The sequence below is a fragment of the Bradyrhizobium sp. GW821-FHT13H05 genome, assembly GCF_058804065.1.
The window spans coordinates 628642-684485 of record NZ_JBXAPO010000002.1 but is presented as its reverse complement, the minus strand read 5'-3'; the positions used below and the strand labels follow the sequence as shown (position 1 = coordinate 684485).

Sequence of the window (55844 nt, the reverse complement as noted above, 5' to 3'; positions counted from 1 at the left end):
GCTGGCAGCCCTGCGTGGACAGCTTGGGTCGATCGATTCCTTGAAATAACGTTTTAAAATTAACGACTTAGGTCTTCCGTTGTGCCGACGGCGGTTGGGCTCTTACCCGGATGGAGCATTGACGCCGGCCGAGAATTGCTGCGATGGGACCGTCCGGGAGCCGGTCCCGCCTCGACAGTGACTACCGACTTCCGGAATTGTGACATGCCCTCCTACTCGCGGCGACAGGTCGTCCATGCGTTATCGGGCGCAGCGGCGCTGGCCGCCATTCCATGCCCCGGGCAAACTGCCGATTATCCGTCTCGTCCCATTCGCCTCGTGCTTCCCTACGGCGCCGGCGGCGCGGGTGACCAGATCGGGCGTCCCTGGGTGGACAAGATGTCGTCGCTGCTCGGGCCGACCTTCGTCGAATATATCGGCGGTGCGGGCGGCGCGATCGGGGCCGCGACGGTCGCGCGCGAGGAGCCCGACGGCTACTCGCTGCTGCTCGGCAATGGCAGCACGCAGGTCATCATTCCCCTGACCTCGAAAAACCCCGGCTATTCCGTCGGCGATTTTCGCGCCATCTATCGCCTGATCAGCACCGCGCTGGTCTTCGCCGTCCATCCCTCGGTGCCCGCCGCGGATCTGCGTGAGCTGATCGCCTACGCGAAGCTCAATCCGGGGAAACTGTCCTACGGGACTCCCGGCATCGGCACCGGCAATCATCTGGTTGGCGAATCCTTCAAGCAGCAGGCCGGCGCGCTGGACATGGTCCACGTGCCGTATCGGGGCATTTCGCAGGCGACGAACGATCTCGTCAGCGGCCAGATCTCGCTCGTGATCGGCGTCCTGTCCGACCAGTTGATGCAACTGGGCGAGACCGGGAAGGTCAGGCTGTTGGCTGTCACCACCGAACGGCGGTTGAGTGGTGCGCCGGCGATTCCGACCGCCGTCGAATCCGGCATGCCGGATCTCCGCTATGAGGGCTGGTTCGGCATCTTCGCACCCAGGCAGACCGACGATGCGATCATCGATCGGATCGCGCAGGCGACGCGCGTCGCAATGGCCGACCCGGCGCTTCAAGCAAACTACCGTGCGCAGGGTATCGAGCCGGACAGCGATTCAAGTCCGGAGAAATTCCAGCGCATTATCGATTCGACAACGGCGAGCCTGGCGCCCGTAATCAAATCGATCGGGCTGAGCAATCTGTGAGGCCGCTCAGGCGTCGACAGGCGAGACCTGGCGCCGCTCGGCCGTGACGATGCGCGCCGACAGCGTGACGAGACCCATCAGCGCGGCCAGAAGCCAGAACGCCGTCGAGAGACCACCAAGACGGGCGGCGAAGCCGACGCCGGCGGGACCAATGAGGATGCCGGCGTAGCCTGCGGTCGTGATTGCGGCGACCGCGAGCCCCGTGGGCATCACCGTTTGCCTTGCCGCGCGGCGGAACAGCACCGGCACGAGATTCGATGCGCCGAGGCCGATCAGAAGGAAGCCGCCGATGGCGACCGCCGCAACGGGGGCGGTCAGCAGCACTGCAAAGCCTGCGATCGCGATGAGGCTGCCCCAGACCAGCGTCGTGCGGTCTCCGATGCGCGCGACCACGGCGTCGCCGCCGAGCCGCCCGATGGTCATCGCGATCGAGAACACGATGTAGCCGATGCCGCCTTGCGCCTCGGAGACGAGGCCAGCGCCGATGACGAGCAGTGCGCCCCAATCGAGCATCGCGCCTTCGACCAGGAAAGTAATGGCGCCGAGCAGCGCGAGCAGCAGCACGGAGCCGTGCGGCAGCACGAACAGCGGTCCGTCCTGCACCTGCACGGAGCGAAGCAGGCGCGGCGAAGTGACCAGCATCGCGATCAGCATCAGGGCCGAGCAGATCAGCGTGCAGGCGAGCGCGCCGAGTTGCAGCGACAGCAGCGCGGTCATCAAGGCCGATCCGGCGAAGCCGCCGATGCTGAACAGAGCATGGAAGCCGGACATCAGCGGGCGCCCCGCAGCGCGCTCCACCTCGACCGCGTGAATGTTCATGGCGACGTCGATGGAGCCGAGCGCGGCGCCGAAGGCGAGGAGCGCCAGCGCCAGCGTTGCCGGCGAGCTCGCGACTGCCAGAAGCGGCAGGACCAGCGCAAGGCCGAGCCCGCCCGCAATGATGATCGGCCTGCTGCCGTAGCGCGCGCTCATGAGGCCGGTCGCCAGCATCGCGACGACCGAGCCGATGCCGAGGCTGAGCAGAAGCAGTCCGAGGACGCCGTCGTCGACGCCGAGCCGCGCCTTCGCGAACGGCACCAGCGGCGCCCAGCACGCCATGCCGAAGCCCGCGACGAGAAAGGCAAGCCGCGTCGCAAGGCGGGTTGCCGGCCGGTCGGCAGAAGGCATGGGAACTCCGGGGAGACAGAAGAAGGGCTCGATCGACAAGCCGGAGGATTGTCGCGACTTTATGTCCGCGACGCGCCTGGGCCGTCGCCGGGCCCGGCGAGCTGCAAGCGCACGCGCAGGCCTGTTGGCGTGTTGTCGTGCAATTGAAGGGTTCCGTCATGCGCGGTCACGATCGCCTGCGCGATCGACAGGCCGAGGCCAAAGCCGGCGGTCTGGTCCATGGTGCGGGCTTCCTCGCCGCGCACGAAGGGCTCCAGCATCGCCGCCTTGCTTTCGTCGGGAATGCCAGGTCCATCGTCGGAGATGTCGATGACGAGCTGGTCCCCGGATATCAACAGCGCGACATCGATCCTGGTTCCGAAGCGCGTTGCATTCTGGACGAGGTTGGTGACCGCGCGGATGATCTCGTCCGGCCGCAGGACGAACGTGGCTCTGTCAGGGCCTGAATAGCTCACCGCGTAGCCGCAATCGGAAAACTGCTCGCAGACCATCTGCAGCAGCGCGGCGACGTCCACCAGCGTCGGCTTGACCGGGCTTTCATTGCGCAACAATGACAGCACGGATTCCAGCATCGACTGCATCTGGTCGAGGTCGCGCACGGTCTGGGTGCGTTGCGCCGGATCCTCGATATATTCCGAGCGCAACCGCAGCCGCGTGATCGGCGTGCGCAAATCATGGCTGATCGCCGCGAGCATGCGGGTTCTGTCGTTCATCAGCGCGGTGATGCGCTCGCGCATCCGGTTCAGCGCCCTTGCCGCGGACTTGATCTCCTCCGGCCCGTTTTCGGGCAGCGGGGGCGAGGACCGGTTCAGGCTGAAATTCTCCGCCGCGCGCGCGAAGGCCGACAGCGGCGCGGACAGCGCGCGGCCGGCCCAGATCCCGAGCAGCGTCACGCTTGCCACCAGGAACAGCAGCGTCGAGGTCCACAGGCCGCTGGCGAAGGCCGGCATCTTGAATGATCCGATCGTGGCCTCGAGGATGTCGTCGTTGCCGAGATCGAACCAGATGCGGTTTTCCTCGGAGGTGGCGCCGTGAATGAGATCAATCTTGCCGGCGAGTGGCGAGGGGACGTTCAGTGGCGACCGCTTCGGCATGGGCGAGGCGGAGACGGCTTCGCGCAATTGCAGCTTCAGCGCCGGATAAGTCCGGCGGACGCTATCGAGCACGATGGCGCGCTGCGCCCTGGGCGTATTGTCGATGATCTGCGCGATCAGCTCGAGTTGCTCGACCGGCCTGTTCGCCAGCAGCAGCGGCCGGTTGAGCAGGAAATATCCGGTGATCAGCACGTGGATCAGGATCAGCGAGACCAGGACCAGGGCCGCGATCTGGCCGCTGATCCGCCTGAAGCTGAACAGCGCCACGATGTCGGCGGCGCGGCTCATGCTTCCTCCACCCTGGGCGTGAAGATGTAGCCGCCGGTGCGGATGGTCTTGATCACCGAGGTGCCTTCGGTCCGGTCGAGCTTGCGGCGCAGCCGGCTGACCAGCACGTCGATGCTGCGGCCAAAACTTCCGCCGGCACGGCCGCGCGTCATGCTCAGCAGGCTGTCGCGGGTGAGAACGCGGCCGGAGCGCTCGCAGAAGGCTTGCAGCAGGTCGAACTCGGCGCTGGTCAGCGGCACCTGCGCGCCTTCGGGGTCGCGCAATTCGCGCAGGCGCAGATCGATGGTCCAGTCCAGGAATTTCAGGCGCGTGGCGGTGGAGGCGGCGGTGAGGCCGCTCGATTGCCGGCGCAGCACCGCGTTGATCCTGGCGAGCAGCTCGCGCGGGTTGAACGGCTTTGACAGATAGTCGTCGGCGCCCATCTCGAGGCCGAGGATCCGGTCGAGATCCTCACCCTTGGCGGTGAGGATGATGATCGGCGTCGTGGACTCCATCCGCAAGCGGCGGCAGAGGCTCAAGCCGTCCTCGCCCGGCAGCATCAGGTCGAGCACGATCAGATCGGCCCGGTTCTGCGACAGATAGCGGTCCATCTCCTTGCCGTTCGTGACGGTGTCGACCGCGAACGAATGCTCGCCCAGGTAACGCGCGATGAGGTCGCGGGTCGGCTGGTCGTCCTCGACGATCAGGATATTTGGCGTGCTGTTGGTCATGGTTGAAATCGCATCGGGGTTGCCGATCGTTGATCCATTTGCGGACGATTGTCTCGCCCGAACAATGACGGTCATGGTGCAATCCTACGGTCAGTCACGGCTCAGCGCCACTACGGGGTCGAGGAAGGCGGCGCGGCGGGCGGGGAAGAAGCCGAACGCGACCCCGATCCCGGTCGAGGTCAGGAACGCCGCGCCGATCGAGAACATCGAATAGGTGACCTGGAAGCCGGGCGCCGCGATGTTGATGGCGACGCCGAGCAGGATCGCGATCAGGATGCCGGCGATGCCGCCGATGGACGAGATCAGGGTCGCCTCGACCAGGAACTGCTGGAGGATGTCGCTGCGCCTCGCGCCCACCGCCATGCGCACGCCGATCTCGCTGATCCGCTCGGACACCGACACCAGCATGATGTTCATCACGCCGATGCCGCCGACGACCAGCGAGATCACCGCGATCGCCGCCACCAGGAACGCCAGGGTCTGCGTCGTGCTGGTGATGGTGCGGCGGATATCGTCGGTGTTGAGGATGACGAAATCCTTGGTGTTGTGCCGCTGCGTCAGCAGCGTCGTCACCGCATCCTGCGCCAGATTGGTCGAGACCTCGTCGCTGATCCGGAGCAGGACGCTGCGCAGGGACCGGTCGCCGGTGAACTGGGCCTGCACGGTGGTGTAGGGCAGGTAGACCGACAGGTTCTGGTTCGAGCCGAACCCGCCCTGCTGCTGCGCGATGACGCCGACGATGCGGCAGGGCACCTTGCCGAGCCAGATGACGCGGCCGATGCCCGAGGTCTGGTCGTTGGCGAAGAAGGTCTTGCGGGTGTTGTCGTCGATGACGGCCTGCCGCTCGATGTTGCGGACGGCATCGCCGTCGAACAGGCGGCCTTTCGCCAGTTTTGCACCTTTGACCTGGAAATAGCTCTCGCCGACGCCGTTCACCAGCACGTTGGATTCATTGCCGCGATAGCGCACCGTGGTGCTGGTCGACACCGTCGGCGTGACACCGGCAATGAAACCCTGCCGGTCGAGCGCGCGGGCATCGTCGACCACCAGCGTCTTGATCTTGCCGGCGCGCGCATCGCCAAAGTCCTTGCCCGGAAACACCTCGATTGTGTTGGTGCCGAGGCTCGAGATGTCCGACAGCACCTTGCGCTGGGAGGCGTTGCCGAGCGCGACCACCGACGACACCGCGGCGATGCCGATGATGATGCCGAGCATGGTCAGGAACGCGCGCAGCCGGTGCGCAGCCATCGCAACCAGCGCCATCCGCGTGGCTTCCCGCAAACGTCCCAAGGCGCCGGCCCAGCCGGCCCCGCTGTCCCATGCGGTTCGGGTGACCGCTTCTGTCGGCTCTGGTGCGGCTGCGCCGTCCGTGCGGCGATCGGAGACGATCTTTCCGTCCCGCAGCTCGACGATGCGTTCGGCTCGGGCAGCTACATCGGCATCGTGGGTGACGATGATGATGGTTCGTCCTTCGCGGTGCAGCTCCTTCAGGATCTTCAGAACCTCTTCGCCGCTGCGCCGGTCGAGCGCACCGGTCGGCTCGTCCGCCAGAATGACTTCGGCGCCGTTGATCAGCGCGCGCGCGATCGAGACGCGCTGCTGCTGGCCGCCCGAGAGCTGGTTCGGACGATGCCCGCTTCTGTCGCCGACGCCGAGCCGGTCGAGCAGCCCGTTCGCACGCATGCGCCGCTCGCGCGCTTTCAGGCCGGCATAGACGGCAGGGATCTCGACATTCGCTGCGGCGGAGAGGTCCCCGAGCAGATTGTAACGCTGGAAGATGAAGCCGAAATGCTCGCGGCGCAGCGCCGCCAGTGCATCGGCGTCGAGCTCGGATACGTTCTTGCCGGCGACGCGATAGGCCCCCGATGTCGGACGGTCGAGGCAGCCGAGGATGTTGAGCAGCGTCGATTTGCCGGACCCGGACGAGCCGATGATTGCGACCATCTCGCCGGACGCGATGCTCAGCGACAAATCGTCGAGGGCGACCACTTGGGTGTCGCCGGCCGTGAACTCCCGCCGGATATTTTCGAGTGCGATGATCGGATCGGTCATGTCAAGGACCTCCGCCGCCCGGCGGGCCGCCCGACATGCCGCGCGATGCGGTCTGCTCGTTGGCCTCGCCGGTGACGACCCGCTCGCCCTCGTCGAGACCGGATCTGATCTCGACGGTGGTGCGATCGTTGAGGCCGGTCTTGACCTCGCGCTCGCTGACGTCGCCCGACGCGGCAAGGGTCCGCACCGTGCTGCGGCCGTCGGATTTCCGCATCACCGCCAGCGCCGGAATGACCTTCACGCGCTTGGCCTCGCCGGTGATGATGTGCACCTCCGCGGTCATGTAGGTCCGCAGCGCATAATCCTTGTTGGGGACGTTGAAGACGCCGATGTAGTAGATCGCCGTGCTGGTCGAGCTCGACGAGCTTGACGAGCTCGAACTCGACGACGTGGTGGTCGAGGAAAAACTGGCGTCGGTCTTGATCGATTCGGGCGCCGGCTCGATCTGCTCCAGCCGTGCTTCGTAGCGATGGTCCTGGTCGCCGAGGATCGTGAAGTAGAGCGGTTGCCCCGGCTTGACCTTGACGATGTCGGCCTCGGAAATCTCCGCCCGCACGGTCATCGTCTCGAGCTGGCCGAGCACGACGATGGTCGGCGCGGACTGCACCGCGTTGACCGTCTGTCCCTCCTGTACCACGGTGGCGAGCACCGTGCCGTCGATCGGCGCGGTGATGCGGGTGTATTCGAGGTTGACCCGGGATGTCTCGACGCTGGCTTCGGCGCCCACGATCAGCGCTTCGAGCGCGGCGATCTGGGCGCGGGTCTGGCGCGCGGTCGAATCCGCGCTGTCGAAATCGCTGCGCGAGGTCGCGCGCTGGGCCAAAGTTGCCTGCTGGCGCGCGAGGTTGGCTTCGGCCAGCACCAGCGCGGCCTCCTTCTCGTCCTTCTGCGCGCGATAGTTCTTCAGCGAGGCTTCGGAGCTGCGCAGATCGTTCTGCTTAGTGACGGGGTCGATCTGGGCGATGACGTCGCCGGCCTTGACCGTGTCGCCGACGCGCACGTTGAGCGTGGTGATCCGGCCCGACACCTGTGCACCGACGGCGGTCAGCCGCGCCGGCTTGAGCGTGCCGCTGGCGAGCACTTCCTCGCGCAGGTCGCTGACGGTCACCGGCGCGGTGATGTAGGACTGCGCCTTGCTCGACGTCCCCGGCGAGCGCGTCGCCAGCACCATGCCGGTCGCGACCACGGCAACCACCGCCGCGGTAATCTTCACGCGTTTGACGGTGATGATCTCGGTCACTTCTGCGCCTCCCGCGCGTGCGGTCCCGTGTTGGTGTCGATGATGATCGGCCGCGACACTTCGACCGGATCGGCCCAGCCGCCGCCGAGCGCCTTGGCCAGCGAAATGTAGTCCTTGGCCGCCGACACCTTGCTCTGGATCAGCGAATCCTCGGCCGAATAGAGCGAGCGTTCGGCGTCCAGCACGTCGATGAAGCTGGCGCTGCCGGTCTCGAACAGCGATCGCGACAGCTTTGCGGCCTCGCGGTAGTTCTTCGCCGCCTCCGTCAGCTTGGTGGCACGCACGCGCTCCTGCGACAGCGACACCAGCGCGTTCTCGACATCTTCCAGCGCGGTGAGCAAGGTCGAATGGAAGGTCGCAAACGCCTGGTCGCGTTGCGCCTCCGCAATCCTGACGGTCGCCAGCCGCTTGCCTGCGTCGAACACCGGCACCGTGACCGAGGGCCCGACCGACCAGCTGACGCTGGAGTATTTTGCGAGATCGCCGGCGCGCAGCGCCGAGGTGCCGACCGAGCCGGTCAGCGACACCGCCGGGTAGCGGTCGGCCTCGGCCGCGCCGATCTTGGCAGTCGCCTGCGCCAGCTTGCGTTCGGCACTGGCGACGTCGGGTCGGCTCATGAGGAGATCGGCGGGTAGTCCCGTGGGCAGCGGCATGCGCGGTGCCGGCACGGGTGCGGACTTCGCCATCAGCGCAGCGACGGCGTTGGGTGATTGGCCGAGCAGGATGCCGAGCCGGTGGATGTCGGCCGCAAGCGCGGCTTGATAGGTCGGAACGTTGGCTTCGGTGCTGGCGGCTTGCGCGGTGGCCTTGGCGAGATCGACGGCGTTGCCGCTGCCGGCATCGTACTTGCTGCGGGTGAGTTTTTCGGTGTCGCGCTGGGAGACCGAGGTTCGCTGCGCCAGTGCAATCCGGGCCTGATAGCCGCGCGCCTCCACGTAATAGGCGGCGACGTCGCCGATCAGCGTGACCAGGCTGTCGCGCAGATCTTCCTCGGCCGATTGCGCCCCGCGCACCGCCGCCTCGATGTTCCGCTGCGTGCCGCCGAACAGGTCGAGCTCCCAGCTCGAATCGAAGCTGCCCTGATGCAGCGTGTAGGGCGCGCTGTCGGCGACGGCCGAGGCGGAGCCTGAGCTGGTCTTGTTGTCGGTCACCGAAGCCGAGCCGCTCACGGATGGAAACAGGCCGGCGCTGGTCTGCTGGATCGTTGCGCGTGCCTCACGTACGACCGCTTTGGCCTTCGCGACATCGGGGTTCGCTTCGACGGCCTGTTCGATCAACCGGTTGAGCAGGGGATCGCGCAGGCGCAGCCACCAGCGATCCAGGGTACCGGTCTGCCGTTGTGAAGCGGTCTTGGTGCTCCAGTGCGAAGGCAGGTCAAGTCTGGGTGGGCCGGCATAGTCGGGGCCGACCGCGCAGCCGGCCAGCATCAGCGCCAAGCAAGCCGATCCGACGCTCGAAATGACCGCGCGCGACAAGCTGGACGGCGGATGTTCATTCTCCTTTGCGGATGACACGGGGACTACGACGAACAAGTGTGACGGCATCAAATCGGCTGAAATCCATTGGCCCGGCCCCGGAACGAGAGCGGAGGTGCAGGACGAGGCGGGAACCACTAGCCTAGGGATCGTGGCCTTTCGGCAGCCCGAATGTTGCTGAATGTAAACAGATGTTGCGAGGCGTCTCGGCGCCGGCGGCGGGGTGCCCGTCGGGCGAGACATCGGCCCTGTTTCGCCGCCCGGTCAAGCCCTCTCCGCAAAAATATTCTACTTTACCGAAATTCGGAAATATCGTATGTATCGCCCACCCCGGCTCATCCTTGAGGGGCGATCGTACGTCGTCACGATATGCGAGCCGGGTTGCGGTGGACGCGGCAGCGTCGTGCGCGAGAGGGTGCGGGCAGGGCGGGTAGTCCCTGTGAGCCCGTGGCCGCGTGCGGACGAGCGGCGCTGTCAGGTTCGTCTCGTTTGTAAGTTTCCGGCTCCGTCGACAGGGTCGGGAAAACTGCGGCGAAATGGCGGGCCGTGCGTACGGCAAAACCGTGTGGTCCTGGCCGTCGTTGCTACGGTCAAGCTTTCGCGGAGGTGTGTGCGAGCCCAACCGGGCGGACAGCATCGTCAATTCGCGGGGTGAGGGAGGCCAGAAGGAAAGTTCGGCTCCCGGGAGAGCACGGCATAAGCCGTCCGACCATCGCGCAGGGAAGGCCGAGTGATTGGCACCACCTGTATGCTGCTGTGCGGTTTTCCTGCGTGTGCTTTTCGCGCAGCGGACCGCGGGTGCGAGGTCAGCACCCGGCCTTCCCTGCGCCCTCTTGGCTTAAAGAGGGTGGCGTGACCAGGCAAAGCTCGGGCGATTTGCGCCGCGAGGGCGCGAAAGTATGTCTGCGATTCAAAATACGAGCCGGAAGAGCGATGCTGCTGCCTCACACTCCGTCATTGCGAGCGCAGCGAAGCAATCCAGAGTCTTTCCGCGGAGGGATTCTGGATTGCTTCGCTGCGCTCGCAATGACGATGTGGAGAGTGGGCGCGTCTCATTCCGCTCTCGTGCCCCGGACGCAGCGCAGCGCTCTTGCGGTGCGCTGCAGAGCCGGGGCCCATCTGGCGGCATGATAGGTCCCGGCTCTGCGCAGCAGCGCGTCCGGGACACGAGAGAGCTGCTCCCGCCGATATCCTTTTGGCGATCCTCCCACCCAATCACAACCACGTGTCTTTATTCGGGAACAATCATTCCCTATTATCCCGCAATGCAAAAAGCCGCCCGCATATCGCAACCCGTCGCCCGTCCGCCCGGTCGTCCCCGGGAGTTCGACATGGATACCGCGCTCGACCGCGCCGTGCGAGTGTTTTGCGAGCGCGGCTATCATGCGACTTCGATCGGCGACCTCACCGCCGCCATGCGGCTGGCCACCGGCAGCGTCTACAAGGCGTTTCGCGACAAGCAGGCCGTGTTCCTGGCCGCGTTCGAGCGCTATGCCACGGTGCGCCGGGAGCAGACCCGCAGCGCGGCCGCGCGCGGCAGCAACGGCCGGGAGCGGCTCCGCTACATGCTGCTGTCCTATGTCGAGCACTCCCAGGGGATCGAGGGCCGCCGCGGCTGCATCGTGGTCGGCGGCGCAGTCGAGCTCGCCGCGCTCGATCCGGAAGTCCGCGCCCGCGTCAACGCGCAGCTCGAGACCAACGAGAATTTCATCGCCGGGCTCATTCGCGAAGGCCAGGCCGACGGTTCAATTCCGGACCATGTCGCGGCTGACGACACCGCGCGGCTGATGATCTGCATCACGCAAGGCATGCGCGTCGTCGGCAAGGCGCGCCTGCCGCTCGACGGGACGCGCCTCGTCGGCGTCGCGATGAAGCTGCTCGCCTGAATTTTTGTCATATTAGGGAACGATCGTTCCCGATACTTCGGAGACCTGGTGTAATGACGATGAATGCCACGATCGAAACCGCACCCGAGCCGGATGCGGTGTCGCAGCGACTGACCTTCGTGCTGGCCGCGGCCTGTGGCATGGTCGCCGCCAACATCTACTACGCCCAGCCGCTGATCGCCCCGATCAGCGCCGCGCTCGGCCTGTCGCACGCGGCGGCGGGGCTGATCGTGACCATGACGCAAATCGGTTACGGCACCGGGTTGTTGTTCATCGTGCCGCTCGGTGATCTCGTCGAGAACCGTGCGCTGATCTGCTCCGTCATCACGCTGGGCGCCGTGGCGCTGCTCGCCGCCGCGTTCTCGACCCATGCGCTGCCGTTCCTGATCGCCGCGCTGTTCATCGGGCTCGGTTCGGTCGCGGTGCAGATCATCATTCCCTACGCGGCGCATCTGGCGCCGGAAGCCATCCGCGGCCGCGTCGTCGGCAACGTCTCGACCGGCCTGATGCTCGGCATCATGCTGGCGCGTCCGGTGTCGAGCTTCGTCACCGCGGCGTCGTCCTGGCATGCGGTGTTCTTCGCTTCCGCCGCACTGATGATCGTGCTTGCCGCCGCGCTCTGGATGCTGCTGCCCAAGCGCAAGCCTGTCGCGCGCATGCATTACGGCACGCTGCTGCTGTCGATGCCGCATCTGGCCCGGTCGACGCCGCTGCTGCGCCGCCGCGCGCTCTACCAGGCCAGCCTGTTCGGCTGCTTCACGCTGTTCTGGACCGTGGCGCCGCTCCAGCTCGCCGGCGTGTTCGGCTTCACCCAGAGCGGCATTGCGCTGTTCGCGCTGGCCGGTGTCGCCGGCGTGTTTGCCGCTCCGATCGCGGGCCGGCTCGCCGATCGCGGCCATAGCCGGATCGCGACGCTGGTCGCGATGCTGCTCGCGGCCGCGGGATTCCTGGTGACTTATATCGGCGCGGCCGGCTCGATGCTGAACCTTGCCTGCCTGGTCGTGGCCGCCATTGCCATCGATATCGGCGTCCAGGGCAATGTTGTGCTCGGCTTCCGGGCCATCTTCGCGCTCGGCCACGAGCATCGCAGCCGCCTCAACGGGCTCTATATGGCGACGTTCTTCGCGGCCGGTGCGGCCGGCTCCGCGGTCGGCGCCTGGGCTTTTGCGCAAGGCGGCTGGCCGCTCGCGTCGGCCATTGGCCTTGCCCTGCCCATCGCGGGCTTGCTCTACGCGGCGACCGAGTGACCGCCGGCGAGCTGGGAATTGTGCGATGCGGCCGTTTACCAAGCCCCGGATGCGGCGGCTGGGCGGCGCAATTTCCATCTCGCGGTTTCCCTGCCGCTGTAGTACTTTGGTCGCAAGCGGGCCTGGTTAACGGGCGGCAGGGGGAGGCTGATGAGGCGTGCGGGGCTGTTTGGCGTGCCGCGGGTACGGCCATGGTCGTGGCAGGCGTTTCTGCTCGGATTCGCCGTCGTCGGCGTGTCGGCGGTGCTTCAGGGCATCTGCGTCGCGCTCGGCGCCAAACTCTACTTCGCAGTGTTCCTGCCCAGCCTGTTCGTGCTCGGATTTGTCGCGGGTGCGCCGGCGGCGATATTCGCCGCGCTGCTCACCATTCCGCTGGTGTGGTGGGCGTTCATACCGCCATTCTTCCAGTTCACGCCGCTCTCCAGCGCGAATGCGGATTCCATCAACCTGTTCTGCCTTCTCGCCGTGCTGCTGATCGGTCTTGCCGATCTCTGCCGCGAGACGATGATCATCATCAGTCGCGGCGGGTTGAAATCCCGGGGCGACGGCACGGCAACGAATTCGCAATAAATGCGCGATGCGTGAGCAGCCGCGTTGCGTGCGCGCAACAGTCTGGCAACCATCCGTGCGCTTCGTCCGCGCCGCTAACTTTTCGAAAAAGATTTGGCCGCAATTTCTCCCCCGGGAATGACGAGGGAGTTTTCGGACATGAACGGTCACGCCATCTTGGAGAACGTGCGCCGCTATCGCGGCATCGCATCGCTTTATCGCCAGACCGCTGCATTCCGCCCGGGCCAGAGCTGGTCGCTGCTGGAGCAGGCGAGGGAATGGGAAGGGCGGGCGTTGTCGGAGCTGGAAGCCTATTTTGCTGCGCGCATGGATTACGCCGCTCCGCTTGCGGCCTGATCGTTAACCATCGCTCAGGATACGATCGAAAGAATAGGCGCGGGCACCACGAACTGTCCGCCCCAGGCGCGAACCTCCGCCAGCTGCGCGATGATCTCGTCCTTCAGATTCCACGGCAGGATGAAAACGTAATCGGGCCTGGCCGCGACGAGCGTGCGGGGATCGCGGACCGGCAGATGCGTTCCCGGCAGCAGCAGGCCCTGCTTGTGCGGATTGCGATCCACCGTGAACGGAATCAATTCGCGCGTGATGCCGCAATAATTGAGCAGCGTATTGCCTTTCGCGGGCGCGCCATAGGCCAGCACCGTCTTGCCTGTGCGCTGCGCGGTGACGAGGAAGTCGCGGATCATCTCTCGCTTCGCCCAGACCTTCTCCCGAAAATCCCGCCAGGTCACAGGCTGGTCGAGGCTCGCTGCCGCTTCGCGCCGGCGCAACCTCTCGAGCGCGGGCGAGGGCTCGTGAGGCGAGGCTTCGATGCAGACGTGCAGACGCAGCGAGCCACCATGCGTCGGCAGTTCCTCCGTATCGAAGACACGCAGGTCATGCGCACGAAACACCGCCTCCAGCGTCGCGAGCGAGAAGTACGACAGATGCTCGTGATAGATCGTGTCGAACTGGATCCCTTCGACCAGATGCAGGAGATGCGAAAGCTCCAGCGTCACGCGCCCGGTCTCGGGCAGGAGGATGCGCAGGCCCGCAACGAAGTCGTTGATATCAGGTACGTGCGGCAGCACGTTGTTGGCGACGACCAGGTCGGGCCTGTGGCCTTCGGCGCGGAGTGCGTTGGCGGTGTCGCGGCCGAAATAGCAGGTCCTGGTCGGGATGCCCTTCGCGATCGCGGCCGCCGCAGGGCCGCTTGCGGGCTCGACACCGAGCGCGCGGATGCCGGCGCGCCGAAAGTACTGCAGGAGATAGCCGTCATTGCTGGCGATCTCGATCACCTCGGACGCGGCTGCGAGCTTCGCGCGCACGATCATCTCCGCGGCGTAGGCCTCGGCGTGCCGCAGCCAGCTCTCGGAATAGGAGGAGTAATAGAGGTACTGATCGAAGATGTTGGCCGCAGGCTCGAATTGCGGGAGCTGGACCAAGCCGCAGGCACAGCACGCATAGGCATGCAACGGATAGGTCGGCTCGGCGGCGGCTGCGCTATCTGGCGGTACGAAGGAGTTCGCCAAAGGCGACACGCCGAGGTCGACGAAAGTCTCGTCGAGCTCCCGCGCGCAGAAGCGGCATCGGTGCCTGGCCATGGGATGCGCCTTGTTGTGCCGCTCTGCGTCGGCTGTTAGAGAGTCCTCCGGAACCACAGAAGTTCCGACATCGCTGTGCGCGATGCAAACAAAAAACGAATTCACTGGGGGTGTTTGGGAGGGAGCGCCTGACATGAAGTTCACGCCATTGGCGTTGCCGGGCGTCCTGGAAATCGGGATTGAGCCGGAGACCGATACGCGCGGATTCTTCGCGCGGCTGTTTGACGCTGATGCCTTCGCAACGCGCGGATTGCCGACGCATTTCGCGCAGCACAGCGTGTCCCACAACGACCGCGCCGGTACCTTGCGCGGCTTGCACTATCAGGCGGGGCAGCCAGAAGCCAAGCTGGTGCGCTGCGTTGCCGGCCGCGCTTTCGATGTGATCGTCGACCTGCGCCGATCGCTGCCGACCTATGGGCAATGGTGCGCGGTCGAGCTAGCCGCCGATCGCCGCAATGCCGTGTTCATCCCCGCCGGTTGTGCGCATGGCTTCCAGACGCTCGTCGATGGGACGGAGCTCATGTACCAGATCGACGTGTCCTACGATGCGCAGGGCGCGGCCGGCATTCGCTGGGACGATCCGTCACTGGCGATCGCCTGGCCGCTTCCCGATCCGATCCTGTCTGCGCGCGATCGCGCGCTGCCGTATCTCGCATGAAGCGGGTGCTGGTCACAGGCGCGTCCGGATTCGTCGGCCGTGCGCTGGTGCCCGCACTGATCGATCGCGGCTTCGAGGTGCATGGCGTCGCGCGGGCGTCGCAGCCGGCGACGGCCGGCGTCACCTGGCACCAGGCGGATCTCCTCACTGAAGCCGGTCGCGCGCACGCGCTGTCCGCATCGCGACCGACCCATCTCGTGCATCTTGCCTGGGAAGCGCGGCCGGGCCGCTATCGCGAGGATCCCGTCAACCGGCTCTGGGCGGAGGCGAGCATCGACCTGCTCGCGCGCGCCAGGGCCTGCGGCACGCGCCGGATCCTCGGGATCGGAAGCTGTCTCGAATACGGCCCGCAAGCCGGTCTCTGCGACGAGTTCACCGTATGTCGTCCGACCACGTTGTACGGACAAGCCAAGCTCAGGGCATCCGAGGCCTACGTCGCGGCCGGCGCCGCCTGGGGCCGCGTATTCGTCCCGTTCGGTCCGCACGAGCCGGAGGCGCGCCTGATCCCGTCGCTGATCCGAAGCCTCAGTGCCGGACAAATCTTCGACTGCTCGCACGGCGCGCAACTGCGCGACTTCGTCTATGTCGATGACCTCGCGCAGATGGTTGCCGCCGTGCTCGACAGCAAATTGACCGGCATCGTCAATCTCGGCAGCGGCGAGATGCGAAGCCTGCGCAGCGTGATCGCGCATTTCGCCGATCGCCTGAGCGGGCGGCATCTGGTCCGGTTCGGCGCCATCACCGCGTCAGGCGTTGACGCCGAGCCGGTCATTGCCGCTGAAATCGGCCGTCTCCGCAGCGTGGCCGCGGGCGTGCCGTCCATCGGATTCGAGAAGGGCGCCGCGCGCAGCCTTGCATGGTGGATCGAGTGTCAGAACCGGTAGCTCGCCTGGACCCTGACGGTGCGTCCCTGGCCCGGCGAGATGTTGTTGTTGCCGTCGGCGGAGGCCCAGTAGCCGCGATTGAAGATGTTCTCGACCGTGAGCTGCGCGCGCCAATTGGCATCGATGGTGGCGTAGACACCGGCATCGAAGCGCACGAAGCTCGGCAGCCTCACGGTGTCGTCCGACGATGCAAAGGAGTCGCCGAAATAGATGATACCGAGCGCGGCCGCCCACATCGGCGTGAACTGGTACTTGTTCCACCAGGCGAACTGATTGTACGGCACGAGCTGCACGCGATTGCCCGGCACGACGGTTGCCGACGTCGCGCTGGTGATCTTCGCGTCGGTATAGGCATAGCCGAGCGAGGATTGCCATTGGTCGGTGACGTAACCGACAAGGCTCGCCTCGAAGCCGCGCGTCAGCGTGCTGCCGGAGGGCAGGAAGAAACCGGGATTGTTGCCGTCGGCGATCGGCTGGTTGGTGCGGTTGAGATTGTAGATCGCGGTCGAGAACAGCAGCTTCGGATTGATGTTCCACTTCATCCCGACCTCGGTATTCTCGAATTTCTGCGGCTGCAAAATCAGCGTGCCGTCGTTGAGCGAGGAGAACTGGTCGCCGGAGGCGGGCAGATAGGAGATGCTGTAGGCGGTGTAGACCGACATGGTCTCCATCGGCTTGACGATCAAGGCCGCCTGCGGCGACACCAGATTGTCGGTGCGGTTGCGGTTGAGGTTGGTGTTCATGTCGAGTGCCGACATCTCGAAGCGGTCGAACCGGGTGCCCACGATGAGCTGGAGCGCGCGCGAGAACTCGATGGTGTCGCGCAAGTAACCGGACTCGACATTCAACGCATATTTGCTGTTGGAATCCGGCGCCGTGACGCCGTCGGTGTTGGTCCCGGTGAAGTGGTGGACGAAGGTAACCGGCCCGAAATAGGTCGGCGCGAACGGATTCTGGACGATGGTGTTGGTGCCGTTCGGGAAGATGCCAGTGTTGCGGATGTCGACGCCGGTCTGGCGGCCGAACTCGGTGCCGAAGCCGACGGTGTGTGCGATCGGGCCGGTCCAGCCCTTGTAGGTGAAGTCGGTCTGGTTGAAGACGTTGTCGCGGTTGGTGGTGTGCTGGTAGGCGCCGAGATTGACCGCTGTGTCGGCCGCATTGACGGCGCCGGCGAGCGGCCCGCCGGTCGGATAGACGTTCTGGTAGAATTTCTGGTAGTCGGCCGCGATCGTGCCGTTGCGCACCGACAGCCCGTTCTGGAAATCGTGCTCGATGATCGCCATGCCGGTCTGCACCGTCGCCTGCGCCGTGTTGAGGCTCGGGCTGCCGAAGAGCGTCTGAAGATTTCCGTTCGGCGCAAACGGTGTCGTCGGATTGAACCGGGTGACGCCGCCGGGTAGGCTCTGCGAGGGATTGCCGCGATCGGCGGTGCGGCCGTCGTGGTAATATTCGTAAGAGAGCTTGATCTTGGTGAAATCATCAGGCTTCAGCGTGACGGTCGGATTGATGCCGTAGCGCTCGAGATGGTTGAAATCGCGGAACGCATCGCTGCCCTCGTAGAACACGTTGAGCCGCGCCGCCGCGTTCTCGTTGATGGCCTGTCCTGCATCGAGCGTGACGCGGCGGTCGCCCCACGATCCCGTCTGTGCGCTCGCCTCGTAGATGCGGGTGCCGTCGGCCTCCTTGAGAGTACGGTTGAGCACGCCGCCGCCGGCGCCGCGACCGAAGGTCAGCGCGCTCGGGCCCTTCAGCACTTCGATGCTCTGGGCGTTGTACATGTCGCGGAAATACTGCACGTCGTCACGAAAGCCGTTGACGAAGAAGTTCGCGCTGGAATCGACGCCGCGAATGACGAGCTCGTCGCGATTGCCTTCACCCTGGTGGACGGCGACGCTCGGGACGTAGCGGGTCACGTCGGTCAGGCCCTGGTAGTTCTGGTCGCGAATCTGCTCGCGGGTGATGACGGCCAGCGATTGCGGGATGTTGACGATTGCCGTGTTGGATTTGGTGGCAACCGAGGTGCTGTTGGCAAAGTAGCCGACCGTCCCGGTCCGCGCATCCTGCGATGGCGCGAACGGTTGTGGTGCGGCCGGCGTCTCCGGCCTGCGTGCGGTCTGCGTCCGGCGGGTCCGTATGCCGCTCGACCGGCGTGCGGCGGAGGAGGGGTTGGAGCGACGCTGCGCCTCCGGTGCGGTGACGGTGACCGGGGGAAGCGTCGCGCTTTGTCCCTGCGAGGATTGCGCCAGGGCTTGCGGGCTGACGAGGAATGCAGCCGAGGTCATCAGTGCCGTGAGCAAAGCGCCTGCGATCCCTGGAGCCTTGCGATTGGAAATATGGCCTGCGGAAGACAATAGCTCTCCGTTGGCTGCGATGCAGTTCATCGCGCCCTCCCTTATTTTTCAAAACTCGCCCGAATTCCCCAAGGATGCGGCCGGACGCGGGGCAAGACGCGTCCGTGCACGCGAAGTCACTACGTGGATGAACACGGCCGACGCCGAGCAATTCCTGGAAACGAGATTTGAATCGTTCGAAACAATTCGAGTTCCGGAGATCGAGGGTTCTGGCTGGGCAGAACCCGTGGCGACTACGGAGTTGCTCCGCCGCAAGCGTGTGATAGCAACTCGCTCAGATCACCTTGACGGCCCGGGGGCGAGCGATGACCACCTTCAACCGCATCTTCACGACAGAGCGCTTGCTTCAGATCATCGTCATCCTGTCGGCGACGATTGCGATGAAGCTGATGGGGTGAGCGTCGGCGAGCTAGCGCTCGCCGAACTCGGGCACGTCGGGCAAATAGTTCGATCCTTCGGAGCCGAGGAAATCGAACATCGCCTGCGCCGGCGGCAGCAGCACCTTGTCGCTGCGGCGGATCACGTACCATTGCCGGACGATCGGCAGGCCCGCGACGTCGAGCACGACGAGCCGGCCTTCCGCGAGCTCATGCGCCACGGTGTGGGCCGAGATGAAGGCGATGCCGAGCCCGGCGATGACCGCCTGCTTGATGGTCTCGTTGCTGCTCATCTCCATGCCGATGACCGGCTCGAGGTCCGACCTCTGGAACATCCCTTCCATCAGCGTGCGCGTGCCCGATCCCGGCTCGCGGGTGAGGAAGGTCTCGTGCACCAGATCGGTCAGGCTGAGGCCTGAATCCTTCTCCAGCCAGTGCCCCTTGCGCGCGACGATGATATGCGGATTGCGCCCGAGCTGACGGACGTCGACGCTGACGTCGGCCGGTGGCCGGCCCATCACCGCGCAATCGAGGTCGTAGCCGTGCATGGCCTCGCGGATCTCCTCGCGATTGCCGATGGTCAGCTTGATCTCGATCTTGGGATAGCGCTTGGAGAACGCCGCGATCGCGTGCGGCACGAAATATTTCGCGGTCGATACCGCGCCGAGATGCACAGTGCCGCCGGTCCGTCCCGCAAGCAGGTCGAGCGCGCCCTGGCAGTCCATGATCGCGGCTTCGACCCGCTCGGCGAGCGCCAGAACCTCCTTGCCGGCCTCCGTCAGCAGCATGCCGTCACCGGTCCGCTGCACCAGCGGCAGGCCGGCAAGGTCCTGAAGTTGGCGCAGCTGCTGGGTCACGGCTGGCTGCGTCAGCCCGAGTTGCGTTGAAGCCGCCGTCACGCTGCCTTTGGCCGAAAGCGCCGCAAGCGAGCGAAGCTGCCGGATCGTCAGATGCCGGAGCTGGGTCGCTGCATGGCCAGGGCCATTATAAGAAAATTCTTTGGCACTCATTATGAATAGAAATTTTCCTTATTAAGCTGCCCCTGTCAATCTCCTCATGCCGGGACCGACCGCACCGACCTCCGCCGGGGAGGGAACTGGATGCGGCGCCCGCAAGGGGATGGACGCAGATGACCGGGCAACTCAGGCTGGACGACCACCTTCAACGGTATTCCGAGACGGCGCCGCATGCGCTGGCAGTTGCGGCGGCCGTCGATGCCATTGCGGTGGCCGCGATCGAGATCGCCGACCTCATCGCGACAGGCGATCTCGCGGACGCCTCCGGCCTGACCACCGGCCGCAACAGCGACGGCGATGTCCAGCGCGACCTCGACGTCCAGGCCGACGCCATCCTGCGCCGTTGCCTCAGCAAGCTTCCGATCGCGGCACTGGCGTCGGAGGAGATGCGCGAGCCGCAGATCGGCGACCGCGAAGCAAACATCTGCGTTGCGATCGATCCGCTCGACGGCTCCTCCAACATCGACATCAACATGACCGTCGGCACGATCTTCTCGATCCTGCCCGCGCCGGACGACCTCGCACTCGCCTTCCATCAGCGCGGCTCGGCGCAGCTCGCTGCGGGCTTTGTCACCTACGGTCCGCAGACCTCGCTGGTGCTAACGTTAGGCGACGGCGTCGACATCTTCACGCTCGACCGCAAGGCCGGCTGCTTCCGTCTCGCACGCAGCGCGGTGCAGATCTCGGAGGCCTGCGACGAGTTCGCGATCAATGCCTCGAACCGCCGGCATTGGGATCCGCCGGTGCGCGCTTTCATCGACGAGTGTCTTACCGGCGTCGACGGGCCTGCCAACCATGATTTCAACATGCGCTGGATCGGCTCGCTGGTCGCGGAGGCCTATCGCATCCTCACCCGCGGCGGCGTGTTCCTCTATCCCTCCGACGCGCGCCCAGGCTATGGCGACGGCCGGCTGCGGCTCACCTACGAAGCGCACCCGATGGCCATGATTATCGAGCAGGCTGGCGGCTCGGCTTCGACCGGACGCGAGCGCATCCTCGACCTCTCGGCGCAAAGCCTGCACCAGCGCGTGCCGCTGATCATGGGCTCGAGCAACGAGGTGCGGCGCGTCGAAGAGCTGCATTGCGATCCGCTGCTGGTGGCAAGCGTCTCCGCGCCGCTGTTCGCGCGGCGTGGCTTCTTCCGGCTGTGAGCGAGGTATCCCATGTCCAGGAAGCATCCAATCATCTCCATTACCGGCTCCTCCGGCGCCGGCACCACCTCGGTCAAGAAGACGTTCGAGCAGATCTTCTTTCGCGAGAAGGTCAATGCCGTCTACATCGAGGGCGACGCCTTCCATCGCTATGACCGTGTCGAGATGCGCATGCAGATGGCTAAGGAAGCCGAACGCGGCAACAAGCATTTCAGCCATTTCAGTCCCGAGACCAATCTGTTCGAGGAGCTGGAGCGGGCCTTTCGCGATTATGGCGAGACTGGCACAGCCACGACGCGGCACTATGTCCACGACGCCGAGGAAGCCGCGCTGCACGGCGCCGCGCCTGGCACCTTCACTGAATGGGAACGGCTGCCGGAGAACTCGGACCTGCTGTTCTACGAGGGTCTGCACGGCGCTGTTGTTACCGACAAGGTCAACGTCGCGCGCTACGCCGACCTCAAGATCGGCGTCGTGCCGGTGATCAATCTCGAATGGATCCAGAAGCTGCACCGCGACCGCAGCGCGCGCGGCTATTCGACCGAGGCCGTCACCGACACCATTTTGCGGCGGATGCCGGACTACATCCACTACATCTGCCCGCAATTCACCGATACCGACATCAACTTCCAGCGCGTGCCGACGGTGGACACCTCCAATCCATTCATCGCGCGCTGGATCCCGACGCCAGACGAATCGATGGTCGTGATCCGCTTCAAGAATCCGCGCGGCATCGACTTCCCCTATCTGCTCTCGATGCTGCCGCACAGCTGGATGTCGCGCGCGAACTCCATTGTGTGTCCCGGCGCGAAACTTGATCTGGCGATGCAGCTCATCCTGACGCCGCTGATCATGCAACTGATCGAGCGCAAGCGAAACCTGAAGTGAAGAGGGAGGATCCGATGAACATCTCCGTCCACGCCGAGGCCGACCTCACCGCGGTCGCGCACAACGACCTCGCCAACGCCGTCCGCTTCCTCGCGGTCGATGCCATCGAGATATCGCAGTCCGGCCATCCCGGGCTGCCCATGGGCATGGCCGATGTCGCGACCGTGCTGTTCTCGCGCTTCCTGAAATTCGACTCGGCACACCCGAACTGGCCGGACCGCGATCGCTTCGTGCTTTCCGCGGGCCACGGCTCGATGCTGCTTTATGCGCTGCTGCATCTCACCGGCGGCGATGTCAGCCTCGACGACATCAAAGCGTTCCGGCAGTGGGGCTCGAAGACGCCGGGTCATCCCGAATATGGACACACGCCGGGCGTTGAGACCACGACTGGGCCGCTGGGGCAGGGGATTGCGACGGCCGTGGGCATGGCGCTCGCCGAGCGCATGGCCAATGCGCGGCATGGCGATGGCCTGGTCGATCACTTCACCTATGTCATTTCCGGCGACGGCTGCCTGATGGAAGGCATCAGCCAGGAGGCGATCTCGCTTGCCGGCCATCTTGGGCTCGGGCGGCTGATCGTGCTGTTCGACGACAACGGCATCTCCATCGACGGACCGACCTCGCTTGCGACCTCGGACGACCAGCTCGCGCGCTTCGCGGCCTCCGGCTGGTCGGTGCGCCAGGTCGATGGCCACGATCCCGAAGCCGTTGCGCAGGCGATCGCCGAGGAGCGCGAGACTGCAAAGCCTTCGCTGATCGCCTGCCGTACCATCATCGGCTACGGCGCGCCCGATCGGCAGGGCACCGAGAAGGCGCATGGCGCGCCGCTCGGCACCGAGCAGACCGCGGCGGCACGGCGGACGCTCGGCTGGGATTATCAGCCCTTCGTGGTGCCTGTCACGATCGCGAAGGCGTGGCGCATGATCGGACAACGCGGGCAGGTTGATCGTCTCGCCTGGCTCGATCGCTACGAAAGCGCGACGCCCGAGCAGCGCGATCTGTTCATCGAAGGCAAGGTCGTCGCTCTTCCCGCCACCTATGCACTGGCCGCGGCGAAACTGCGCGAACGCTTTGCCAGCGAGCGTCCAAAACTCGCGACGCGGCAGGCCTCGCAACAGGTGCTCGACGGCATCGCCGCGACGATCCCAGGCCTGGTCGGCGGCTCCGCGGACCTGACCCATTCGAACCTGACACACGCCAAGGCGCAGACTCCGGTCAAGCGTGACGCGTTCGCTGGCGATTACATCCATTACGGCATCCGCGAGCACGGCATGGCTGCCGCGATGAACGGCCTCGCACTGCATGGCGGCTTCATTCCCTATGGCGGCACGTTCCTGGCGTTCTCCGACTACAGTCGCCCCGCGATCCGCCTTGCGGCCCTGATGCGGCTCCGCGTCATCCATGTGATGACGCACGACTCGATCGGTCTCGGAGAGGATGGGCCGACGCATCAGCCGGTCGAGCATCTTGCGGCGCTGCGGGTCATTCCGAATCTTCTGGTGTTCCGTCCCGCCGACGCGGTGGAGACGCTGGAAGCTTGGGATTGCGCACTTGCGGCGGAGCATCGCCCGTCCGTGCTGTGCCTGTCGCGGCAAGCCTTGCCGACGTTTCGCAGCGATGCGCGCGGCCAAAGCCGTGTCGCGCGCGGTGCCTATCTCATCGTCTCGCCTGACGGCGGCCGCGATGTGACCTTGATAGCGACCGGCTCGGAAGTCTCGATCGCGCTGGAGGCCGCGCGCCTGCTTGCGACCGAACATATCCGCGCGGCCGTGGTCTCGGCGCCTTGCTTCGCGCTGTTCGAGGAGCAGCCGGAGGACTACCGCGCCGCTGTGCTCGGCACTGCGCCGCGCGTCGGCATCGAGGCGGCGGTCGTTGGCGATTGGCATCGCTGGATCGGCGCTGACGGCGAGTTCGTCGGCATGCGTGGCTTCGGCGCCTCGGCGCCCGCGCCGGTGCTCTACCGCGAATTCGGCATCACGCCGCAAAGCATTGCCGAAGCCGCCCGCCGGGCGATCACCCGCAAGAGCCAATAAGGAGGACGTCCCGTGGCCCGTATCACCCTTCGCCAATTGCTCGATCATGCCGCCAGTCACGGCTATGCGGTGCCGGCGTTCAACATCAACAACATGGAGCAGGGCATTGCGATCATGCAGGCGGCGGCCGAGGTCGATGCGCCCGTGATCATCCAGGCCTCGTGCGGTGCACGCAGCTATGCCGGCGACATCATGCTCTCCCACATGATCGACGCGCTGGAGCGGACCTATCCGGATATCCCGCTCTGCATGCACCAGGACCACGGCAATGACGAGGCGACCTGCGCCTCTGCCATCGCGCACGGCTTCACTTCTGTCATGATGGACGGCTCGCTGAAGGCCGACGCCAAGACGGCCGCCGACTACGACTACAACGTCGCGATCACCCGCCGCGTCGTCGATCTCGCTCATTGGGTCGGCGCCTCCGTCGAAGGCGAACTCGGTGTGCTCGGTTCGCTCGAGCATGGCGGCGGCGAGCAGGAGGATGGTCACGGCGTCGAGGGCAAGGTCAGCCACGATCAGTTGCTGACCGACCCCGATCAGGCCGTCGATTTCGTCCGTGCCACCAAAGTCGATGCGCTGGCGATCGCGATGGGCACATCCCACGGCGCCTACAAGTTCAGCCGCAAGCCTGATGGCGACATCCTGGCGATGCGGGTGGTCGAGGAGATCCACCGCCGCTTGCCGAATACGCATCTCGTGATGCACGGCTCGTCCTCGGTGCCGCAGCCGCTCCAGGACATGTTCAACCAGTTCGGCGGCGAGATGCCGCAGACCTGGGGCGTGCCGGTCGAGGAGATCGTCCGCGGCATCAAAAGCGGCGTGCGCAAGGTCAATATCGACACCGACTGCCGCCTGGCGATGACTGCGGTGTTCCGAAAAGTGGCCGCCCAAACGCGCTCCGAGTTCGATCCCCGCAAGTTCCTCAAGCCCGCAATGGATGCGATGCGCGAGCTGTGCCGCGATCGTTTCGAGCAGTTCGGCACCGCGGGTCATGCCAGCAGGATCAAGGTCATTCCCTTGAGCGAGATGGCGCGGCGGTACCGCGCCGGCGAACTCGATCCACGCATCGGTGCCCGCGAGCCCGTCGCGGCCTAATCATTCAGAGAGAGAAGAGCAGGAGAGAGCCATGAATGCACATGCAGGAACTGTCCGCGGCAAAGAGCGCTATCGGTCGGGCACGATGGAATACGCGCGCATGGGTTATTGGGAGCCCGAATACACGCCGAAGGACACCGATGTCATCGCACTGTTCCGTGTGACTCCGCAGGAGGGTGTCGACCCGATCGAGGCGTCGGCCGCGGTTGCCGGTGAATCCTCGACCGCGACTTGGACCGTGGTGTGGACCGATCGCCTGACCGCTGCGGAAAAATATCGCGCAAAGTGCTACCGCGTCGATCCGGTGCCGGGCACCCCGGGCTCGTATTTCGCCTACATCGCCTATGACCTCGACCTGTTCGAGCCAGGCTCGATCGCCAACCTCTCGGCCTCGATCATCGGCAACGTGTTCGGCTTCAAGCCGCTGAAGGCACTGCGTCTGGAAGACATGCGCTTCCCGGTCGCCTATGTGAAGACGTTCCAGGGGCCTGCGACCGGCATCGTGGTCGAGCGCGAACGGCTCGACAAGTTCGGCCGGCCGCTGCTGGGCGCAACCGTCAAGCCGAAGCTCGGGCTTTCGGGGCGCAACTACGGCCGCGTGGTCTACGAGGCGCTGAAGGGTGGGCTCGATTTCACCAAGGACGACGAGAACATCAACTCGCAGCCCTTCATGCACTGGCGCGACCGCTTTCTCTATTGCATGGAGGCGGTGAACCGCGCGCAGGCGGCTTCCGGCGAGGTCAAGGGCACCTACCTGAACATCACCGCAGGAACGATGGAGGACATGTACGAGCGCGCAGAGTTCGCGAAAGAGCTCGGGTCGTGCATCGTGATGATCGACCTCGTGATCGGCTACACCGCGATCCAGTCCATGGCCAAATGGGCGCGCCGCAACGACACGATCCTGCATCTGCACCGCGCCGGTCACTCGACCTATACGCGGCAGAAGAGCCATGGCGTGTCGTTCCGCGTCATCGCCAAATGGATGCGGCTCGCCGGCGTCGACCACATCCATGCCGGCACGGTGGTCGGCAAGCTCGAAGGCGATCCGAACACGACGCGCGGCTATTACGACGTCTGCCGCGAGGACTTCAATCCGACCCGGCTCGAGCATGGGCTGTTCTTCGACCAGTCCTGGGCGAGCCTGAACAAGATGATGCCGGTCGCCTCCGGCGGCATCCATGCCGGCCAGATGCACCAGCTGCTCGATCTGCTCGGCGAGGATGTCGTGCTGCAATTCGGCGGCGGCACCATCGGCCATCCCATGGGCATTGCAGCCGGCGCAATCGCCAACCGCGTGGCGCTGGAAGCGATGATCCTCGCCCGCAACGAGGGCCGCGACTACGTCCATGAAGGTCCGGAGATCCTGGCCAAGGCCGCGCAGACCTGCACACCGCTGAAGGCGGCGCTCGAGGTCTGGAAGGACGTGACTTTCAACTATCAATCCACGGACACGCCGGATTTCGTGCCGACCGCGCTCGAAACCGTCTAGGGAGATGCGACATGAAACTGACCCAAGGCTGCTTCTCGTTCCTGCCGGATCTCACCGACGACCAGATCACCAAGCAGGTGCAATACTGCCTCGCCAACGGCTGGGCCGTGAACATCGAATTCACCGATGATCCGCATCCCCGCAATACCTATTGGGAGATGTGGGGCCTGCCGATGTTCGACCTTCAGGACGCCGCCGGCGTGATGATGGAGCTCGCGGAGTGCCGCAGGGTGTATGGCGATCGCTACATTCGCGTCAGCGGCTTCGACTCCAGCCATGGCTGGGAATCGGTGCGGATCTCGTTCCTGGTCAACCGGCCGCCGCAGGAGGCTGAGTTCGAACTGGTGCGGCAGGAGGTGGGCGGACGCGCGATCCGCTACACCACGGTTCGAAAGCCGGCCGCGCACGCCTCTCAATGACCGTTCTCCTCCGCGCGGAGCACTCCCTGCTCCGTTTCCTTGGCGGACCACTGCTTCGCCGCTCCCTCCGCGGCGAAGCTCTTTTCTTCGAGGGTAGCCATGCTCGATGTCCCCCACGCCGCAACGACCGAACATAGCGAGGCCCATTTCGATCTCCGCAAGGAGGCCGAGGCAGCCGGGATCACCAATACGTTGCAACAGCTCGAGCAGGAGCTGACCGGGCTCAAGCCGGTGAAGAGCCGCGTGCGTCAGATTGCGTCGCTGCTGCTGATCGAGCGCATCCGGCAGCGTGCGGGACTCGCATCGTCGCCGCCGACGCTGCACATGTCGTTCACCGGAAATCCCGGCACCGGCAAGACCACCGTGGCGCTGCGCATGGCAAAAATCCTGCACGGCCTCGGCTTCGTGCGGCGCGGGCAGGTGATCTCGGTGACGCGCGACGATCTCGTCGGCCAATATATCGGCCACACCGCGCCGAAGACCAAAGAGATACTGAAGAAGGCGATGGGCGGCGTTCTCTTCATCGACGAGGCCTATTATCTGCATCGTCCAGATAACGAGCGCGACTACGGCCAGGAGGCGATCGAGATCCTGCTCCAGGTGATGGAGAACCAGCGCGAAGACCTCGTCGTGATCCTCGCCGGCTATGGCGAGCGGATGACGAGCTTCTTTGCCTCCAATCCCGGCTTCCGCTCGCGCATCGCCCACCACATCGATTTTCCCGACTATGCGGAATCTGAGCTGCTCGTCATCGCCGAGCTGATGCTGAAGGAGCGGGGTTACCGCTTCTCGGTAGCCGCGCGCCAAGCCTTCGAGAGGTACATTGAGTTGCGCCGGACCCAGCCGTTCTTCTCCAACGCCCGCTCGATCCGCAACGCGGTGGATCGCATCCGCTTGCGGCAGGCCGATCGCCTGGTGTCCGACCTCGACCGCATGCTCGATGTCGCCGACCTCGAAACCATCGATCCGGCGGATATTCTCGCAAGCCGCGTCTTCAGCGGCGGAGCCGATGTGCGGAGCACCAAGCCATGACCAGAGAGATCATCATCGCTCCATCAATTCTTGCCGCCGACTTCGCGCGCCTCGGCGAGGAGATCGCGGCCATCGACACTGCCGGCGCCGACTGGATCCATTGCGACGTCATGGACGGACATTTCGTCCCGAACATCAGCTTCGGCGCCGATATCATCAGGGCAATCCGGCCGGCGACGAAGAAAGTCTTCGACGTGCATCTCATGATCGCACCGGCCGATCCTTACCTTGAGGCGTTCGCGAAAGCCGGCGCCGACGTCATCACGGTGCATGTCGAAGCTGGCGCGCATCTCGACCGCTCGCTCCAGGCGATCCGCGCGCTCGGCAAGAAGGCCGGTGTCAGCCTGTGCCCGGCGACGCCGGAGAGCGCGATTGAATATGTGCTCGACCGTCTCGATCTCGTGCTGGTGATGACGGTCAATCCGGGCTTCGGCGGCCAGTCCTTCCTCGAATCGCAGCTCGAAAAGATCGGGCGCATTCGCCGCATGATCGGCGACCGGTCGATCCGGCTCGAGGTCGATGGCGGCGTTACGCGCGACAATGCTGCTGCCGTCGCGGCCGCTGGTGCCGATACGCTCGTGGCCGGTTCCGCGGTGTTTCGCGGCAAGAGCAGCGTCGACTATGCGGGCAACATCGCGGCCATCCGCATTGCTGCCGAGGCCGCGCGGGTTCCAAAAATGCAGGATAATTCCACGCAGCTGCTGCGCGCCGGCGAGACTGCGCGCCTCCGGTAGATTACGGAGGTACGTGCACACGCGCGGCATTTCTCCGGGGGGCTACGGGGAATTGATCGCGAATTCGTCACCGCTTTCATGCCGGAGTAACCAATGGTCGCAAAGCAGGCTCCTGATTAACGGCGAGGCAATGCGCCGCGCCACAATCTGTGGTTCAAGAACCGCAGAGAGCGCGTGGGATGCACATTCAATATCTCCACTGGAATGCTGCCCATGGCTGGCGCGGAGCGAACGCTCTGCGCGAGCCCGCCCAGCTCGTGCTCTATTTCGGCGGCCGCGAGAAACTGGCGAGCGGCGAGCGTTACCATGAGCTGCGTCGGCTCTATCCCGAAAGCCATATCGTCGGCGGCAGCACCAGCGGCCAGATTCACGGCGATGACATCAGTGACGACGAGGTCGTTGCCGTCGCGTTGCGTTTCGAGCGTACGAAGGTTCGGCTGGCAAGCCAGGCCATCGCATCGCGTGATGCGTCCCGGAGCTGCGGCGTCGATCTTGCGCGCCGGATCGCGGCGCCGGATCTCGCGGGCATTTTCATTCTATCGGACGGGCTGAGCGTGAACGGCAGCGAGCTCGTGGCGGGGATCACGGAGGTCCTCGGGCCGGATGTGCCGGTGACGGGCGGTCTTGCCGGTGACGACGACCGCTTCGAACAGACCCTGGTTGGTGGCGACGCTGAACCGTCCGCGAACCGCGTGGTTCTGATCGGCCTCTACGGCTCCGCCGTCCGTATTGCCCATGGGTGTGCCGGCGGGTGGGATGTCTTCGGCCCACGGCGCAAGGTGACGAAGTCGGAGGGCTCCATGGTCATGGAGCTCGACGGCGAGCCGCCGCTGAACCTCTACACACGCTATCTCGGCGAAGAGGAGGCCGCGGCGATGCCGGGTTCTGGCCTCGCATTTCCCTTGCGCATTCACGACGAGGCCGAACCGGATCGTCAGATCGTGCGCTCCGTCTTTGCGGTGGATCGCAACACCCGCACGCTGACCTTTGCGGCGGACATTCCGGAAGGATGCACCGCACAGCTGATGCGCGCCAATTTCGACAGTCTTGCCGCAGGCGCCGGCGAAGCAGGCCGGCAGGCGCGCAGTGCGCTCGCCGATGGGATCGAGGGCGACAAGCTCGCGATCCTGGTGAGCTGCACCGGTCGCCGCAGGGTGATGGGCCAGCGCACGCAGGATGAGCTCGATGCGGTTGCCGCCGAGCTCGGCGACGACGTTGTCCGTATCGGCTTCTACTCCTATGGCGAGATCGCTCCCCCCGCGGCGACTGGCCGCTGCGAGCTGCACAACCAGACCATGACCGTGACCATGATCGCGGAGGTGGCCGCGTGACCATGCATCGCCTGCTGGCAAGACAGATTCGCCAGGCGACCGACGAAACCGGGCAGGTCGATGTGACCAGGCTCGGCGAGCTGGTCAGCGCGGCCTATGAGGAGAGCGATTGCGATCGCCGCCGTACCGACCGCGCGATCAAGCTGATGATCGAGGAGCTCGAGCAGACCCACAAGCGCGCCGAGCAGGACCTGGTGCGGGCGCGCGAGTTCCTCGACAGCATCATCGAGAACATTCCGATCGCCGTATTTGCCAAGGACGCGAAGGATTCCCGCTACGTCCTGCTCAACCGCGCCGGCGAAGAGTATTACGGCATGCCGCGCGAAGAGATGCTGGGCAAGACGCCGGAGGAGATCTTTCCTCGGGAAGTCGCCCGCGCCGTCAGCGAGCAGGATCGCCGCGTCGTCGACAGCGGCACGCCGATGTTCCTGGAGGGACACCTGCTTGAGGTCGGGGTCAACGGCCACGATCGCCTGGTCAACTCGCGCAAGCTGCTGGTGCGCGACGGCAACGGCGCGCCGCAATATCTCGTCGGCGTCATCGAGGACGTGACGGAGCGGATCACCAACGCGGCGCGGATCAGCCATCTTGCACATCACGACGCCCTGACTGACCTGCCGAACCGCAGCGCCTTCAATGCGGCGCTGGACGAGCGGCTGGAGCGGGCGCAGGAGGCATCGACGAGTTTCGCGGTGCTCAGTCTCGATCTCGACCGCTTCAAGGAAGTCAATGACGTCTTCGGCCATCCCGTTGGCGACATGCTGATGCGGGCGGCCGCGGATCGTCTCGCTGCCGAAGCCGACGGCGCCTTCGTCGCCCGCGTCGGCGGTGACGAGTTCATGATCCTGATGCCGGACGACATCAGGCGCGAGGATGTGCTCGCGCTCGCCGAGCGCCTGGTCGAGGTGATCGGCAAGGAGCTTGAGGTCGACGACTACCTCTCCCAGGTGGGCGTCAGCGTCGGCATCGCCGTCTATCCCGATGACGGCGTGGATGCCGCGACGTTGCTCGCCAATGCCGATTCCGCACTCTATCGCGCCAAGCGCGAGGGCAGGGGCCGGGTCTGCTTCTTCGAATCCGAGATGGATCGGGAACTGCGCGACCGCAGGCTGTTGCAGCATGACCTGCGTCAGGCGCTGGAGCAGAACCAGTTCCTCGTCTACTTCCAGCCACAGGCGCGGATGGACGGTGAGATCATCGGCTTCGAGGCGCTGCTGCGCTGGAATCACCCGACGCGTGGTTTCGTGCCGCCGGACCAGTTCATTCCGCTTGCGGAGGAGAACGGGTTGATCATCCAGATCGGCGAATGGGTGCTGCGCGAGGCATGCCGCGAGGCCGCATCCTGGCCGCGGCCGTTGCAGGTCGCGGTCAATCTGTCGCCCGTCCAGTTCCAGGCCGGCGACCTCGAGCGTTCGATCCACCAGATCCTGCTGGAGACCGGGCTTTCGCCGACGCGGCTCGAGGTTGAGATCACCGAGGGCGTGCTGATCGGCGATTTCGCCCGTGCGCTCAATTTGCTGCGGCGGCTCAAGGCGCTCGGTATCCGCATCGCGATGGACGATTTCGGCACCGGCTATTCCTCGCTGTCCTATCTCCAGTCGTTTCCGTTCGACAAGATCAAGATCGATCGCAGCTTCATCTCCGATCTCGAAGCGTCGCCGCAATCGGCCGAGATCGTCCGTGCGGTGCTGAGCCTCGCGCACGCCCTCAACATCCCGGTCGTCGCCGAAGGGGTGGAGACCGAGGCGCAGCGTGCCTTCCTGGAACGCGAAGCCTGCGAGGAGATGCAGGGCTATCTCGTCGGCCGGCCCGATCTGATCGAGCGGTATCTCGACCTGGTCGGCGTAACCGTGGAGCGCCGCCTCTACGCCTGACGCGTCAGGCCTGGAGTTCCAAGCCGACGTTTGGAACTACATTTCTTGCAGCCCGTTCCCGATAATTAATCCAGGTCGGGCCCGTTGTGCAGGCAGCAAATGTTTTGCATAACCGCCATCGGCCTGACGCAAATCAGGGCAATAAGCTCTGTGAATGCGAGGGAGGGTCTCATGGAGAACGTACGTCGCTACCGGGCGCTGGCGTCCCTCTGTCGTCAGCAGGCGGCCTACCGGCCGCTCCAGAACTGGGAACTCCTCGGCCAGGCCGAGCATTTCGAACATCTCGCCGAAATCGCGCTGAAGGCGCATTTCGACGCGTGCAATGCGCAACGCGCCGAGGACGCTATTTCGGTCACCCCGTGGGAGGAGACCCCGGCAGCGGCATGAGAGCGGCAGGCCTGCTTCGCTAATGCGACATCAGTGTCGGCACCGTCATGGCCTTCAACATGGCGCGGGTGACGCCGCCGAGAAAGCGCTCCTGCAATCGCGAATGGCCGTAGCCGCCCATCACCAGCAAGTCGAGGTTCTCGTCCGCCGCCAGTGACAGGATGGTTGGCTGGATGTCGGAGCGCGCGGCGGACAGGCCGACGGTGCGGGTCGAAAGCCCGCGGCGGGCGAGATGTTTCGCCAGGTTGGCCGCCGAGACTTCGCCGGGCGCCGTGTCGGCTTCGTTGATCGTGATGATCACGATCTCCTCGGCGCGCGCCAGGAAGGGAGCTGCGTCGCGCATCGCGCGGGCGGCGAGCCGGCTGCCGTCCCAGCAGATGCCGATCCGCTTCGCCCTGAAGGCGCCGTGGAAGGTGTAGGGCAGGAACAGCACCGGGCCGCCCGCCTGGAACAGGATCTCGCCGGGCACGTCGTTGTCGAATGAATCCAGCGCCGGATCGGGCTGGAGCACGATGCTGAGGTCGTGCAGCCGCGCCATCTCGCCAAGCGCGCCGGCGGCGTCCACCGGGATCGCGCCGAGGGGATGGCAGTCGTAGGAGATGCCGGCGCTTGCCGCCTCGCTCTTGAAGACCGCCAGCGCAGCCTCGGCCCGCTCCGCTGCGCGCTCGCGTTCAAGTTCGAACACGGCCGCCACGGCGGCTCCGCCCTCCATGATGTAGGCCGCGCTGGTTGCGGCGTAACCGACCGCGACCGCGTCGAGATGGGCGTTGAGATGCGCCGCGAGCGAGATCGAGCCGTCGATCACGGGACGCATCGGGCGCTCGGTCGGAATGTGGACGAGAATGTCTTTGTACATGGCGCGCCTCCGCTGGACATCATCCGGTGACCGCAGTTTTTCACTGCGCGCAAGGCCTGCGTTGAGCTGCATCAAATGTGCAGCGCCTATTTTGGGCCGTGCGACGGGCACCTTTGCCAAGATTTAATCGCGTGGACGGGACGCCGTAAGGTGACGAAGGCCATGTTGGATGCAAGGCGACTTACCCAACATGGACATTTCGACATGAACGATCGCGTCAATTCCGACACCACCACGTCCCGCAAGATCCTGCGGCCGCGCCGGCTCGCGCTGCTCAGCACTGTGGCCGCGCTTGGCGTGGCCGTGCTGGCTGCTTCTCCCGGCTCTTCGCCGCTCAATGTGACCTCCTTCATCGCGCCGGCCCACGCCGCGGAAAGTGCCGCCACGCCGCCGGGCTTCGGCGATCTCGTTGCCAAGGTCAAACCCGCCGTCATCTCGGTGCGGGTCAGGATCGACCAGGACAACGACAAGAGCGCCATGCTTCAGCAGAACCGGATGGACTCGGACGAGGATTCGCCGTTCGACCAGTTCTCGCGGCAGTTCGGCTTTCGCGGCCCGGGCATGAACGGCATGCCGCGCCAGCGTCACCAGGTCATCACCGGTGAGGGCTCCGGCTTCTTCATTTCGGCCGACGGCTATGCTGTGACCAACAACCACGTCGTCGACCACGCCGAGTCCGTGCAGGTGACTATGGATGACGGCACGACCTACACCGCAAAGGTCGTCGGCACCGATCCGAAGACCGACCTCGCGCTGATCAAGGTCGATGGCAAGAAGGACTTTCCGTTCGTGAAGTTCTCCGACCAGAAACCGCGGATCGGCGATTGGGTCGTTGCGGTCGGCAATCCCTTCGGCCTCGGCGGCACCGTGACCGCCGGCATCGTCTCGGCCAACGGCCGCGATATCGGCAACGGACCCTATGACGACTTCATCCAGATCGACGCGCCCATCAACAAGGGCAATTCCGGTGGCCCGGCCTTCGACATGAACGGCAACGTGATCGGCGTGAACACCGCGATCTTCTCGCCCTCCGGCGGCTCGGTCGGCATCGGTTTCGACATCCCGTCCACGACGGCGAAGCTCGTCGTCGCGCAGTTGAGGGACAGGGGTGCAGTGACCCGCGGCTGGCTCGGCGTTCAGGTGCAGCCGGTGACGGCCGAGATCGCGGACAGCCTCGGCCTGAAGGCGGCACGCGGCGCGATCGTCGACAATCCTCAGGAGGGCAGCCCGGCGGCGAAGGCCGGCATCGAGGCGGGCGACGTCATCACGGCCGTCAATGGCACCGCAATCAAGGACTCCCGCGATCTCGCCCGCACCATCGCCACGCTGGCGCCGGGCACGTCCGTGAAGCTCGACGTCGTCCACAAGGGCGACAGCAAGACGGTGACGCTCGCGCTCGGCGAGTTGCCGAACGAGCGGCAGGCGAGAGCCGACGAGGGCAAGGCGCAGCCGGGCAACGGCACGCCGCGCCTCGGGCTCAGCCTGGCGCCGGCTGCCGACGTGCAGGGCGCCGGCCAGAAGGGCGTCGTCGTGACTGAGGTCGACCCGCAGGGACCTGCCGCGCAGCGCGGCATCCAGACTGGCGACGTCATCCTCAATGTTGGCGGCAAGGCGGTCGCCAATGTCGGCGACGTCCGCTCCGAGCTGGCGCAGGCCAAATCGTCCGGCAAGAACAGCGTGCTGTTGCAGGTGAAAGGCGCGGAGGCGACCCGGTTCGTCGCGGTGCCGCTCGCATAGGTCGAACTCTTCCAGCGCAAATCCAAAAAGGCGGCCCCGGGGCCGCCTTTTCTCATTCGCATCCGAGATACCCACAGGCCGCCGATAACATTCTCGTTAACGGCAGCAATGATGACGGGTTCGTCCGAAAAAGCCGCGTTCGCCCGTCACACTTTTGGAATCGCGTGTTGGGCTTTGGCGTCAATGACGACGCTGGAGCAAGTTGCAGCAGTGGAACTTCGAACGTCCGGCCGTCTTGTGGAACCGGAGGTTCGCATTTGATCGGTGCCGACATGGATCGATTGAAGCTCTCGCTGAGATATGCGCTGCTGGCGGCGCCAATCGTGCTGACGACTGGAAGCGCCCTCGGGCGCGACGATGGCCGCTACGCCAACTCACCCCTAAAGCCCTGGTTCGACAGCCTGCGTAGCCATCTCGGTCCGTGTTGCTCGGACGCCGACGGATTTGCCGTTTCGGATCCCGATTGGGAATCACATGACGGGCACTACCGCGTGCGTCTCGAGGGGCAATGGGTTGATGTCCCCGATGAAGCCGTCATCACTGAGCCGAACCGGGCGGGGCGCACCATGGTCTGGCCGGTGAAGACCGCGTTCGGGATTGCGATCCGCTGCTTCATGCCGGGCAGCATGATCTGACGGCAGGCCGCGTCAGCGCTTGGATTTCCGCTTCGAGTTTTTTCTTTGTCTTTTTGGCTGTCTTCTTCTTGGAAGTCTTTTTCTTGGAAGTCTTTCGCTTCGAGGCCTTCTTCGGCGCCTTCTTGCCTTTCGCGCGCGCTTCCGACAGGGCGATCGCGATTGCCTGCTTTCGGTTCTTCACGCGCCCGCCACGACCGGCGGGGCCGCTTCTGGCGGTGCCCTTCTTGTAGCGTCGCATCTCGCGCGCGACATCGCTGCCGGCGCTGGGCGAGTAGCGGCGCTTTGTTGCCTTGCGTGCCATCACCTCTCTCCCTTGGCTAGGTGAGAGAACCGGATCGGTTGCGCAACGTTCCAAATGCGCCGGCTGTGCTCCGCTAGAAGGAGTCCGCCAGTTCGATCTCCGCCTCGAGCACCTGGATGCGGTGCGCGGCCTCGGTGAAGGACAGATCCCGATCGTATTGCGCGGGCTGATAGGCCTCCTCGCTCAGCCGCTTCAACTTCAGGCCTTGCGCTCTCGTCATCTGCTCCGCGAGGAGAACCCGGGCGTCGTATTTGCCTTGAACCTGCATCTCACCTCTCCTTTCTGAAATCGTGACTTGACTATATGTTCTTATTTTGTTCTAACAAGTCATGGACAACAGAATTAATGAAATTCGACGTAAAATCAGTGCCTTGAGGCTGGAGATGGCCAGTGTCGAGGCGTCCGTCCGCGACCTCGTCGACCGTGATCGCGACTGCACAGAAAAGGCCCTGGCGCAGATGGATCTGCGCCGGAAAATCAACCTGCTGATCGGCGAATGGAAGGCGGCTGGCGGCGGCGATGTCTTGCCGGATGTCCGTCATCGTGTCCGTTTTCGTCCGCTGAAGAAGGCCAGTGATCCCGTGCGCGCCATCGTGCGCCGCTGAGACTTTTGGGAGCGCGCAGTGGAGGAAGACCCGGACACGTACCGGATCCTGAGACTGCGCGCCGAGATTCTCGAACTGGGCTCAGCCATCAGGCAATTGCAGTGCGAGGGTCTCGATGACGCCGCAGCCCAGCTCCTGATTGGACGCAAGCGGGCGCAACTCGACCAGCTCGTGAAGGCGAACTCCGCGGGGGCGCGGCCTTAGCACCGTCGACGTCCGGCGCGGCCAGAAAGCGTCGCGGACGATGTGGCGCTGGAAGGATTGTATCTGACCACCAAAGCAAGAAGGCCCCGCGGTAACGGGGCCTTCGATGAACGGCTGTGCGCCCTATTTGGCGGTGCTCGTGCCCTTGGTCATGGTGCCGCCCTGGTCCGAGCCGGGGCCGGAGCCGCCTTGACCGGAAGCATCGGGGCTCTTCGATTTGGTATTGGCGCCCGTCGTCTGCGAGGAAGGTGTCGTGGATTCATGTTTCGCCTTGTGCGACTTGGCCTGCGCGGCGAACGGTGCGGCGGCGAGGCCGGTTGCCAACATCATGGCGAGAGCGAGCTTGGTCGTCTTCATGCGCGGGAACTCCCTGAGTTAAATTGACGCAGGCAGCCAACTGCTGGTCATCGCGGGAGTTCCCAACAAAGCATGCGCTTAGGCTTCACGCGCGCTTCAAAATTCCTTGTCCTCGGCAAGGATGAACACGATGCCGGTGAGTGTTGCGCCGATCGCGAAAGTCGTCACCAATGTGAGGACGAAGACGAGAACGGCTTGGTTTCCGCCGTGATTGAGCAGATTGGCGACCGACGGATTAGCCAGGCTGAGCGCGAGACCGAATCCGAGCCCGAGAGCTGCCCCCATCATCGTATGCGTCACGAGCTTGATGATTCCGGTGGGAGAGATCAGGCTCGGCGACTTCTTGGGCGACTTTTTCGCGCGCATGGAACCGGCCCTCGACTCCGCATTCAAACGCGCGCGCTGATCATGGGGTTCCATCCCCATGAAGGAATTGTCATCCGCGGCTTCATCCAGCGTTCATGCCTGGCTTGCGAGGATAAACGGCATCAACACGGGAACATTCGATATGGGTAAGGTTGTCTTTCTCTATCGCTCGCTGGCCTATCGAAACGCAGCGGCCGATATGCTGCGCAAGGCGCGCAAGCTGCCGCGCGGTGCGGAACGAAGTGCGGCACGTCGCTATGCGAAGGCGTTGGGTGATCTCGCCCGAACGGAAGCCTGGCTCGAAGGACGCATCGCGCGCGAACCGCGATCGGCGCAGCCGATCAAGACGGCGGCGTCCGGCTAACCGGATGCGCGCTGCAACTCGGCGGCGCTGGCGGCGTCGAATTTACCCGGTGCGGCCGTCGTCGCCGCGGTCTTGCGGATGAGCGGCACCTCCAGACGGCACAACAGGCCCTCGGCGCGCCAATCGAATTGCGCCTGTCCGCCAAGCTGGGACTCGACGCTCGCAAGCAGGCTCCGCGTGCCGAAGCCGCGAGACTTCGGCGTCCTCACCAGCGGACCGCCAGATTCCTCCCAGCTCAGCGAGAGGTGGTCCTCCGCGACCTGCCAGCCGATCATCAGCCGGCCAGACCGCGTCGAGAGAGCGCCGTATTTGGCCGAGTTGGTGAAAAGCTCGTGCAGCGCGAGCGCCAACGTCTGGGCGGTGGCCGGCAGCAACTGAACCTCAGGGCCTGCGAGCTTGATCTGGCCGCCGAGCGAGTAGGGCGCGAGCTCCTCGTCGATCAGCTTCGAGAGTTCGGCGCCCTGCCAGCTCGACAGCGACAGGATTGTGTGCACGCGCGCCAGAGCGTTGATGCGCCCTTCGACGGCATTGACATAGGCCTTGACCTCGTCGGCGCGGGTGAGGCGCACGATCGACTGCGCCAGCGCCAGCGCGTTCTTGGCGCGATGATCGACTTCCCGCGCCAGCAGATTCTGGCGTTCCTCGGCCCGCTTGCGTTCGGTGATGTCCACGGTGACGCCGCTGACACGCACCACACGGCCGCTACTGTCGGCCGTAGCGGCGGCCGTGCCGACACACCAGCGCACATCGCCGTCGGGCCGCACAATGCGGAACTCCGTCTCATAGGCGCGCGTGCCCTTGTTGAATTCGGCGATGGCCTTGCGCAGCTGATCGACGTCGTCGGGATGCAGCAATGCCTGGACGTTGGCCGGGTTGACCTCAAAGCTCTCCGGGCTCACGCCAAAAATGCGATACTGCCCCTCGTCCCACATCCAGTCGCCGGTGATCCAGTCCCAGTCCCAGGAGCCCATCTTGCCGGCGGCAATCGCCATGGTGCGCCGCTCTTCGCTCTCCCGCAGCTTTGCGGTGGAATTCTCCAGCTCGGCGGTGCGCGCACGCACGCGGTCTTCGAGATCCTGGTTCAGCCGCTCGAGCTCGCGGGTCTTGCGGTAGAGCTCGGCAAACACCTTGACCTTGGCGCGCAGCACCTCGGGCACGACCGGCACCGGGACGTAGTCAACCGCGCCCATCTCATAGCCGCGCAACCGGTCGATGTCGCTGACCTGGATGGCCGAGATGAAGATCATCGCCGTCTTCTGGAAACGCGGGTGCTCGCGGATCATCGCAGCGAGCTCGAAGCCGTCGAGCTCGGGCATGCAGACGTCGACCAGGATCACCGCGATCTCGGTCTTGAGCAGCACCTCCAGCGCCTCACGGCCCGACGAGGCGATCACGAGGTTCTCGCCGAGTTCCTTCAGGATCACCTCATAGGCGAGCAGCTTGGCGGGCTGGTCGTCGACGAGGAGGATGTTGACCTTTTCGTGGTCCATTAGCGGATCCAGCTCATCGGTGCAGCCACATGCGGATCGCAAGCAGCAATTGATCGGTGTTGACGGGCTTGGCGAGGTAGTCGGACGCGCCGGCCTCCAGGCATTTCTCGCGGTCGCCCTTCATCGCCTTGGCAGTCAGCGCGATGATAGGCAGGCGCGCGAAAGCCGGGTTCTCGCGGATCACGCCGATGGTCTGATAGCCATCCATCTGAGGCATCATGATGTCCATCAGCACGATGGCGATCTCCGGGTTGGATTCGACCAGCGTCACCGCTTCGCGGCCGGTGGTCGCGGTCAGCACCTTCATGCCGCGCCGTTCCAGCACGCTCGATAGCGCAAAGATGTTGCGGGCGTCGTCGTCGACGAGCAGTGCAGTCTTGCCGATCAGGTCCTCGTCGGAACTGTTCAGCTTCTCCAGCATGCGCTGCTTCTCGACCGGCAGTTCCGTGATCACGCGGTGCAGGAACAACGCGGTCTCGTCGAGCAGGCGTTCCGGCGACTCCACGCCCTTGACCACAATGCTGCGCGCCATGGTGTGGAGTTCCGCATCCTCCTCCGCCGAAAGCTCGCGGCCGGTGAAGACCACGACCGGAATGTTGGACAGCGCCTCGTCGTGGCGGATCTGATCCAGCACTTCGAAGCCGCTCATGTCGGGCAGCCGCAGATCGAGCACCACGCAATCGCAGGGCGCCTCGCGCAGCGTCGAGAGCGCGCCGGCGCCGGTGTCGGTCGTGACGATCTCGATGTCGTCGTGATGCAGCAGTTCGCGGATCGAGAGCTGCTCGGCCGCGTTGTCCTCGACGATCAGGAGCCGCTTGCGCCGCGGCCGGGCATATTCCTTGATCTGCGTCAGTGCGGCCGAAACGCCTTCAGTCGTGGTCGGCTTGTTGACGAAGGAGAACGCGCCGCGGGCCAGCGCATGCTGGCGGTCCTCGTCCAGCGTGATGATCTGCACGGGGATATGGCGGGTCAGCGGATTGTGCTTGAGCTGGCTCAGCACCGTCCAGCCGAGCATATCGGGCAGGAACACGTCGAGCGAGACCGCTCTCGGCTGGTACTGCTTGGCAAGCTCCAGCGCCTCGGCACCGCGGGCCGCCACCAGCACCTTGAAGCCCTTGTCGCGCGCGAGGTCGACCAGCACACGTGCGTAATGCGGGTCGTCCTCGACGATCAGCAGGATGGTGTCGCCAGGCTCGAGGTTGAGGCGGTCGTCGGCGATCGGCTCGATGACGCGCTGCTCGGGCGCCGTCGCAGCCGACTGCAACGCCGGTGGCTGATTGTACGCTTGCGGCGCAGGCGCACTGCGCGGCGCCAGCGTCGGCCCTGAATATTTCAGCGGCAGATAAAGCGTGAAGGACGAGCCCTTGCCGGTCGCGCTGCGCAGATGGATTTCGCCGCCGAGCAGGCTGGCGAGCTCGCGGCTGATGGCAAGGCCAAGGCCGGTGCCGCCATATTTGCGGCTGGTGCCGGCGTCGGCCTGCTGGAACGCCTCGAAGATCAGCTTCTGCTTCTCAAGGGGGATACCGATGCCGGTATCGGACACTTCGAACGCGATCACGGCCGGCGCGGAGTTCAGCACCGGGTGATCCGTTCCCCAGCCGCCGAGCGCGCCGCCGACCTTCAGGCGCACTTCGCCTTCGGCGGTGAACTTGAAGGCGTTGGAGAGCAGGTTCTTCAGGACCTGCTGCAGGCGCTTGGAGTCGGTGACGATGCTGCGCGCAAGGTTGGGATCGACGTCGATCTTGAACGACAGATTGCGGTTCTCCGCCTCGTGCCGGAACGGCCGCCCGACGGTTTCGAGCAGGTTCGCAGTGAGGATTTCCTCGGCGTCGACCGTCACCGTGCCGGACTCGATCTTGGAGAGATCGAGAATGTCGCTGATGAGGTTCAAGAGATCGGTGCCGGCGCCGTGGATGGTGCGGGCGAATTCGACCTGCTTACCCGTGAGGTTGCCGTCCGGATTGTCGGTGAGCTGCTGTCCCAGGATCAGGATCGAGTTCAGCGGCGTACGCAGCTCGTGGCTCATATTGGCGAGGAATTCGGACTTGTACTTCGATGTCAGCGCCAGCTCGGTCGCCTTTTCCTCGAGCGCGCGGCGGGCCTGTTCGATCTCCTGGTTCTTGCGTTCGACTTCGACGTTGCGCTCGGCAAGCTGCTGCGCCTTCTGTTCGAGCTGGTCGTTGGTCTGCTGCAACTCGCGCTGCTGGGTCTGAAGCTCGCCGGCGAGCTGCTGCGACTGCTTGAGCAGACCCTCGGTCTGCATCGTCGCCTCGATCGAGTTGAGCACGATGCCGATGGAGTCGGTGAGCTGTTCCAGGAAGGTCATCTGCGAGGTCGTGAAGGAGGTGAGCGAGGCAAGCTCGATCACCGCCTTGACCTGGCCTTCGAACAGGACCGGCAGCACCACGAGGTTCTTCGGCGCGACGCGGAGCAGCGCCGAATTGATCGGCACCACGTCGGAGGGAATGTCCGCGATCACGCGCGGGCGCCTGTCGAGTGCGCATTGGCCGATCAGGCCTTCGCCGATCGGCAGCACGCGCTGATAGGGATAGACGCCGTCGCCGGCATAGGAGGCCAGCAGCAGGAGTTGCGGATTGTCCTCGTTCTCGATCTGATAGATCACGCCGGTATGCGCGTTCACCAGCGGCGACAGCTCGGTCAGCAACAGGCGGCCGACGGTGGCCAGATCGCGCTGGCCCTGGAGCATGTTGGTGAATTTGGCGAGGTTGGTCTTCAGCCAGTCCTGCTCGGTGTTCACGTCCGTCGTCAGACGGAGGTTCGTGATCATCGTGTTGATGTTGTCTTTCAGCTCGGCCACTTCGCCGCGGGCGTCGACCTGGATCGACCGCGTCAGGTCGCCCTTGGTCACGGCGGTCGCCACTTCCGCGATCGCGCGCACCTGCGAGGTGAGGTTGGCCGCCAGCAGGTTGACGTTGCCCGTGAGGTCCTTCCAGGTGCCGGCCGCACCGGGCACGTCGGCCTGGCCGCCCAGTCGTCCTTCGACGCCGACCTCACGGGCCACCGATGTCACCTGATCGGCGAAGGTCGCGAGCGTCTCGGTCATGTTGTTGATGGTGTCGGCAAGCGCCGCGACCTCGCCCTTCGATTTCACGGTGAGATTTTGTTTCAAATCGCCGTTCGCAACTGCGGTCACCACCTTGACGATGCCGCGGACCTGTTCGGTCAGGTTCGCCGCCATGAAGTTGACGGTGTCGGTAAGGTCCTTCCAGGTGCCGGCCACACCGGGCACCTGGGCCTGGCCGCCGAGCTCACCTTCGGTGCCGACTTCGCGGGCGACGCGCGTGACTTCGCCGGCAAACGCATTGAGCTGGTCCACCATGGTGTTGATGGTGTTCTTCAGCTCGAGGATTTCGCCCTTTACGTCCACGGTGATCTTGCGCGACAAGTCGCCGCGCGCGACCGCCGTGGTCACTTCGGCGATGTTGCGGACCTGCGTGGTGAGGTTGGCCGCGAGCAGGTTGACGTTGTCGGTGAGGTCCTTCCAGGTGCCGCCGACGCCGGGCACGACGGCCTGACCGCCGAGCCGGCCTTCGGTGCCGACCTCGCGCGCCACGCGCGTCACTTCGGCGGCGAAGGAGCGCAACTGCTCGACCATCGTATTCAGGGTGTCCTTCAACAGAAGGATTTCGCCGCGCACGTCCACCGTAATTTTCTTCGACAAGTCGCCGCCGGCAATCGCGGTCGCGACCTCGGCGATGTTGCGGACCTGGGCTGTCAGGTTCGAGGCCATGAAGTTGACGTTGTCGGTGAGGTCCTTCCAGGTGCCGGCAACGCCGGGCACTTCGGCCTGGCCACCGAGCTTGCCTTCAGTGCCGACCTCACGTGCGACGCGCGTGACTTCGCCGGCAAAACCGTTGAGCTGGTCCACCATGGTGTTGATGGTGTTTTTCAGCTCGAGGATTTCGCCCTTCACGTCCACGGTAATTTTTCGCGACAAGTCGCCGCGCGCCACGGCGGTGGTGACTTCGGCGATGTTGCGGACCTGGGCGGTGAGGTTGCCCGCCATCGAGTTGACGCTGTCAGTGAGATCCTTCCAGGTGCCGGCGACGCCGGGCACGTTGGCCTGACCGCCGAGGCGGCCTTCGGTGCCGACCTCGCGCGCCACGCGCGTCACCTCGCCGGCGAAGCGGTTGAGCTGGTCGACCATGGTGTTCAGCGTGTCCTTCAGCTGAAGGATCTCGCCGCGCACGTCCACCGTGATCTTGCGCGACAGGTCGCCGCCGGCGATGGCGGTCGCCACCTCGGCGATGTTGCGGACCTGGGCGGTGAGGTTGCCCGCCATCGAGTTGACGTTGTCAGTGAGGTCCTTCCAGGTGCCGGCGACGCCCGTCACCTGCGCCTGACCACCGAGCTTGCCTTCGGTGCCGACCTCGCGCGCCACGCGGGTGACTTCGCCGGCGAAAGCGTTGAGCTGGTCGACCATGGTGTTCAGCGTTTCCTTCAACTGAAGGATTTCGCCCGACACGTTCACCGTGATCTTCTTCGACAAGTCGCCCTTGGCGACCGCGGTCGCGACCTCGGCGATGTTGCGGACCTGGCCGGTCAGGTTCGAGGCCATCGAGTTGACCGAGTCCGTCAAGTCCTTCCAGGTGCCGGCGACGCCGCGTACCTGGGCCTGGCCGCCGAGCTTGCCTTCGGTGCCGACCTCGCGCGCGACGCGGGTGACTTCGCCCGCGAAGGCATTGAGCTGGTCCACCATGGTGTTGATGGTGTCCTTCAGCTCCAAAATTTCGCCGCGCACGTCCACGGTGATCTTCTTCGACAGGTCGCCGCCGGCGACCGCGGTCGTCACCTCGGCGATGTTGCGGACCTGCGCGGTCAGGTTCGACGCCATCGAGTTGACGCTTTCCGTCAAATCCTTCCAGGTGCCGGCGACGCCGAGCACGTTGGCCTGGCCGCCGAGCCGCCCCTCGGTGCCGACCTCGCGCGCGACGCGCGTGACTTCGCCGGCAAAGGCGTTGAGCTGGTCCACCATGGTGTTGAGCGTTTCCTTCAGCTGAAGGATCTCGCCCGAGACGTTCACGGTGATCTTCTTCGACAGGTCGCCGCCGGCGATGGCGGTGGCGACGTCGGCGATGTTGCGGACCTGCGCGGTCAGGTTGGACGCCATGAAGTTGACGTTGTCGGTGAGGTCCTTCCAGGTGCCGGCCACGCCGGGCACCTGGGCCTGGCCGCCGAGCTTGCCTTCGGTGCCGACCTCACGCGCGACGCGCGTCACCTCGGAGGCGAAGGAGTTGAGCTGGTCCACCATGGTGTTGATGGTGTCCTTCAGCTCCAGGATCTCGCCGCGCACGTCGACGGTGATCTTGCGCGACAGGTCGCCGCGCGCCACGGCGGTGGTGACGTTGGCGATGTTGCGGACCTGGGCGGTCAGGTTGCCGCACATCGCGTTGACGGAGTCGGTGAGATCCTTCCAGGTGCCGGCGACGCCGGGCACGATCGCCTGGCCGCCGAGCTTGCCGTCGGTGCCGACCTCGCGCGCCACGCGCGTCACTTCGGAGGCGAAGGAGCGGAGCTGGTCCACCATCGTGTTGATGGCTTCCTTGAGCTGAAGAATCTCGCCGCGGACGTCGACGGTGATCTTCTTGGACAAGTCGCCGTTGGCGACCGCGATCGTCACCTCGGCGATGTTGCGAACCTGGTTGGTCAGGTTGTTCGCCATCGAGTTGACGCTCTCGGTCAGATCCTTCCAGACGCCGGTCACCTCGGGTACCTGGGCCTGACCGCCGAGCTTGCCTTCGGTGCCGACCTCGCGCGCGACGCGCGTCACCTCGGAGGTGAACACGCCGAGCTGCTTGATCATGGTGTTGACGATGTTCGCCGACTGCAAAAACTCACCGCGCAGCGGACGGCCGTCGACGTCGAGCTTGACGGTCTCCAGCAGGTCACCCTGCGCCACCGCCGCGACGGCGCGGGTCACCTCGCGCGTCGGCCACAGCAAATCGTCGATCAGCGTATTGACGGAGCCTTCCATGTCGGCCCAGGAGCCAGAGGCGAGGCCGAACTTCACGCGCTGGCGCGTCTTGCCCTCGCGTCCGACCACCTGTCCGACCAGCTCCAGCTGCTGGGCCATGCGCTGGTTGGCGGCGATGATTTCGTTAAAAGTGTCGGCAATCTTGCCGTCGATGCCGAGATAGTCGCCGCTCATGCGCACCGAAAAATCGCCGCTGCGCATCGCTTGCAGGGCGAGCAGCAATTCCGGCCGGGAATCCGGCTCCGACATTCCGTTGGTTTTTGGCTTTGGGACGCGACGACCGGAGCGTGATGCAGTTCCGGGATCGAGGTCGCTCATACTTATTCCCCCGCAGGCGCCGGCCGAATCTGTGGCCCGACGCAATGATCAAACTAGAGCGTCAGCCAAATTCGAAATCAAGCGCCAAGGTTGCGGCGCGAGGAAATGGAACCTGCTCTGCTCAGCCCGGCCAAACCAACGGCGATTCAAGCATTTGGTTCCACGTGGTTCCAAAGAATTTTTGGATCGATATGCCGCTTTTGCCGTCACATTGGGAGGCAAATCGGTGAGGCGGGGGCACGGCCCGCGGCGGGCGCCAAGAGGCAACAAGAGACAAACGGAGGGCTATTTGTCTGCCATGGTACGCTCCGCATCCTTCACCTGCGCACGCAGCACCGGCAGGTGGTCGCGGGCAAACGTGGCAAGCGCGGCATTGTCGGGCGCCTTCAGATAGCGTTCGAGCAGGGCGATGGCGGATTCATATTCGGGGATCTGCGCGGCATAGAACGTCCTGATATAAGCCGGACCATCCGAATTGTCGGGCTCGGCGAGGCTCGCGCTCGCCGTTGTCTTGTCGATACGCGGCTCGGCGCCGATCGCCTCCTGAATGTCCTTCAGGGCCTTGTCGCGTTTCGCCGCTTCCTCGGCACGCAAGGCGGCGAGATTCTTGACCTCCGCATTGCCGTTTAGATCGGTGCTCTCCAACAGGCCCTGCTGGAAGCGGCTGAACGCGTAGAGGTCGCTGATGACCTCGGTCGCCGTCGGCGCGCGGTCACCCGTGCCTCGTTCGCCGGCGCTGTCGGCCAGCGCTGCGGTGCTGATGAACATCACGATGATCGCGACAAGAACTCGCATCGATATCAATGACCGATGGCGTGCGAAGTTCCCTGAACGTTACGATCCGGTAAGGGCGGTTGCGAGGCAGGAGTTCCGTCCCCACGTGTCATGTATGAAACAGTCTGACATCTTCAGGGATAACGCCGACAACTGCCTGCAACTCGCCGAACGTGCGGAGGGGCAACCCGCCCATAAGCGCTATTTGCGCATGGCGGACGCCTGGACGGCCTTGGCGAATGAGCAGGATTGGCTCGATGGTGAGATCCCGCCCGTCAAGGTCCGCGTCCTCCAAACGCAGGATGCGTGACCCCTCCCGGTTTCGTGAATCCGGGTGTGAGACCGCTCACGGAGTGTGAGCGACTAATCAGGGATCATCGAGGAATAGTCGATCGCTCTTAATTTTTCCAGAAGGAGGTTTTGCGATGGCTCCACGTCTGGCTCTTCTCTCACTCATTCTTGCTTTTGGCTTCTCGGTCGCGTTCGCGACTGCAACGACTGTTCGCCAGGTGCATCTGGAAAATGCGTCCGCTGCGATCCACGCAGTGCATAGCTAGCGCTGCGACGTCCGTCTCGCGCGCTGGAACATTCGTTGTGTCGGCGCGTAACCGCTTCGAGACACCTGGAGAGGCGAGGAGGACATGATGGCGCATTCCGACCACGGTATCGTCAGGGACAAGCGGGCGGAAGATCAACCGCGCGACAAGCAGCGTGCGCAGACGGTGCACAAGACCGATCAAAAGGGCTCGCCGTCGCGTGAGGCGACGCGCGATCCCAAGCTCAACGACAACACCAAGACGCCGGGCTCCGGCGTGATGCCGGACGATTCCGGTGACGCGCCGACCGGTTAATACGCGAGGAACGAATCCCTTCGCGAAGAGTCGATGGATTGCTTTCGGCTGTCATGCCCCCGGTGCGCCGGAAGCAATCTCCAAGGACGGCCCTGGCACCCCACTGTGCCGGGGTCGTTTTTGTTTGTGAGACCGGGATTCAATCCTCAACGTCGCCCTCGGGCTTCACAGGCGTGTGTCCTTCAGGACCGCGGCCAAAGACACCAAACTCGCTGGATTTGATGCCGGCCGAGGCGTCGATGCTTGCCTCGACACCCGCGGCTGCGAGCCCGAATTTGAGCAGCTCGCGGACCGCCGCAGCGCGTGTCGGCATGCGGTGCTTGAACCGGAAATCATCGACAGCGGCCAGCTCTTCCGGCGAGAGCATGATCTGGAGGCGCTCGGCGCGAAGGTCGTTCATGGTCAATCACACAAAGTGAGTAAGTTGAGTATTTTGCTAAATGCGCCAACTTGCCGGGAGTTCCACAGGAGTCCAAAAAAGCGCTGTTTGAGCAAGATATTCAAATAAAATCAATAAGTTATCACTTGAAACGATCTCCGCCAAAGCGCATTTAGAAAGAAAGGGAGATGCGCCATGACGGATGAGGTCAGGTTACCCCGCAAGCTTTCCGAAGAGCCGCAAGCGCCCAAGCCGGTGCGCCCGAGCCATCAGAAGGTCATCGAACAGGTCGAGCGCTGGGCCAACAGCCCGGGCCTGCAACCCCCGAGGACGGACGATGCGAAGACGATCTGAACCCCACACCTTCGAACAACGGCTCGATGCGCATAGGCTGCGGCTCGAACATGAGCTTGCGGGCTTGCCGCTCGGCGTTCAGCGCGATTGCGTTGCGGCTCGCATCGAGCAGCTCCAGGCGGCCGCCGAAATGTTTGAATTCCTGTCACCGCGAGAGGCGGCAGCGGTCGGCTAGATCCACCCCGTCGCGTGGCACTGCGGCTCACGGCGTATTTTGGAACGATCATCTTCAGGCCCGGTTGGTCCCACACATCGGCTGAGTGGAGAATCGCGATGATGAATCAAGGCGAGCTGGATAGCAGCGAGATGGGCCGTTTGATCGGCAGCGACAAGGTCGAGGGAACGTCGGTCTATGGTGCCGATCGCAACAAGATCGGCTCGATCGAACGCGTGATGATCGACAAGGTCAGCGGCAAGGTGTCCTACGCGGTGCTTGGCTTCGGTGGATTTCTGGGCCTCGGCAACGACCACTATCCGCTGCCCTGGCAGTCGCTGAAATACGACACCGAGCTCGGCGGCTATGTCACCGGGATCACCGCCAAGTCGCTCGAGGGCGCACCGAAATACGGTGAGCGCAGTGACTGGAATTGGGGCGACGACGCCGCGGTGCGCGGCATCAACTCCTATTACGGCGTTCCCTTCGCGTAGAGCATCACAACGGCGGCAGATGCAGGGCGGGGCTTACCCGGCCATCTCCCTTCGCCCGGGCCCCGCATGCACATGCACCTGTCTGGCGTGCAGCGGTTCGCCGCATTCCGAGCACACCATCACGGGATCGAACAGCTTGCCGCAATTCTTGTGCTCGTGCAGCAGCGGGCGGCCGCGCTCGTCGCCCATGTGGGTATCGCCCCAGTGCACCATCGCCATGATGATCGGGTAGAGGTCGAGCCCCTTCTGCGTGAGAATGTATTCGTAGCGCTTCGGCGTCTCGGAATAGGGCACGCGGCGCAGGATGCCGAAGCGGACCAGTTTCTTCAGCCGCTCCGAGAGCAGATGCCGCGTGATCTGGAGCGAGGACTGGAAACCTTCGAAGCGCCGCACGCGCAAGAAACATTCACGCAGGATCAGAAGCGTCCAGCGGTCGCCGACCACGGCGACGGTGCGGGAGAGCGAGCAGGGCTCTTCGTCCAGCGTGTCCCACTTCATGATCCAGTCTCCGGCTCAGCCCTAGTCAGTCAGAAAAAGGAACTGACTTGAATGATCAGCACTATTTGTCAGTGAAACTAGCAGTTGGCCTCGCAGTTTGACAGTTCTATTTTAGAACTATAGCCTCCGCTTCAATCACATGCCCACCGGAGGAGGCGACCTTGCCCAAGCGAAACGCGACAGCCGCCGTGATTGGGGCCGGCGATTTCATCGGCTCCGAGATCGCCAGGAAATTCGCCGCCGAGGGGTTCACGGTTTTCGCCGGCCGCCGCAACGGCGATAAGCTGGCGCCGCTGGTGAAGGACATCGAGGCTGCCGGCGGCGAGATCCATGCGCGTTCGCTCGATGCGCGGAAAGAGGAGGAGGTCATCTCCTTCCTCAACGACGCCGACAAGCACGCGCCGCTGGAGGTCTGCATCTTCAACGTCGGTGCCAACGTCAATTTCCCGATCCTCGACACCACCGAGCGCGTGTTCCGTAAAGTCTGGGAGATGGCCTGCTATTCCGGCTTCCTCGCCGGACGCGAAGCGGCACGGCTGATGCTGGCACGCGGCGGCGGCAAGATCTTCTTCACCGGTGCGACGGCGAGCTTGCGCGGCGGCAGCGGCTTTGCCGCCTTTGCCAGCGCCAAGTTCGGACTGCGCGCCGTGGCGCAGGCGATGGCGCGCGAGCTCGGGCCGAAGAACATCCATGTCGCCCATCTCATCATCGATTCCGGCGTCGACACCGAATGGGTGCGGCAGCGCCGGCTCGAAGCGCTTGGGCCCAACGCGCTTGATAATCCCGACCTGCTGATGCCGCCGTCGGCTGTGGCTGACTCCTACTGGCAGCTCTATCAGCAGCCGAAGAGCGCCTGGACGTTCGAGATGGAGATCCGGCCCTTCGGAGAGAAATGGTGACCGCGGCACAAGACTGCGGCTAGACTGGTTCCAACACAAACCGAAAATCCGGGAGGAAGCTTAAGTGAAGACCGCGATCACCGAACTGTTCGGCATCGAGCATCCCATCATCCAGGGCGGCATGCATTTCGTCGGCTTTGCCGAGCTGGCCGCCGCCGTCTCCAATGCCGGCGGGCTCGGCATCATCACCGGTCTCACGCAGAAGACGCCGGAGCTGCTGGCCAAAGAGATCGCGCGCTGCCGCGACATGACCGACAAGCCGTTCGGGGTAAATCTCACCTTTCTGCCGACCTTCTCGGCGCCGCCTTATCCGGAATACATCGCGGCCATCGTCGAGGGTGGCGTCAAGTCCGTGGAGACCGCGGGCCGCAGTCCCGAACAATACATGCCCGCGCTGAAAGCCGCCGGCATCAAGGTCATCCATAAATGCACGTCGGTGCGCCATTCGCTGAAAGCGGAGCGCATCGGCTGCGATGCCGTCAGCGTCGACGGGTTTGAGTGCGGCGGTCATCCCGGTGAGGACGACATCCCCAACATGATCCTGCTGCCGCGCGCGGCGGAGGAGTTGAAGATCCCGTTCGTGGCCTCCGGCGGCATGGCCGATGGGCGCAGCCTCGTAGCTGCCCTGTCGCTGGGCGCGGCCGGCATGAACATGGGCACGCGCTTCATCGCGACCAAGGAAGCGCCGGTGCATCAGAACGTGAAGAACGCGCTGGTCGCAGCGACCGAGCTCGACACCCGCCTGATCATGCGGAGCCTGCGCAACACCGAGCGCGTGCTCAGGAACGCCAATGTCGATCGCCTGCTCGAGATCGAGCGCGAGAAGGGCGCCAAGCTGACCATCGACGACATTCACGACCAGGTCGCGGGCGTCTATCCCAGGATCATGCTGGACGGCCAGATGGATGCCGGCGCCTGGAGCTGCGGCATGGTCGCCGGCCTGATCCACGACATCCCCTCCTGCAAGGAACTCATCGATCGCATCATGGCCGAAGCGGAACAAATCATCCGCATGCGCCTGATGGGGTTCCTGGATGGGACCGGAGCGTCACGAAAGGTCGCCTGACACCGTCAAACTTCTTAACCACGGCGGCACTTGACCGCTGGAATTGCGCGCGACGCCGCCTAAATAAGGGTAAATTACCCCTTTGATAAATCAATTTCAGGAGGCGTCCGTGGTCCTGAAGAGCGTTCATTTTGCTGTTGCCGTAGCCCTCGTGCTCGCATGGGGCGGCGCATCACGCGCTGATGACTACAAGCCCAGTGAGTACCTGAGTCTCGATCTTTCCAAGGCTGTGCTGTCGCCGAAACGGCTCGGGCCCGAGACGCAGTTTGCGCCTGTCGCGCTAGAGGCGCGCGGTGGTAACGAGGCGCAGGCGCGTATCGAGCCGACCGACGTGCCGAAGAAGGTTGCCGCCGAACGCGTGCGCGTGTCGCAGCCGAAGGCCGCGCACGTCCAGTCCGCTCAGCCGCGTGGTGCGGCTCGTACCAAGCTCGCGCATCGCCACGGCAATCCGCTGGATGCGCAGGCGAGGGATACCCGCATCCAGACCTGGCCCTGCCGCTCGGGCGGCATCTGCAACTGGCAGCGTTGAGGCGAGACCTCATTGTGCTGCGATTGATATTCACTGCTTCGTTCGAGGCGGTGGAACGGGATGATGCCGGATGTCCGATTTCCGCTATCGATGCCTGCTGGTCGCTTTCTCCCTGTGCATGTTGAACTTCGTGGCCTTTGCCGTCGGCGCATTCGCGCTCGGCGGCGACGCGATCAACGGCAAGATTGTCGGGGAGCATTTCTTTCTGGCAGAACACGGCAAGCTCGCCGAGGTCAGCGAGGCCGTGTACACCTACAGTTTGTGGCACGCGCGCAGTGTTTTCGTGACGCACCCGTTGGCGATCCTGGCTGCATGGCTCGCTAGATTGGAGCAACAGGCGAGGAAGGCGGCAAGGCGTGATGGCAATCAAGGTGGCGCGCTTCCGAGTTCGATCTAGGCCCGCCCCAGCTGTCATCCCCGCGTCGCAAAACCGTAGGCCTGGAGTCAAGAAACCGTAAGCCGGGAGTCAAACGGCGCAGGCACCTTCCGTCGCGATTCGACGAAGGTTTCCTGAATGGCATCGCTCCGCGCCTCGTGCGCATGGACCCGGCGGCAGTTCCTGGTCCGCTCCACGTCCAGCCTCGCCTTGGCGGCGCTCGCAAAGCCGCACCTCAGCCGCGCCGCCGACCGCCCGCAAATCGTGGGCGGCATCCAGTCCGGCGACGTCTCGGACGGCACTGCGGTGATCTGGGCTCGCGCCGACCGGCCCGCGCGGATGCAGGTGGAATGGTCGACCGTCGAAAGTTTTAAGACGATCATCGCGGCAGCTTCGAGCGACGCACCGCCGGAAGCCGACTTCACCTCAAAGCTGCTGCTGAACGATCTGCCGCCCGGGCAGGACATCTTTTATCGCCTGCGCTTCGACGACATCGCCACCGGCATCGCGGGCGAAAGCCGCGTCGGTCATTTCCGCACCGCGCCGGCCGCGGGCCGGTCGATCTCGTTCGTGTGGTCGGGCGACGTCGCCGGGCAGGGCTGGGGCATCGACATTTCACGCGGCGGCTATCGCAGCTATCGCACCATGCTCGACAATCGCCCCGATTTCTTCATCCATTCCGGCGATCACATCTATGCCGATTGCACGATCCCTTCGGAGCAGAAGCTGCCGAATGGCGAGACCTGGCGCAATCTGGTGACCGAGGAGAAATCCGGGGTGGCGCATACGCTGGCGCAGTTCCGCGGCAACTATAAATATAATCACCTCGACGAAAACTTCCGCGCGTTCCACGCGCAGGTGCCGATGCTCGCGCAATGGGACGACCACGAGGTTACCAACGACTGGTCGCCGACCGGCAGCTACGACGAAGCCGGTTACGAGGGCGACGGCACCCCGCGCCTGGTCGCGCGCGCTCGCCGCGCCTTCTTCGACTTCATGCCGATCCGCGACCTCGGCGCGCGGCAGGGCCGGGTCTATCGCAAGATCGGCTACGGTCCGCTGCTCGATGTCTTCATGATCGACATGCGCAGTTTTCGCGATGAGACCTGGAATAAGGGCGACGATCGCCGCGGCTGGATTCTCGGGGCCGAGCAGCTCGCCTGGCTGAAGCGTGAGCTTGCGGCCTCGCGGGCGACCTGGAAGGTGATCGCGGCCGACCTGCCGATCGGCCTGGTCAGTCTCGACGCGGTCGCGCTCGGCAATGGGCCGCCCGACAGGCGCGAGCGCGAGATCGCCGATCTGCTCGGCTACATCAAGCGCGCGGGCGTGCGCAACACCGTCTGGCTCACTGCCGACATGCACTACACCGCCGCGCATTACTACGATCCGAACAAGGCGGAATTCCAGGATTTCGAGCCGTTCTGGGAGTTCGTCTCCGGCCCGCTCCATGCCGGCACCTGGGGCCCGGGCGAGCTCGACAATACCTTTGGCCCGGTCGCGATGTACCAGAACGGCTGCAGCGAGGCGCAGGGCGAGAACCTCGCGCCGTGCTTCGGCCTGCAGTTCTTCGGCCGCGTCGACATCGACGGCGCTAGCGGCGTGATGACCGTGACCCTGAAAGACGTCGACGATCGCGACCTCTGGTCGGTCGACATCGTACCGCAGCTTCAGGCGCGTCCCGCCTTGGTGGCGCAGCATTCATAGGCCGCTAACCCGATCTTGATTGGCAGCCCCGCGTCTTCCGCGCTATGGTGCCCGTTCCCGCCACCTCTTTTTCCGTCACCGAAGAGTCTGTCCTCGCGGCCCGACCGCGTGCCCGGCGGCTGAAATACGTCAGGAGTTGACCCATGGACAATCTGAAGACGCAGGGCATCAGCATGCCCAAGCTCGGCCTCGGTACCTTTCGCATGCAGGGTGATGCCTGCCGCGCGGCGGTCGAGAGTGCGCTGTCGATCGGCTATCGCCATATCGACACCGCCGAGATGTACGGCAACGAAGAACCGATCGGCGCAGCGCTTGCCGCGGCCGGCGTGTCGCGCGGCGAACTGCATGTCACGACAAAGGTCTGGCACGAGAATTTGGCGCCGGACGCAATCCGTCGCGCCTTCGACGCCAGCCTGACGAAGCTGGGGCTCGACCATGTCGACCTCTATCTCGTGCACTGGCCCTCGAAATCCGCGAACTGGGGCGCGGTGTTCGAAACCCTGATGAAGCTAAAGGAGGAGGGGCGGACGCGGGCGATTGGCGTTGCGAATTTCACCACGGCGCTGCTCAAGACCGCGGTCGAGGACATCAGGGCGCCGATCGCATGCAACCAGATCGAATATCACGCGATGCTCGATCAATCGAAGGTTTTGGCCTATCTCAAGGCCAAGTCGATTCCGCTGGTCGCCTATTGCCCGCTGGCGCAGGGGCGCGTCGCGACTGATCCGGTGCTGGCCGAGATCGGCGCAAAGCACGATGCGACCGCAGCCCAGATCGCGTTGAAATGGCTGCTCGACCAAGACGGCGTCGCCGCGATCCCGAAAGCGTCGCGCCACGAGAGCCAGCAAGCCAATCTCGATGCGCTGAAGATCACGCTCGACGATGCCGACCGCAAGAAGATCGCTGCGCTGCCCAAGGACAGACGCTGCGTCAATCCCGGCTTCGCGCCGGCGTGGGATTGATCGCGCCCAATATTTAAAAGACGCAAAGAAATGGCCCCGCGAGGGGCCATTTCCGTGATGCGTTACGCATCAATCCCAGTGGTGACGGTGACCGTGCTTGACCACCACGACCCGGTCGTGATGGCGCCAGCCACGATGCCAGCCATTGTCACGATGCTCGCGCATTTCGGCGCGGGCGCCGTAGCCATGATGGCCGTTCTTGATCACCACCGTTTCGGCACTCGCCATCGTCGGTGCAACGATCGCGAGCGCGCCGAGAGCCGCAACCACATAACCAAGCTTCTTCATGATGTCCTCCTCCAATTCAATGCACATGAGAACGGCGCATATGTGCGAACGTTCCGGAGGAACGGGAAGAGAATTCTGAATGGATGTTCAGGTGGTTAATCGCAGCGTTGCTGCGCCGGCGTCAGTGCGCCGGTGGCGACGTATTTGCCGTCCTTGATCGTGTACGCGCCGCGCTCGCTGCGATTGTAGATCGCGCGCATTCTGCCGTCCTTCGCCAGCAGCAGCCCGAACTCGCGGGCCTGATGCAGCGATGGGAAATACACCATCACATTGAGCAGGCCTTCAGCGTTGACCGTTGCGGACACCACCTCGTTCTCGTCCATGGCGTCGCCGAAATTGCGCCGGTACATTACCCTTCCGTCCTTCCGGATCTCGTAAGTCAGCAGCGCGCCCTTGTCGCGGTCGGGCCGGGCAGCGCAATCGACCGCCCATGAGCCGAGCAGGCCCCATTGCTGGACGGTCGCCGCAAGCGTCTCGGCGCCGGCCGGGGACGTCAACGCCATGCACACCGCCGCAGCCGTGGTCCAGCGGCTCAAAAAACACGTCATGTCCTGAAAGGCCCCGCCCGAAGATTCCAAAGTGTAGCATCCCGCCCGCGGCCGTCCACGGCGGGCCGCCGATTGCCCGCGAATTTGATCCGCGTCAATGAGGCCGGCCGTATTGGGGGTAGGATGGCGGCTCCCGAAGGCGAAATTGGATAGACCAATGCTGAATCAAGTGATGGATTTTGCGGGCGAAGTGCTGCCGGGGAGCCGTGCCCTGCCGCCGTATTCCGAGACCGCGTTTCTGGCCGAGCTGGGCGACCGTTTGAGGTCCTCGCGCGCCCGCTGTGAGCTGTCGCGCCGGGAGCTGGCCCGCCGTTCCGGGATTTCCGAGCGCTACATCGCCCAGATCGAGGCCGGCAAGGGCAACGTCTCGATTGTGCTGCTGCTGCGGCTGGCCTCCGCGATCCACGGCAGCCAGCCTCAGGGTCAGCCTCATGCCGCTTGACACCATGAGGTGATCGCATGGGCCAGCTCGAATAGCGGGTCAGGGCCGATCATTCAGTTCGAAGGTT

The 55844-nt window shown here is 64.6% G+C and carries 55 protein-coding genes and 1 pseudogene; 35 read left to right on the top strand and 21 right to left on the bottom strand.

The features are described from left to right. Positions 1–204: 204 nt before the first annotated feature. Positions 205–1194, top strand: coding sequence for a Bug family tripartite tricarboxylate transporter substrate binding protein (locus tag AC1RR3_RS07560; protein WP_492820942.1), 990 nt, complete (start codon positions 205–207; stop codon positions 1192–1194). Between the two features lie 6 nt (positions 1195–1200). Here AC1RR3_RS07560 and AC1RR3_RS07555 read toward each other — a convergent pair whose 3' ends face one another. The 6 genes from AC1RR3_RS07555 to AC1RR3_RS07530 all read right to left on the bottom strand — a co-directional run bounded on the left by AC1RR3_RS07555 (position 1201) and on the right by AC1RR3_RS07530 (position 9172). Beyond that, positions 1201–2361 (bottom strand): MFS transporter, encoded by a 1161-nt coding sequence (locus AC1RR3_RS07555; RefSeq protein WP_492820940.1) that lies wholly within the window; start codon positions 2359–2361, stop codon positions 1201–1203. A gap of 59 nt (positions 2362–2420) precedes the next feature. Then, on the bottom strand, positions 2421–3743 hold the full coding sequence (locus AC1RR3_RS07550; protein ID WP_492820938.1) for an ATP-binding protein: 1323 nt from the start codon (positions 3741–3743) through the stop codon (positions 2421–2423). Continuing rightward, positions 3740–4453, bottom strand: a complete 714-nt coding sequence (locus AC1RR3_RS07545) for a response regulator (RefSeq protein WP_492820936.1) — start codon at positions 4451–4453, stop codon at positions 3740–3742. The genes AC1RR3_RS07550 and AC1RR3_RS07545 overlap by 4 nt, the downstream gene beginning before the upstream one ends. 90 nt (positions 4454–4543) lie before the next feature. Then, positions 4544–6505 (bottom strand): MacB family efflux pump subunit, encoded by a 1962-nt coding sequence (locus tag AC1RR3_RS07540; RefSeq protein ID WP_492820934.1) that lies wholly within the window; start codon positions 6503–6505, stop codon positions 4544–4546. A gap of 1 nt (position 6506) precedes the next feature. Then, positions 6507–7745, bottom strand: coding sequence for an efflux RND transporter periplasmic adaptor subunit (locus AC1RR3_RS07535; protein ID WP_492820932.1), 1239 nt, complete (start codon positions 7743–7745; stop codon positions 6507–6509). Beyond that, entirely contained in the window at positions 7742–9172 is a 1431-nt protein-coding gene (locus AC1RR3_RS07530; RefSeq protein WP_492821429.1) for an efflux transporter outer membrane subunit, read from the bottom strand. Before AC1RR3_RS07530 ends, AC1RR3_RS07535 begins: the two co-directional genes overlap by 4 nt. Positions 9173–10485: 1313 nt before the next feature. Here AC1RR3_RS07530 and AC1RR3_RS07525 point away from each other — a divergent pair. The 4 genes from AC1RR3_RS07525 to AC1RR3_RS07510 all read left to right on the top strand — a co-directional run bounded on the left by AC1RR3_RS07525 (position 10486) and on the right by AC1RR3_RS07510 (position 13259). Continuing rightward, on the top strand, positions 10486–11106 hold the full coding sequence (locus AC1RR3_RS07525) for a TetR/AcrR family transcriptional regulator (protein ID WP_492820930.1): 621 nt from the start codon (positions 10486–10488) through the stop codon (positions 11104–11106). Between the two features lie 53 nt (positions 11107–11159). Then, the gene (locus tag AC1RR3_RS07520; RefSeq protein ID WP_492820928.1) at positions 11160–12353 is read left to right on the top strand and encodes an MFS transporter; all 1194 of its coding nucleotides are present in this window, start codon (positions 11160–11162) and stop codon (positions 12351–12353) included. 150 nt (positions 12354–12503) lie between these two features. Next, positions 12504–12923, top strand: coding sequence for a DUF4118 domain-containing protein (locus tag AC1RR3_RS07515; RefSeq protein ID WP_492820926.1), 420 nt, complete (start codon positions 12504–12506; stop codon positions 12921–12923). Between the two features lie 138 nt (positions 12924–13061). Further along, positions 13062–13259, top strand: a complete 198-nt coding sequence (locus AC1RR3_RS07510; RefSeq protein WP_492820924.1) for a hypothetical protein — start codon at positions 13062–13064, stop codon at positions 13257–13259. 14 nt (positions 13260–13273) lie between these two features. Here the strand turns inward: AC1RR3_RS07510 and AC1RR3_RS07505 are convergent, their stop codons facing one another. Continuing rightward, complete coding sequence (locus AC1RR3_RS07505; RefSeq protein WP_492820922.1) at positions 13274–14506, bottom strand: class I SAM-dependent methyltransferase; 1233 nt, start codon at positions 14504–14506, stop codon at positions 13274–13276. 133 nt (positions 14507–14639) lie between these two features. Between AC1RR3_RS07505 and rfbC the strand changes: the two genes are divergently transcribed. After that, positions 14640–15164 carry a dTDP-4-dehydrorhamnose 3,5-epimerase gene (gene rfbC / locus AC1RR3_RS07500; RefSeq protein ID WP_492820920.1) on the top strand — a complete coding sequence of 175 codons (525 nt, stop codon included), beginning with the start codon at positions 14640–14642 and terminating at the stop codon, positions 15162–15164. Continuing rightward, positions 15161–16048: an NAD-dependent epimerase/dehydratase family protein gene (locus AC1RR3_RS07495; protein ID WP_492820918.1), complete on the top strand. Its 888-nt coding sequence runs from the start codon at positions 15161–15163 to the stop codon at positions 16046–16048. Before rfbC ends, AC1RR3_RS07495 begins: the two co-directional genes overlap by 4 nt. Here AC1RR3_RS07495 and AC1RR3_RS07490 read toward each other — a convergent pair. Together AC1RR3_RS07490 and AC1RR3_RS07485 are read right to left on the bottom strand one after the other, a co-directional pair. After that, complete coding sequence (locus AC1RR3_RS07490; RefSeq protein ID WP_492820916.1) at positions 16036–18429, bottom strand: TonB-dependent receptor; 2394 nt, start codon at positions 18427–18429, stop codon at positions 16036–16038. The two genes, AC1RR3_RS07495 and AC1RR3_RS07490, sit on opposite strands and share 13 nt — an antisense overlap. A 379-nt stretch (positions 18430–18808) precedes the next feature. Further along, a complete protein-coding gene (locus AC1RR3_RS07485) occupies positions 18809–19786 on the bottom strand; it encodes a LysR family transcriptional regulator (RefSeq protein WP_492820914.1) in 978 nt (325 codons plus the stop codon). Between the two features lie 119 nt (positions 19787–19905). Here AC1RR3_RS07485 and AC1RR3_RS07480 point away from each other — a divergent pair, with 119 nt between their 5' ends. The 11 genes from AC1RR3_RS07480 to AC1RR3_RS07430 all read left to right on the top strand — a co-directional run bounded on the left by AC1RR3_RS07480 (position 19906) and on the right by AC1RR3_RS07430 (position 32231). Beyond that, a complete protein-coding gene (locus AC1RR3_RS07480) occupies positions 19906–20943 on the top strand; it encodes a class 1 fructose-bisphosphatase (protein WP_492820912.1) in 1038 nt (345 codons plus the stop codon). 12 nt (positions 20944–20955) lie between these two features. Beyond that, positions 20956–21831, top strand: coding sequence for a phosphoribulokinase (locus tag AC1RR3_RS07475; RefSeq protein ID WP_492820910.1), 876 nt, complete (start codon positions 20956–20958; stop codon positions 21829–21831). Between the two features lie 14 nt (positions 21832–21845). After that, complete coding sequence (gene tkt, locus AC1RR3_RS07470; RefSeq protein ID WP_492820908.1) at positions 21846–23864, top strand: transketolase; 2019 nt, start codon at positions 21846–21848, stop codon at positions 23862–23864. Positions 23865–23876: 12 nt separating this feature from the next. After that, positions 23877–24962, top strand: a complete 1086-nt coding sequence (gene fba / locus AC1RR3_RS07465) for a class II fructose-bisphosphate aldolase (RefSeq protein ID WP_492820906.1) — start codon at positions 23877–23879, stop codon at positions 24960–24962. Between the two features lie 31 nt (positions 24963–24993). Beyond that, positions 24994–26454 (top strand): form I ribulose bisphosphate carboxylase large subunit, encoded by a 1461-nt coding sequence (locus tag AC1RR3_RS07460; protein WP_492820904.1) that lies wholly within the window; start codon positions 24994–24996, stop codon positions 26452–26454. A gap of 11 nt (positions 26455–26465) precedes the next feature. Then, a complete protein-coding gene (locus AC1RR3_RS07455) occupies positions 26466–26873 on the top strand; it encodes a ribulose bisphosphate carboxylase small subunit (protein WP_492820902.1) in 408 nt (135 codons plus the stop codon). A gap of 99 nt (positions 26874–26972) precedes the next feature. Continuing rightward, entirely contained in the window at positions 26973–27905 is a 933-nt protein-coding gene (gene cbbX / locus AC1RR3_RS07450; RefSeq protein ID WP_492820900.1) for a CbbX protein, read from the top strand. Next, the gene (gene rpe / locus AC1RR3_RS07445) at positions 27902–28639 is read left to right on the top strand and encodes a ribulose-phosphate 3-epimerase (RefSeq protein ID WP_492820898.1); all 738 of its coding nucleotides are present in this window, start codon (positions 27902–27904) and stop codon (positions 28637–28639) included. Before cbbX ends, rpe begins: the two co-directional genes overlap by 4 nt. A 179-nt stretch (positions 28640–28818) precedes the next feature. Beyond that, the gene (locus AC1RR3_RS07440) at positions 28819–29970 is read left to right on the top strand and encodes an FIST signal transduction protein (protein ID WP_492820896.1); all 1152 of its coding nucleotides are present in this window, start codon (positions 28819–28821) and stop codon (positions 29968–29970) included. Beyond that, positions 29967–31844 carry a putative bifunctional diguanylate cyclase/phosphodiesterase gene (locus AC1RR3_RS07435; RefSeq protein ID WP_492820894.1) on the top strand — a complete coding sequence of 626 codons (1878 nt, stop codon included), beginning with the start codon at positions 29967–29969 and terminating at the stop codon, positions 31842–31844. Before AC1RR3_RS07440 ends, AC1RR3_RS07435 begins: the two co-directional genes overlap by 4 nt. A gap of 171 nt (positions 31845–32015) precedes the next feature. Continuing rightward, the gene (locus AC1RR3_RS07430) at positions 32016–32231 is read left to right on the top strand and encodes a hypothetical protein (RefSeq protein WP_492820892.1); all 216 of its coding nucleotides are present in this window, start codon (positions 32016–32018) and stop codon (positions 32229–32231) included. A gap of 19 nt (positions 32232–32250) precedes the next feature. Here AC1RR3_RS07430 and AC1RR3_RS07425 read toward each other — a convergent pair whose 3' ends face one another. Continuing rightward, complete coding sequence (locus AC1RR3_RS07425; RefSeq protein ID WP_492820890.1) at positions 32251–33087, bottom strand: universal stress protein; 837 nt, start codon at positions 33085–33087, stop codon at positions 32251–32253. A 204-nt stretch (positions 33088–33291) separates the two neighbouring features. Between AC1RR3_RS07425 and AC1RR3_RS07420 the strand changes: the two genes are divergently transcribed. After that, entirely contained in the window at positions 33292–34824 is a 1533-nt protein-coding gene (locus AC1RR3_RS07420) for a Do family serine endopeptidase (protein WP_492820888.1), read from the top strand. Between the two features lie 272 nt (positions 34825–35096). Continuing rightward, positions 35097–35459 (top strand): hypothetical protein, encoded by a 363-nt coding sequence (locus AC1RR3_RS07415; RefSeq protein WP_492820886.1) that lies wholly within the window; start codon positions 35097–35099, stop codon positions 35457–35459. A gap of 12 nt (positions 35460–35471) precedes the next feature. Here AC1RR3_RS07415 and AC1RR3_RS07410 read toward each other — a convergent pair. Both AC1RR3_RS07410 and AC1RR3_RS07405 read right to left on the bottom strand, forming a co-directional pair. Then, positions 35472–35760, bottom strand: a pseudogene (locus AC1RR3_RS07410) (DUF6496 domain-containing protein). Positions 35761–35833: 73 nt separating this feature from the next. Continuing rightward, positions 35834–36028 carry a DUF3072 domain-containing protein gene (locus AC1RR3_RS07405; protein WP_492820884.1) on the bottom strand — a complete coding sequence of 65 codons (195 nt, stop codon included), beginning with the start codon at positions 36026–36028 and terminating at the stop codon, positions 35834–35836. A gap of 115 nt (positions 36029–36143) precedes the next feature. On the opposite strand from AC1RR3_RS07405, the gene AC1RR3_RS07400 reads away from it, so the two are divergent. Together AC1RR3_RS07400 and AC1RR3_RS07395 are read left to right on the top strand one after the other, a co-directional pair. Next, positions 36144–36365, top strand: coding sequence for a hypothetical protein (locus AC1RR3_RS07400; protein ID WP_492820882.1), 222 nt, complete (start codon positions 36144–36146; stop codon positions 36363–36365). 18 nt (positions 36366–36383) lie between these two features. Beyond that, positions 36384–36569 carry a hypothetical protein gene (locus tag AC1RR3_RS07395; RefSeq protein WP_492820880.1) on the top strand — a complete coding sequence of 62 codons (186 nt, stop codon included), beginning with the start codon at positions 36384–36386 and terminating at the stop codon, positions 36567–36569. A 123-nt stretch (positions 36570–36692) separates the two neighbouring features. Here the strand turns inward: AC1RR3_RS07395 and AC1RR3_RS07390 are convergent, their stop codons facing one another. Then, a complete protein-coding gene (locus AC1RR3_RS07390) occupies positions 36693–36926 on the bottom strand; it encodes a hypothetical protein (protein WP_492820878.1) in 234 nt (77 codons plus the stop codon). A 96-nt stretch (positions 36927–37022) separates the two neighbouring features. Further along, positions 37023–37292 (bottom strand): hypothetical protein, encoded by a 270-nt coding sequence (locus tag AC1RR3_RS07385; protein WP_492820876.1) that lies wholly within the window; start codon positions 37290–37292, stop codon positions 37023–37025. Between the two features lie 58 nt (positions 37293–37350). On the opposite strand from AC1RR3_RS07385, the gene AC1RR3_RS07380 reads away from it, so the two are divergent. After that, a complete protein-coding gene (locus tag AC1RR3_RS07380; protein WP_492820874.1) occupies positions 37351–37656 on the top strand; it encodes a hypothetical protein in 306 nt (101 codons plus the stop codon). On the opposite strand, the gene AC1RR3_RS07375 is transcribed toward AC1RR3_RS07380, so the two are convergent. The 3 genes from AC1RR3_RS07375 to AC1RR3_RS07365 form a co-directional block, all read right to left on the bottom strand. Further along, entirely contained in the window at positions 37653–39146 is a 1494-nt protein-coding gene (locus AC1RR3_RS07375; protein WP_492820872.1) for an HWE histidine kinase domain-containing protein, read from the bottom strand. The genes AC1RR3_RS07380 and AC1RR3_RS07375 overlap by 4 nt on opposite strands. A gap of 13 nt (positions 39147–39159) precedes the next feature. Then, positions 39160–45459 (bottom strand): HAMP domain-containing protein, encoded by a 6300-nt coding sequence (locus AC1RR3_RS07370; RefSeq protein ID WP_492820870.1) that lies wholly within the window; start codon positions 45457–45459, stop codon positions 39160–39162. A gap of 285 nt (positions 45460–45744) precedes the next feature. Further along, positions 45745–46254: a DUF4142 domain-containing protein gene (locus AC1RR3_RS07365; RefSeq protein ID WP_492820868.1), complete on the bottom strand. Its 510-nt coding sequence runs from the start codon at positions 46252–46254 to the stop codon at positions 45745–45747. Between the two features lie 94 nt (positions 46255–46348). Here AC1RR3_RS07365 and AC1RR3_RS07360 point away from each other — a divergent pair, with 94 nt between their 5' ends. Together AC1RR3_RS07360 and AC1RR3_RS07355 are read left to right on the top strand one after the other, a co-directional pair. Continuing rightward, a complete protein-coding gene (locus AC1RR3_RS07360) occupies positions 46349–46543 on the top strand; it encodes a hypothetical protein (protein ID WP_492820866.1) in 195 nt (64 codons plus the stop codon). 334 nt (positions 46544–46877) lie between these two features. Then, positions 46878–47084 carry a hypothetical protein gene (locus tag AC1RR3_RS07355; RefSeq protein ID WP_492821427.1) on the top strand — a complete coding sequence of 69 codons (207 nt, stop codon included), beginning with the start codon at positions 46878–46880 and terminating at the stop codon, positions 47082–47084. A 139-nt stretch (positions 47085–47223) separates the two neighbouring features. On the opposite strand, the gene AC1RR3_RS07350 is transcribed toward AC1RR3_RS07355, so the two are convergent. After that, a complete protein-coding gene (locus AC1RR3_RS07350) occupies positions 47224–47484 on the bottom strand; it encodes a hypothetical protein (RefSeq protein ID WP_492820864.1) in 261 nt (86 codons plus the stop codon). Positions 47485–47658: 174 nt separating this feature from the next. Here AC1RR3_RS07350 and AC1RR3_RS07345 point away from each other — a divergent pair, with 174 nt between their 5' ends. From AC1RR3_RS07345 to AC1RR3_RS07335, 3 genes are all read left to right on the top strand, one after another. Beyond that, positions 47659–47817, top strand: coding sequence for a hypothetical protein (locus AC1RR3_RS07345; protein WP_492820862.1), 159 nt, complete (start codon positions 47659–47661; stop codon positions 47815–47817). Continuing rightward, positions 47801–47992 (top strand): hypothetical protein, encoded by a 192-nt coding sequence (locus AC1RR3_RS07340; RefSeq protein ID WP_492820860.1) that lies wholly within the window; start codon positions 47801–47803, stop codon positions 47990–47992. Before AC1RR3_RS07345 ends, AC1RR3_RS07340 begins: the two co-directional genes overlap by 17 nt. A gap of 98 nt (positions 47993–48090) precedes the next feature. Next, the gene (locus AC1RR3_RS07335; protein ID WP_492820858.1) at positions 48091–48465 is read left to right on the top strand and encodes a PRC-barrel domain-containing protein; all 375 of its coding nucleotides are present in this window, start codon (positions 48091–48093) and stop codon (positions 48463–48465) included. 33 nt (positions 48466–48498) lie between these two features. On the opposite strand, the gene AC1RR3_RS07330 is transcribed toward AC1RR3_RS07335, so the two are convergent. Further along, positions 48499–48963 carry a winged helix-turn-helix transcriptional regulator gene (locus AC1RR3_RS07330; protein WP_492820856.1) on the bottom strand — a complete coding sequence of 155 codons (465 nt, stop codon included), beginning with the start codon at positions 48961–48963 and terminating at the stop codon, positions 48499–48501. A gap of 161 nt (positions 48964–49124) precedes the next feature. Here AC1RR3_RS07330 and AC1RR3_RS07325 point away from each other — a divergent pair, with 161 nt between their 5' ends. The 6 genes from AC1RR3_RS07325 to AC1RR3_RS07300 all read left to right on the top strand — a co-directional run bounded on the left by AC1RR3_RS07325 (position 49125) and on the right by AC1RR3_RS07300 (position 54499). Further along, positions 49125–49862: an SDR family oxidoreductase gene (locus AC1RR3_RS07325; protein WP_492820854.1), complete on the top strand. Its 738-nt coding sequence runs from the start codon at positions 49125–49127 to the stop codon at positions 49860–49862. Positions 49863–49926: 64 nt separating this feature from the next. Then, positions 49927–50928, top strand: coding sequence for an NAD(P)H-dependent flavin oxidoreductase (locus tag AC1RR3_RS07320; RefSeq protein ID WP_492820852.1), 1002 nt, complete (start codon positions 49927–49929; stop codon positions 50926–50928). Between the two features lie 109 nt (positions 50929–51037). Beyond that, the gene (locus tag AC1RR3_RS07315; RefSeq protein WP_492820850.1) at positions 51038–51457 is read left to right on the top strand and encodes a hypothetical protein; all 420 of its coding nucleotides are present in this window, start codon (positions 51038–51040) and stop codon (positions 51455–51457) included. Between the two features lie 70 nt (positions 51458–51527). Then, entirely contained in the window at positions 51528–51854 is a 327-nt protein-coding gene (locus AC1RR3_RS07310) for a hypothetical protein (protein WP_492820848.1), read from the top strand. Between the two features lie 117 nt (positions 51855–51971). Then, on the top strand, positions 51972–53537 hold the full coding sequence (locus AC1RR3_RS07305) for an alkaline phosphatase D family protein (protein WP_492820846.1): 1566 nt from the start codon (positions 51972–51974) through the stop codon (positions 53535–53537). A 143-nt stretch (positions 53538–53680) separates the two neighbouring features. Continuing rightward, a complete protein-coding gene (locus AC1RR3_RS07300) occupies positions 53681–54499 on the top strand; it encodes an aldo/keto reductase (RefSeq protein WP_492820844.1) in 819 nt (272 codons plus the stop codon). A gap of 69 nt (positions 54500–54568) precedes the next feature. On the opposite strand, the gene AC1RR3_RS07295 is transcribed toward AC1RR3_RS07300, so the two are convergent. Both AC1RR3_RS07295 and AC1RR3_RS07290 read right to left on the bottom strand, forming a co-directional pair. Next, the gene (locus AC1RR3_RS07295; RefSeq protein ID WP_492820842.1) at positions 54569–54787 is read right to left on the bottom strand and encodes a hypothetical protein; all 219 of its coding nucleotides are present in this window, start codon (positions 54785–54787) and stop codon (positions 54569–54571) included. Positions 54788–54882: 95 nt separating this feature from the next. After that, positions 54883–55290, bottom strand: coding sequence for a hypothetical protein (locus tag AC1RR3_RS07290; protein WP_492820840.1), 408 nt, complete (start codon positions 55288–55290; stop codon positions 54883–54885). 202 nt (positions 55291–55492) lie between these two features. On the opposite strand from AC1RR3_RS07290, the gene AC1RR3_RS07285 reads away from it, so the two are divergent. Next, entirely contained in the window at positions 55493–55777 is a 285-nt protein-coding gene (locus AC1RR3_RS07285) for a helix-turn-helix domain-containing protein (protein ID WP_492820838.1), read from the top strand. The last annotated feature ends 67 nt before the right edge of the window (positions 55778–55844 follow it).

Bases quoted from the DNA above. Each gene is read 5' to 3' on its own strand.
- AC1RR3_RS07560 (WP_492820942.1), top strand. From the start codon at position 205: ATGCCCTCCTACTCGCGGCGACAGGTCGTCCATGCGTTATCGGGCGCA.
- AC1RR3_RS07555 (WP_492820940.1), bottom strand. From the start codon at position 2,361: ATGCCTTCTGCCGACCGGCCGGCAACCCGCCTTGCGACGCGGCTTGCC.
- AC1RR3_RS07550 (WP_492820938.1), bottom strand. From the start codon at position 3,743: ATGAGCCGCGCCGCCGACATCGTGGCGCTGTTCAGCTTCAGGCGGATC.
- AC1RR3_RS07545 (WP_492820936.1), bottom strand. From the start codon at position 4,453: ATGACCAACAGCACGCCAAATATCCTGATCGTCGAGGACGACCAGCCG.
- AC1RR3_RS07540 (WP_492820934.1), bottom strand. From the start codon at position 6,505: ATGACCGATCCGATCATCGCACTCGAAAATATCCGGCGGGAGTTCACG.
- AC1RR3_RS07530 (WP_492821429.1), bottom strand. From the start codon at position 9,172: ATGCTGGCCGGCTGCGCGGTCGGCCCCGACTATGCCGGCCCACCCAGA.
- AC1RR3_RS07525 (WP_492820930.1), top strand. From the start codon at position 10,486: ATGCAAAAAGCCGCCCGCATATCGCAACCCGTCGCCCGTCCGCCCGGT.
- AC1RR3_RS07520 (WP_492820928.1), top strand. From the start codon at position 11,160: ATGACGATGAATGCCACGATCGAAACCGCACCCGAGCCGGATGCGGTG.
- AC1RR3_RS07515 (WP_492820926.1), top strand. From the start codon at position 12,504: ATGAGGCGTGCGGGGCTGTTTGGCGTGCCGCGGGTACGGCCATGGTCG.
- AC1RR3_RS07510 (WP_492820924.1), top strand. From the start codon at position 13,062: ATGAACGGTCACGCCATCTTGGAGAACGTGCGCCGCTATCGCGGCATC.
- AC1RR3_RS07505 (WP_492820922.1), bottom strand. From the start codon at position 14,506: ATGGCCAGGCACCGATGCCGCTTCTGCGCGCGGGAGCTCGACGAGACT.
- rfbC (WP_492820920.1), top strand. From the start codon at position 14,640: ATGAAGTTCACGCCATTGGCGTTGCCGGGCGTCCTGGAAATCGGGATT.
- AC1RR3_RS07495 (WP_492820918.1), top strand. From the start codon at position 15,161: ATGAAGCGGGTGCTGGTCACAGGCGCGTCCGGATTCGTCGGCCGTGCG.
- AC1RR3_RS07490 (WP_492820916.1), bottom strand. From the start codon at position 18,429: ATGAACTGCATCGCAGCCAACGGAGAGCTATTGTCTTCCGCAGGCCAT.
- AC1RR3_RS07485 (WP_492820914.1), bottom strand. From the start codon at position 19,786: ATGAGTGCCAAAGAATTTTCTTATAATGGCCCTGGCCATGCAGCGACC.
- AC1RR3_RS07480 (WP_492820912.1), top strand. From the start codon at position 19,906: ATGACCGGGCAACTCAGGCTGGACGACCACCTTCAACGGTATTCCGAG.
- AC1RR3_RS07475 (WP_492820910.1), top strand. From the start codon at position 20,956: ATGTCCAGGAAGCATCCAATCATCTCCATTACCGGCTCCTCCGGCGCC.
- tkt (WP_492820908.1), top strand. From the start codon at position 21,846: ATGAACATCTCCGTCCACGCCGAGGCCGACCTCACCGCGGTCGCGCAC.
- AC1RR3_RS07460 (WP_492820904.1), top strand. From the start codon at position 24,994: ATGAATGCACATGCAGGAACTGTCCGCGGCAAAGAGCGCTATCGGTCG.
- AC1RR3_RS07455 (WP_492820902.1), top strand. From the start codon at position 26,466: ATGAAACTGACCCAAGGCTGCTTCTCGTTCCTGCCGGATCTCACCGAC.
- cbbX (WP_492820900.1), top strand. From the start codon at position 26,973: ATGCTCGATGTCCCCCACGCCGCAACGACCGAACATAGCGAGGCCCAT.
- rpe (WP_492820898.1), top strand. From the start codon at position 27,902: ATGACCAGAGAGATCATCATCGCTCCATCAATTCTTGCCGCCGACTTC.
- AC1RR3_RS07440 (WP_492820896.1), top strand. From the start codon at position 28,819: ATGCACATTCAATATCTCCACTGGAATGCTGCCCATGGCTGGCGCGGA.
- AC1RR3_RS07430 (WP_492820892.1), top strand. From the start codon at position 32,016: ATGGAGAACGTACGTCGCTACCGGGCGCTGGCGTCCCTCTGTCGTCAG.
- AC1RR3_RS07425 (WP_492820890.1), bottom strand. From the start codon at position 33,087: ATGTACAAAGACATTCTCGTCCACATTCCGACCGAGCGCCCGATGCGT.
- AC1RR3_RS07420 (WP_492820888.1), top strand. From the start codon at position 33,292: ATGAACGATCGCGTCAATTCCGACACCACCACGTCCCGCAAGATCCTG.
- AC1RR3_RS07415 (WP_492820886.1), top strand. From the start codon at position 35,097: ATGGATCGATTGAAGCTCTCGCTGAGATATGCGCTGCTGGCGGCGCCA.
- AC1RR3_RS07405 (WP_492820884.1), bottom strand. From the start codon at position 36,028: ATGCAGGTTCAAGGCAAATACGACGCCCGGGTTCTCCTCGCGGAGCAG.
- AC1RR3_RS07400 (WP_492820882.1), top strand. From the start codon at position 36,144: ATGGCCAGTGTCGAGGCGTCCGTCCGCGACCTCGTCGACCGTGATCGC.
- AC1RR3_RS07390 (WP_492820878.1), bottom strand. From the start codon at position 36,926: ATGAAGACGACCAAGCTCGCTCTCGCCATGATGTTGGCAACCGGCCTC.
- AC1RR3_RS07385 (WP_492820876.1), bottom strand. From the start codon at position 37,292: ATGCGCGCGAAAAAGTCGCCCAAGAAGTCGCCGAGCCTGATCTCTCCC.
- AC1RR3_RS07380 (WP_492820874.1), top strand. From the start codon at position 37,351: ATGAAGGAATTGTCATCCGCGGCTTCATCCAGCGTTCATGCCTGGCTT.
- AC1RR3_RS07375 (WP_492820872.1), bottom strand. From the start codon at position 39,146: ATGGACCACGAAAAGGTCAACATCCTCCTCGTCGACGACCAGCCCGCC.
- AC1RR3_RS07370 (WP_492820870.1), bottom strand. From the start codon at position 45,459: ATGAGCGACCTCGATCCCGGAACTGCATCACGCTCCGGTCGTCGCGTC.
- AC1RR3_RS07365 (WP_492820868.1), bottom strand. From the start codon at position 46,254: ATGCGAGTTCTTGTCGCGATCATCGTGATGTTCATCAGCACCGCAGCG.
- AC1RR3_RS07360 (WP_492820866.1), top strand. From the start codon at position 46,349: ATGAAACAGTCTGACATCTTCAGGGATAACGCCGACAACTGCCTGCAA.
- AC1RR3_RS07355 (WP_492821427.1), top strand. From the start codon at position 46,878: ATGGCGCATTCCGACCACGGTATCGTCAGGGACAAGCGGGCGGAAGAT.
- AC1RR3_RS07350 (WP_492820864.1), bottom strand. From the start codon at position 47,484: ATGAACGACCTTCGCGCCGAGCGCCTCCAGATCATGCTCTCGCCGGAA.
- AC1RR3_RS07345 (WP_492820862.1), top strand. From the start codon at position 47,659: ATGACGGATGAGGTCAGGTTACCCCGCAAGCTTTCCGAAGAGCCGCAA.
- AC1RR3_RS07340 (WP_492820860.1), top strand. From the start codon at position 47,801: ATGCGAAGACGATCTGAACCCCACACCTTCGAACAACGGCTCGATGCG.
- AC1RR3_RS07335 (WP_492820858.1), top strand. From the start codon at position 48,091: ATGATGAATCAAGGCGAGCTGGATAGCAGCGAGATGGGCCGTTTGATC.
- AC1RR3_RS07330 (WP_492820856.1), bottom strand. From the start codon at position 48,963: ATGAAGTGGGACACGCTGGACGAAGAGCCCTGCTCGCTCTCCCGCACC.
- AC1RR3_RS07310 (WP_492820848.1), top strand. From the start codon at position 51,528: ATGTCCGATTTCCGCTATCGATGCCTGCTGGTCGCTTTCTCCCTGTGC.
- AC1RR3_RS07305 (WP_492820846.1), top strand. From the start codon at position 51,972: ATGGCATCGCTCCGCGCCTCGTGCGCATGGACCCGGCGGCAGTTCCTG.
- AC1RR3_RS07300 (WP_492820844.1), top strand. From the start codon at position 53,681: ATGGACAATCTGAAGACGCAGGGCATCAGCATGCCCAAGCTCGGCCTC.
- AC1RR3_RS07295 (WP_492820842.1), bottom strand. From the start codon at position 54,787: ATGAAGAAGCTTGGTTATGTGGTTGCGGCTCTCGGCGCGCTCGCGATC.
- AC1RR3_RS07290 (WP_492820840.1), bottom strand. From the start codon at position 55,290: ATGGCGTTGACGTCCCCGGCCGGCGCCGAGACGCTTGCGGCGACCGTC.
- AC1RR3_RS07285 (WP_492820838.1), top strand. From the start codon at position 55,493: ATGCTGAATCAAGTGATGGATTTTGCGGGCGAAGTGCTGCCGGGGAGC.